Raw genomic sequence first — 56,198 nt, forward strand, 5'->3', positions numbered from 1 at the left:
AACAGCAAACAGGAGTCGATCCCAGTCAATTATCCCCCCAAACCACAGCCCAATCTTCCCAACAGGGAACAGTTCTCAGGACAACAGCAAAAGATTCTCTCTTAGGAGTTGTTGGCGGTGCAATTGGCGGTGATGTGGGGGAAGGAGCGGCGATCGGTGCTGGTGTTGGAGCATTAAGGGGGTTGTTCAAAAGACGAGAAGAACAACAACAGGCGACTCAAGCCACTAACCAAGCGGCAGCCCAGGAGCAGCAAAAACTACAAACCTATTATCGCGCCTGGACTGCTTGTATGGAGGGACGGGGTTATACGGTTAAGTAGGTGGTTATAAATAAACGTAGGTGGGCATTGCCCACCAAAAGGTTAAAACTATATAATTTTGTGAAATTCAGGTTCTTATCCTATGGAATGGTCATTTTTAAGAAACTTTGCGATCACCCTATTTGCTCTCTTGAATCCTTTAGGAATGTTGCCTATTTTTATTAGCTATACTGCTCGTGAACGAAAAGAAGTTCAACGAATGGTGGCTTTATTTGTCTCTGCTACTGTCCTAGCGTTGTTGTTGATTTTCATGTTTATAGGAACGCCGATGCTTGAATTTTTTGGTGTCACCTTAAATTCATTTCGCATTGCAGGGGGAATCCTACTTTTGGGCATCGGTATCAACATTGAAAAATATTTATCTACTCACTTTAATTGCCATTCTGTTTAATGGGACAGCCATTTTCTTTCCACAGATAGTTAGCGCACAATCAACCCCTGCTGCTAACCCATCCAGTTGTGGAGGGGAAGTGCCAGCCTATATTTCACCTGCCGATCTAGCTATGATGGCTTACCAGGAACAGTTGAAGACGCAGGGCATTCCAGGCTACCAACTTCTCGCCACAGAATGGTCTTTTGGCAATATTACGGCAACTCAAATTGTAAACGCTGCTATCAAAGCCTGTCTTCTTAGCAATAAATACGGTGTAGCTACTCATCCGAACTATGTTCAAGATCTGGCTATGCAGGTTCAGATTCTAGTTCAAGAAAACCGATTCTAATTGAAGAAATTTATGGTATATTTATTAACTGAAACTCAAGGAGAAAATTAAAATGCAAGGAAGATTTCAAGAAATCTTAGATCAAATGGGTATGGTTGCCAACACTGAAGCTTCCAACCAATCAACCTTCCTGCAAGAAACAACTGAAGGTTACGTCAAAACCCATCTAGAATTGCTTCCTGATGGGAGAGGTAAAGTTATCATCGAAAGTGTATTTCCTCTATTTGAAGAATCAACCACGGAAATAGCTTCTCGAATAATTCAAGCACAACGATCTTTATTAACCGAATAGTGCGATCGCCACTTTTGTAGGGTGCGTTAATGAAATGTAACGCACCAAATTGATTGTTATTCACCGTAATCATCTGATTTTTGGGATGTTTTTAATGCGATCGCTGCTCTTGTAGGGTGCGAAAACGTGCGTGTAATACGCCTTTCTTCAGTTTTCCCTTCTTGGTCTTCAATTAATGCTGATTTAGCCATTCTTCGGAGAATATCTAGATTGGTATCGGAATTTGCGAAGGTTTTCTGCCATTTTATTTCATTCTCAATATCTGCTAACAGTTGTTGAGCAATTTCGTCTTGAAGATCCTCGGAAAGCTGTTGAGCTTCTTGGAAAGCTTTTTGTAACAGTTTAGTCATGGTTTTCTTTGATAAGTAAAAAAACTTTGAGCTTTAGAATCATTATAGGGAATTTTTAGGGTTAGTGCGATCGCGGTTATAATATTCAAACAGGTGAAGTTTGTGGTCAAATGCCCAAAAGAGGACTAAATTTAGTGCGATCGCTGATTTTTTAGAAAGCTTGATGGCGATATAATTTAGATAATCATCTCCTTGACCACTATACTATTGGTAATCGGGATAATTTGAGCTTTAATGACGATGGTTCTCTCGACATCTGTGTTCAATACAAACAACATAGCAAAAATCAAGGATAGAAGACAAATTCAACAGAAAACCAAAACAAGGAGAACTCAAACATGACGACTAAAAAACCCAACATTGTAGTAATTTGGGGCGATGATATTGGAACTGCTAACCTGAGTATTTTTACTAAAGGGATGATGGGCTACCGCACCCCTAATATTGATCGCATTGCTGAGGAAGGAATGCTCTTTACGGACTATTATGGAGAGCAGAGTTGTACCGCAGGGCGATCTGCTTTTATGACGGGGCAATCGGTCTTTCGTACTGGCTTGAGCAAGGTAGGAATGCCGGGGGCAGATATCGGACTACAGGCAGCAGATCCTACCATAGCAGAACTATTAAAACCCTTGGGCTATGCTACAGGTCAATTTGGCAAAAATCACTTTGGGGATAAGGATAAATTTCTGCCTACCCAACACGGTTTTGATGAATTTTTCGGCTTTTTGTATCACCTGAACGCTTGTGAAGAACCGGAATTAAGAGATTATCCCCCCGAAAAAGATTTCCCCAATTTCCGCGAACACTTTGCCCCTCGTGGTGTTTTGCACTCATATTCCGATGGTCGTATTGAAGATACGGGACCTCTCACCAAAAAGCGCATGGAAACCATCGATGATGAGGTTTTTGAGGCAACCTCAGAATGGTTAGACCGCAAAGCAGCAGAAGATAATCCCTTTTTCTTATGGTTTAATACTTCTCATATGCACTTCCGCACCCATGCCAAACCTGAGAGTTTAGGGCAGTCGGGACGTTGGCAATCAGAATATCATGATGTCATGATCGACCATGATAAACTTGTCGGGGCTTTGCTCCAAAAGCTTGATGATATGGGCATTGCGGATAATACTATTGTTATTTATGGCACTGACAATGGCCCTCACATGAATTCTTGGCCTGATGGTGGTATGACTCCCTTTCGTAATGAAAAAGATTCTAACTGGGAAGGTGCATTCAGGGTTCCCTGTTTTGTGCGCTGGCCTGGGGTAATTAAACCAGGTACGATATCTAATGAAATTGTTAGTAATTTGGACTGGTTGCCAACCTTATTGGCAGCAGCAGGGGAACCAGATATCACAGAAAAACTGCTTAAAGGATATCAAACAGGGGAAAGAACCTTTAAAGTTCATTTGGATGGCTATAACCTTTTACCCTACTTTAAGGGAGAAGTGGAAAAGAGTCCCCGTGTCGAATTTTTCTACTTTTCTGATGATGGCGACCTCATGGCAATGCGCTATGATAACTGGAAATTTATCTTTATGGAGCAACGAGTACAAGGAACTCTCCGCATCTGGCAAGAACCCTTAGTTACTCTGCGTTTTCCCAAATTGTTTAACCTCCGCACTGATCCCTACGAACGAGCAGATATCACTTCTAATACTTATTGGGATTGGGTACTCGACCACATCTATTTATTTTTGCCCGCCCAGAAAGTCGTGGGAGATTTCTTGCAGACATTTGTTGAATTTCCCCCTCGTCAAAAAGCAGCGAGTTTCACGATTGACCAAGTATTAGAGAAACTGCAAAGTGGTGCAGGAAGCCGTTAAAAGTTGCCTTTTCTAGAGAGAAGAAAGGAAAAGGGAACTATTCGCTAAGGATAGAAACTTTTTCCTCTTAATCAAACGAAAAAGCAAGGCTGTTTCGTAATCAGCATGAAAGATGATTGGAGGCAAATCTTCGCATTTAACTCATGAACCATCCTTTATTGGTAATAATCGTTAAAGTTACAATTTTTTCCCTGATGTTAGCCATGGGGATCAATCTGTCTTTAGAAAAAATGCTCTCCCTTTGGCGCAAACCTGCTTTACTATTTCGCGCGCTTCTAGCAGTTGTTGTGCTAGTTCCCCTAGTGGTTGTGGCACTGCTGAAACTGTTTAACTTACCTTTGGGAGTAACCATAGGATTAGTCTTGTTAGCAGCCTCTCCAGGTGCGCCTCTGACTACAAAAAGAAGCCAAATGGCGGGGGCCAGATTTCGTAACTCTGCTAGTCTTCAGCTAACTCTGGCTTTACTTGCGGTTGTTATTACCCCTCTGACTTTAGGTATTTTTGCCATTCTATTTGACAATATACCCGACAAAGTAACCATGTTAAATGTGGCTAAACAGGTTTCTATCGCGCAATTTTTACCCATTAGTTTAGGTCTTTTGCTGCAAAAATTTGGGGCTAAATATGCAGTAGCGATCGCCCAACCTTTAACTTTTATTGCTAATAGTCTGTTTTTAGTATTAATTATTTTAGCCTGTATTGTGGGAATTCCTTTGTTGTCTAAACTTTGGGGATTACCATTGATGGCGATCGCTATTATGGTGATTGTCTCTCTGGGTATTGGACACGCTTTAGGGGGTCCAGATGACGATAAAAGGTCTATCTTAGCGATTTCCTGTATTGCTCGTAATGTTGGTTTAGCTTTGTTTATCGCCATTTTAAATGGTCTAGAAAAGCAAGTAATGCCGACGGTAGTAGTTTATTTGATGGTGGGGGCTGTTTTCGGTGTTCTCTACTCAATCTACCATAAGCGCAAATTAGCTCAATTATCTCAAGAAAACTAATGGATTATGAGTCAAACTCCCAAACAGCCTTCTACCAATGACTTAGCCTCAGATCGTACTGAACTAGCTAAATATCGTAGTCGGGCAGCCGCCGATCGCAAATTAGTTTCTTATGTTAATTTATTGAGGAAAAAACGATGAATTATCGTCAACGGATTACAATTAACCCCTCCATTCGTAGCGGAAAGCCCTGTATTGTTAATACTCGGATCACCGTTAATGATGTTTTAGACTATTTGGGTGGAGGGATGACTATTGAGGAAGTTTTAGACGATTTTCCCGATCTAACCTTAGAAGATATACAAGCCTGTTTCGCTTTTGCTGCTGACCGCGATCGCCATCTGATGATTATTCCCAATGAAATTACTGTTTGATGAAAATTTATCACCCAAATTGCCACGTTTACTAGCTATTGTAATCGTGACATTCTCTTGCAATTAATCACAAGATATAAAGAACAGATTGAGGTTTTTTTCAATAATTCTGACTCAATATTAATCCTTGCTTGATATTTTTTAGCGATCGCTCTTGTAGGGTGAATTAATGAAATGTAACCCATCAAGAGGAGGGATATTGCTTACCTTGTCGATGATGGGGCGAAGCGATCACTTACAATAGAGGGCAAACTTTTAGAAGGTAACCTTTATTGCTATTCTTACTTATGTCCACTCTATGGAATAATGTTACCATCTCAAACGAATGTTAATATACTTGTTGTTGAATAATAACGTCAAATCTAGGTTTTTGGAGGTGTCTAATAAGCACAAATTAGCCAAATTATTCCAGGAAAACTAATAGATTATGAGTCAAACTCCCAAACAGCCTTCTAACAATGACTTAGCCGCCGATCGTACTGAACTAGCTAAATATCGTAGTCGGGCAGCCGCCGATCGCACCTTAATGGCTTGGATACGCACTTCTCTATCATTAATTGGTTTTGGTTTTGGTATTCCTACCATCGTCAGGACAATTGAAAATACCCGTCTTGAGCGTCATCTTGATCCAGTAAGATTTTCGGTTATTGTGGGATTATCTTTTATTGGTACAGGAATGTTGGGGATGGTTTTAGGGTTAAGAGAACACCGTAAGTTACTTAAACAAATTGAAAGCGATCGCTATACCTACGAAACTTCTTACAGTGCGGAAATTGTTGGGGTAGCATTGTTAGTAATTGGTTTAGTTAGTTTTATTGGAGTGATAGTTAAATCACTGAATTTTTAAAGAAATTGTGAGGAAGTATGATTAATTTAGGTCTAATTCAAAACATGACTCAACTTTTTAAGACAAAAGTGCTAATTTATACCCTGGTATTAGGGACTGGCATAGTGGGGTTTAGTTTAATAACTCAAGCAGAAGATCAAGCTGATCAAGATCAAAATATTGCCTTACAAGTTGTTGCGAAAATGACAGAAGCGCAGCGCACTTATTATCAAAACAATGGTAATTTTCGCGCTCCTATTAACGATCTAAAAAAAGATTTTGATCTGACCCTACCTCCTACCTTTAATTATGCCGTTCGGACAACTTCAGAAGCAGCCTACAGTTATGTTATTCCGGCTCAATCGAAGGTTTCTGGTCAGCTTAAAGCCTATGTAGGAGGAGCTTTTATCACCCCGAATCAAACTCCAAAAATTACTACCATTATCTGTGAAAGTACAAAACCTGGACAAATCCGTCCGGCTGATCCCCAATTAGTCAGAGGAACAGATTTAGCTAACCCCACTAAATTAGCCTTACAATGCGGTGATTTTTCGGTTCGAGTACCTGACTCTAAAGTGACATTTTAATTTGAGAGAGTCGAAACAAAAAGTCATAAATATGCACCTTATTAAGTAATAATGATGGTATATTTTTGGACAAATTATCTTAAAATTTAGCGATGAATTATCCTATCAAACCTACAGCCTATCTTCTAGCTAGTACCCTAATCGGACAAACCTCCTTGGTACTAGCACAGACAATTTCTGTAGTTCCCACAGTTGAGACGGTAGTATCACAAACTGACACAAAGGAGAATATTAAAATGCCCAGTCTTGAAGAAACTAAGGCGATCGCTGAAGCAGGATTTATCTACGGCTTGCCCATCGTGATGAATTATGCTGTCATGTACGAATACGCTGTAGACAAAAACTCTGGGCAATTTAAAGCCCCTTTCAACCAGATTAAGAATGAAGCGAGGGTCTTTACCTACAAAGACACCGCTGTCATCACCGCCAACAGCGATACGCCCTATTCCTTTGCTTGGCTCGACCTACGGGCAGAACCAATTGTTTTATCTGTCCCTGGGGTTGAGAAAGATCGCTACTACTCAGTCATGCTTGAAGACGGTAACACATTCATTGATGGTTACATAGGCAGTCGAGCCACTGGTAACGAGGCAGGGGATTACATGGTTGTGGGTCCTGACTGGAAAGGGGAAAAACCACCAGGTATTAAGAAGGTATTTCGAGCTACAACGCAGTTTACATTAGTAGGGTATCGCACTCAGCTTTTTAACCCTGAAGATATGCCAAATGTGGTCAAAATTCAGTCTGGTTATCAAGTACAGCCTCTCTCTGCCTATCTTAAGCAACCGCCACCCCCATCAGCACCAAAGATTGACTTCCCTAAAATTGATAAAGAGTTAGCTAAGACCAATTTCTTTGAATATCTCGACTTCGCCCTACAGTTTGCACCTTCTGGGCCAGAAGAAAAGGAAATCCGAGCAAAGTTGGCAAAAATCGGCATTGGACCACATAAGACCTTTGACTTTAAGGAGCTTTCTCCTGAGCATAAAGCCCAAATCGTTCTTGGCATGAAAGAAGGGGAAGCCAAGATCAAACAATACCTTGAGGACGGGCAAGAAGTCGTTAATGGGTGGGGAATGTTAAATCTTTTTGGTAACCGAGGGTTTTTTAATGGTGATTGGTTGAAACGGGCTGCTGGGGCCCAGGGCGGAATTTACGGGAATGAGGTGAAGGAAGCGGCCTATCCCATTACCAAGACCCTTGCCAATGGTGAGATTCTTGATGGGAGCAAGCACAAATACAAGCTGACCTTTCCTGCGGGGCAGTTTCCACCTGTCAATGCTTTTTGGTCGGTGACCATGTATGATGGCAAGACACAATTATTGATCAAGAACCCGATTAATCGTTATCTGATCAACTCTCCCATGTTGCCGACGATGAAAAAGAATGCCGACGGTTCACTGACGTTGTATATTCAGAAGGATTCCCCAGGTGCTGACAAGGAATCTAATTGGCTACCCGCACCCGATGGATCAATCTATCTGGTGATGCGTCTCTATTGGCCTAAGGAAACACCCCCTTCTATTTTGCCAGTTGGACAAGGGACATGGAAACCACCCAGCATAGAAATAGTCAACTAAGTAGGAAGTAAACCGCGTGGGTAGCCTGATCTACCCATTCCCTGCTTGTGAACTGAAATAGAAAAATTAAATATTCTCTTCTTTTATTCTTCCATGCTCACAAATTTTTTGGGTTATCCTAATTACTTAGAAAATCAAACATTACAAAAATTATGCTTCAATACCGACTACCACAAATTCCCCCTACAGTTATTGTATTTCAGGGATTGATATTATGGGTTTCTTTTTTTTTGTCTCCAAATGTATTAGCTAATCCTTCTCAAACCGAAATTGATAAATTATCGGATTTATCAGTTTTAAACTCTCAAGATAATTCAAGTTTGACTGCTCAACTAGATCCAAATAGTCCTGATTCTATATCAGGAGAAAAGTTAGTTAATGAAACCGTTCAATTACAACAAGTGCCAACAAATTTTTATTGTCCTGATTTTACCCCTTTAACCAATACTATTAAGCCTAATATATCTAGTGATGATAATCAAAATATTGAAGTAGAACCCACAAGTAATTGTGCTGCTGATTTAGGGGAATCACAGAATACTACAGAAGCATTTAAAAAGTTTTCTGAACCATCAGTAATTGTTCAAGAAAGTTCCCCTAAATTATCACAAACTTTACCTGAGACTGAAGAAACTAAGCCAGTTAATGATAATAGATGGCACTTTAAATTACAGCCTTATGCCACTGTTCCTATTAATACTTATGGGACTGTTTCAGCGAGGGGAAAAACCGTTAGTTATCATCTGTCTTTGGGAGAATTATTAGATACTTTACGAGTAACAGCAAGTGGGCGTTTTGAGGGTTGGAATGGTCGTTGGGGCTTTATTATTGATGGTTATTTTGCTAGTTTACAAGATATTGGAAATCTTTCAATAGAAAGATCAAGAACTCCTAATCCTATTAATGCTTTAAATTTTTTATTAAATAGAAATGTTAATAGTAAACTTCAAGAGGTTGTTGATGTACTTAATCGAGAAATTCAAGTTGCTCAAAACATTCAAGAAGTACGAAATAGCCAACCTTTACAAAATTTAGAAGAACAATTACAGACATTTAAAACAACTCTTGTACAAAAAGAAGAAAACTTTCGAGAACTAGAAGTTAAACTTCAAGAATTCCAAGATGCACTAATCACAGGTCGTCAAAAATTAGAAGTATTAGATGTTAAACTTGAAAATATACAAGATGCACTAATCACAGGTCGTCAAAAATTAGAGGGACTAGATCTCAAGGTTGAAGATTTACAAAAATTAGGTTTAAGAATTGAGCCTTTACAGGCATTTAATATTAGCACTGAACGCTTAAAACAAATTATTTCTTTGCAGGTTCAAGACTTACCTAAAGTAGATGATTTACAAGCATTAAATGAGCAGATTAGAAACTTAAATAAACTAACTGATACAAGACAATTGGGAGAGCAACTCATACAAACGAGAGACAATTTAGAAAAACTTAGTCAAGAAGTTAACAAACTGAAAGAAAAAGAAACTGTTGACAAAGAAAAATTACAAAATCTTGAAAACAAAATTGAGGATGCGAAAGCTTTAATTGATAAAGAAATTGAAGCAATTAATAAGATTCAAGAATTTCAAGAAAATCAAACAACCCAACAACTTAATACAGACACTAGAGCAAGTTTACAATTTGATCAAGGAATTTATGATTTTGCCCTTAGTTATCATATAGGAGATCTCCCTAGTCATGAATTACCAGATAAACCTTCTAATCGTAATTTTCCCCTAATTTGGTTTCAACCCATTGCCGGAGTTCGTCTCAATGATATTAGTATTGATATTGAAACCATTACCAACACTAAAATAGCAAGTACCTTAGTAAATATCGAATCAACTACTCAACAAAATTTCCAGAAAGATAGAACCTGGTTTGAACCACTGTTAGGAGGAAAATTCGGTATCCAAATATCTGATCCTATTACTTTTTGGTTGCGGGGAGATGCGTCAGGATTTGGACTAGCGGGTGAAACAGATATTAGTTGGAATTTATTATTTGGGGTTGATTGGTGGGTTCATCGACAAATGTCACTACAATTAGGTTATCGTTTCTATGAAATTGATTATGGGAATAGTAATGACAAGGGTGAATTTGCATTTGAGGAGAATCTTAATGGACCGTTTTTCTCAGCAACTTTTCATTTTTAAAGCTAAAAACTTCTGGCGGCGATTTCTTCGTTATTGTCTGTTACTTCCCTGTTTTCTCATCTTATTAACAGCCTGTCAATTAACTATGCTTGAGCAGCAATCTATTCTCCAAGGAAGACTGTTAATTTGGCATCCCTTTCAAGGAGAAAATGGGATAATTTTTCAGAATCTCCTGGATGATTTTCAACAATTATACCCAGATGTTCAACTACTAAGTGAATACATTCCCCAAACTAAACTTTCTCAACAGTTTATCCAAAAATCAAGAGCAGGTTTAGGAGCAACTGTATTGATTGATTTTGCAGAACAGATTCCTAATATGACCAAAGCAGGTAGTATTCAACCTCTTACCACAAAAAACCTAGATTTATCAAAGTTTTTGCCTTCAATGGTGACACAAATTAGTTATCAGGACAAAATTTATGGCATTCCTCTAGTTTCTCAGATTCGTGCGCTGTGTTATAACCAAGCTAAGCTTAAAGCACTCCCTAGCACTGAGGATCAAACCCTAACTCAACCGCCTTTTGGGTTAGAAGGGCTTCTAATACGAGCGCGAAAAGGCTATTCTGTTGGTATGGTTTCCACTTTTGAAGATACTTTTTGGGGTTTGAGTATTTTTGGGGGAAAATTCTTTGATGCTGATGGTTTAATCAAACCTGAATTAGAAGGATGGGGAAAGTGGCTAAAATGGCTCAAAAAAGCAGAAACACAGCCTAATTTTATTTTGATTCGCAATCGAGATCTTCTACATGATGCTTTTGCTCAAGGTAAGTTAACTTACTATGTTTGTAATTCTAATGAAATCGGGGATTTAAAAACAACTTTAAAAAATGACTTACAGGTTATTCCCTTGCCTGGAGAACCCAATCATCGAGCGACTCCCTTACTCTATACTACGGTAATGATGGTTAATCGTAGTGCTAGTATTAATGAAACTGAATTGGCCTTACAATTGGCACAATTTATGACTAACCCTGAACAACAATTAAAAGCAATTACACAGTCTTTAACCTTTATTCCCACGAACCATAAGGTCAGTATTAATCAACAGTTATTACCGATTGAAGCAATGTTACATCAGCAGTCGAAAACCGCCGTTGCCATTCCTACTGATTCTGTAGAAAATATTCTGGAAATCTTTGAACAAGGAGATATTTTGTATCAGAAAGCTATCGCGGGAGATCTCAGTCCATCTCAAGCTGTTAAGGAACTTACCTACAGAATTAAAACACAATTAAATTATCAAGAAAGGAAGTAAAGATGTCTATTGGAGAACGTTTACCCTCCCCACAGGAAATAATGGGTAGACAACTGCTTTTTTTCGAGCGTTCTGATGTTCAAAATCAATTTTTTACCATCGCCTCCTGTGTAATAATTGGTTGGTTAATTTCTCGCAAAGTATGGAGTTATTTAAGAATTAAGTTTCCTCAAGCAACAGATTTTAATTGGACTGATAAAAGACTTCCTTTAAAACAATATTTGGCGGCACTTTTGTCTAATCTTGATTTTCCTATTATTAGTTTAGGTTTACTTAATCTAATTCAAACATTTTTTGTAATTCAAGATTGGAAAGAAGGACTTGTATTGGTCGCTATTCGCTTGATGTGGGTTTACTTTGTTTACCAATTTTGTTTGGTTTCTCTCTATGCAGTTTTCCCTTTAAATATCGTCAGACAATTTCACCGTCGTCTATTTGCTCCTTTATTAATTCTTTTTATTTTAGGAACAATTATTAGTCTTTATAATGATTTCTCCCAACTTGCTCAAGTCTCTCTATTTAATTTATTTAATACACCTATTTCTTTAAAAATTATTTTTACTCTCATTGCTGGACTGTATTTTTGGGTTGTTATTATTACCCTAATGGAAAATTCATTACTTGATTTTGTTCGCTCTAAACCTCAATTAGATTTGGGATCAGCCTCCGCTAGTTTATTATTAGCTCGCTATTTTCTTATTACATTAGGGATTGTTTTAATTTTAGGTTATATTGGGGTTAATGGGACAGCGATCGCTGCTGTTACTGGGGGTCTATCTGTTGGAATTGGTTTTGGTTTACAGCAGGTTGTTAGTAATTTTGTAAGTGGCATTTTATTGTTATTTGAAGGAGTATTAAAACCAGGAGATATTATTAGTGTTGGGGGACAAACCAGCGAAGTTAAAAGTCTGGGAATTCGAGCAACAACTGTCCGAATGTTAGGAGATAACTCTGAAAAAATTATTCCTAATCAAACATTTTTTACTACTGATGTAACCACTTATACAGGAAGCGATCGCCTCGTTTATTGTTCCGTGACTATTGGTGTTGGTTATGATTCCAAATCTCAAGAAGTTATGGATCTTCTTTTACAAATTGCCAAGAATCATCCAAAAGTGCTAACAGAACCTTCTCCCTCAGCTTTTTTAATTGATTTTGGAGATTCAAGTATAAATTTTGAATTGAAATTTTGGCTCAATGATATTAATACCAGGAAGCGAGTTATTAGCGATATTAGCTGTGAGATTCTTACTCAATTTACTCAGCATAATATTGAAATTCCGTTCCCTCAAAGAGATATTAATATTCGCAATATAAGCGGTACATAGTAGAGTTCTGAAGTATTAATTGATAATTTCGTTGACAATTAATAAATTTTGGTTAAGTTTTTGGCAATGGTGAAATTTGAGATAGGATAATAACAAATATAATGAACTTCCCCGTTGAAATATAACTACTCTCAATTGCCGTAAAAAAACAATGAATAACAAAATTGCTGTAAATTTAATGCGTCTTCTTGCATTCTCTCTAATTATTTCAGGTTTTCATCTAATGCCTTCTCCAACGTTAGCCCAGATGGGGGATAATGATTCAGAAGAGTTTGTTGAGCAAGGCAACCAAGAAATGGAGCAAGACGTTGAAACCTTAGAAAATGAACAATCTCAAGAACTAACGGAACAACAAAAAGAAGAAAAATTAGAGCAAGAGCTTAACATTCAACAGAGAAATCCTCAATCTCCTGAAATAGAAGATGTTCCCGCCCCAGGGGTAGGGGATAATGTCCCAACCCCACCACCTGACGGGGAAGCAGAAATTAAGATTCCCTAATAACAAATGACAGGTAAAATTATACTTCTGACTTGCTAAAACCCATTTAAAATGCCTTTTAGCTTAGGGAGCAGGTACCACACGATAGTAGACTCCGTTCGCACCGTAGGCAGGGCTGAACCAGGTTCCATTACAATCATAAAAGCTTGTACTACCAGAAGGGGTGTAGACACATCCAGTCGGCAGAGTCGGATAAATCGCGCCCATCGCATAGGAACTCCCCGCAGCAACTCCGGCCGCGTAAGCGTTTGCGCTGGCTGCATTACTATTGGCTTCACCCGCCGCTACTCCAACCGCCGCACCTACTGCCGCAGCACCGGCCGCAGCCCAACCCCCGCAATTATAGCAACCCGAACCATAGCTGTTCACGACAGCAGGTGGGTGATAGGTTGAGTAGGCCCCACCATAATAAGTGTTTACCCCCCCATGAACCGTTGTTCCATAGGCTCCAGTCCCACTCCAGGAACCGCCGCCACCTGATGCTGTGCCGCCGCGATAGCCCGTACCACTCCAAGAGCCATCGCCACCGGATGCAGTGCCGCCTCGGAAACCTGTACCACTCCAAGAGCCATCGCCACCGGATGCAGTGCCACCTCGGAAACCTGTACCACTCCAAGAGCCATCGCCACCGGATGCAGTGCCACCTCGGAAACCCGTACCACTCCAGGAACCATCGCCCCCTGATACGCTACCACCTCGGTACCCTGTATGACTCCAGGAACCTCCGCCTCCGCCCCCATGAAACCAGGCTGAAGCGGGTTGAACATAGAAAGCAGTGAGTAAAAGGCTTGCAGAAGCAATAATTACGCTTTTTGTCATATTTAAAGTTTTCATGATCTGATTCTCCTAGCTAGGGCTTATCTGTCGGACTGGGGGAAGGTTTAGGTTCAGGACGGGCAAAGGGAATAGACGACGCGCCCTGAGTCTTTGACGGGGCAAAAGTATCAGCCGCGATCGCACCGTTAAGTTGCCAGTCTTTAAACTCTACCTGATGACGTAGTCTTGAGGGATCATCTCGATAAACAGCGCGAATCATGCGGGGCAGTTTATCATCCGCACCGATCCAAACCTGAGCAAATATCTTGTCGTTAACCAGTCCTATCATGTCGGTTTTTGTTCCCCCAATCACCTGAGATTGCCCGATGACGAACGCCATTTTTAACCCCTCGGCAATGTCTTTATAGGGATTTTCGACCACCACATCAGTGAAGGGGAAGTAAATTGCTGCGGAGTCGTAGGCCATCTTTAAAGCCGCATCAATGGTAGAGGGAGCCTCAGAGGTAGCGACGAGATTCTCTGCTGGAGAGTAGGCGGTTATACTCTTACCGTTGTAATAGAATTCGTTGGCTGGGCCATCCCCTGGGGTAATTACCCGTAATTTGTTGGGGCGTTCCAGGGTAACTTCGGAGATGGTTGTGTAAACTAGGGGCGGGCCAATGAGACTAGGACTTTCGTAAGTGGTAATGGATGTAAAGGTCATTGAACGGGCGGCAGCCAATGTCTCACTCATGGTCTTGAGGAGTTTGAGTGCCTGGGGTTCCAGCATCTGATCAGCACTAGGCGCAGTTTCTGGTTTGGTTTGTGCCGTTGTTTGTTGCACAATTCCCAGTAAAGTTAAACTGGCTAAGGATAATAGGAAACCTTTTTTCAAAGAAATCTTCATTTAAGATGATAATTGTTTTAAGTGAGCAATGACTTATAAAAAGTAGAAAGACAAAATTTTGACTGCTTAGGGTAACGAAGCAATCTTAACCACTCCAAACTAGCACAAAAAAGCTAATTTAGCGACTTTTATAAAGAAAAATAAAGTTGAGTTTGGCCATTGATTAAGCGTTGACTTTTACTGTAAGCTTTTATCTTGTTTAAACTCATCTCAAAATTGTTATTATTAAATCTTAGGAAAATCATCCCCATGTTCAAATCTAAACTCTCTTTATTCTTTTTAGGATTTTTCTTGACTTGTCTAACCTCAATACCTGTAAAAGCTGCCGAAAAATTATTTTTATCTTACGGGTCGTTGATGTTTTCTTTAAGGGTAGACTCTTTAGAAACTTTTGCAAAAACTGGCACAATTAATGAAGATTTAGGATTTTACTTAAACCTAGTCAGTCCAGAACAACAAGCAGAATTTCGCACAGCACTAACCAAAAAAGTAGAGGTTGATCCTGTACTGGTTTCCCGTTTTTTTAATAGTAAAATGGGAGAGTCTATCTTAACTCGCACTGGTAAAGGTGTCACAATTGAAGGGGGAGTTAATGGGGGATATGCTTTGCGGGGTGCGATAGTTCAAGCAGCATTTGATCCTGAAGGATTAACCTTACTAAATGTGCTTAAAAAATACCCTACTAATCTTCAGCTTCAAGGAGAATTAATTCAAGGAGTTTCGGAAGAACTTGAACAGTTAATCTTGGCGACCAAAACTCTTGTGACCAAGCTGGAAGAATGGACTGCCGAAGAAGCTACAACTGATAAACCTGTTGATTATGCTACCTTAAAAGACATCAGAAAACCTGGTAATTATGAGGTTAAAAAAATAGTATGGAATTTAACCGATAAAAGCCGTAATCGAAGCTTTTATGTTGATGTCTATATCCCCCAAAATTTGCCAGAAGGAAAAACCCCTGTTTTGGTATTTTCCCACGGCTTATCTTCTCGGCCTGAAGATTATAGTGAAGGACTTAAACATCTAGCCTCCTATGGCTATTTAGTGGCTGCTCCTCAACATCCTGGCAGTGACACTATTTACTTACAGGAGATGTTTGAAGGATATCATCGAGACATATTTGATCTCAATGATTTTATTAACCGTCCTAAAGATATTAGCTTTGTCATTGATGAATTACAACGGCGCAATAATTCTGAGTTTCAAGGTAAATTAGATCTAGAAAATGTGGGAATGGCAGGTCATTCTTTTGGCGGTTATACAGCTTTGGCGATTTCAGGAGCAACCATTGATTTTGAGAATTTAGACAAAAATTGCAATCGTCTTTATAGTGGCATCAATATCTCTAATTTATTAGAATGTAGAGCCTTAGAATTGCCTCGTCAAGAGTACAATTTTCGAGACAATCGAGTTAAGGCTGTTTTAGCAGCAAACCCTGTTAATCGCAGTATTTTTGGACAAAAAGGCCTCAGTAAAATTGCCATTCCTATTGTATTATTATCAGGCAGTGATGATCCCGCTACCCCTCCAGCTTTAAACCAGGCTTCATCTTTTACTTGGTTAACGACACCTAATAAATATTGGGGATTAATTGAAGGGCAAGCTCATGTTAATTTTACCAAACTTGATGGACAAATCAAACAGACAATTGATTCCGTTGCTCAATTAAGCTTACCGAGTCAAAATTTAATTAGTAGTTATGTTAATGGGATTTCAACGGCTTTTTTTGAAGTTTATATCGGCAAAAATGAAACTTTTCGTCCTTATCTTCAGTCTTCCTATGCTCAATATCTTAGTCAAGATGAGACATTTAAGTTAGATTTTATTACAGGAAATTCATCAAATAAATTAGAGGCCGAAATTGAGCAATATAAAATTGAGGAATTTCAATTTTAGAATTGAGGTGTTAAACTCAATTTAACTAGGACTTACGCAACGCCTCTAAAAATTATGTTTTTTGTAGGGGTAATTCATGAATTACTCCCACAGAATTTTTGATCATTATTTGTTGATTATCTATGCCAAAAGTATCTCAATCTGAATTAATTCAAGGGGCCATCAAAGGAAAAGTCGTTAGTTTTCCCACAGATACCGTCCCTGCATTAGCTGCTTTACCTGAACATTCTTCTCTCATCTTTGCTACTAAAAAACGTCCCCCAGATAAACCGTTAATTCTCATGGGTGCATCCCCTCAAAATCTCTGGAAATATGTGACAGGAAACCCACAAGAATTAGAAATTTGGCAACAGATTGCCCAAATATATTGGCCGGGGCCATTAACCCTTGTTTTACCCGCTTCTGATCTCGTTCCTAAAGGGATGAATCCCAGTGATCCTACTACTATTGGAGTGCGAATTCCTAACAATAGGATAGCCCAAAATATACTAGGGCAAACGGGATGTTTAGCCACCACCAGTGCTAACTTATCAGGGGAACCACCCCTCGAAAATATGGGGGAAATTACGGTAAGATTTCCTGATGTTTTAGTCTTAAATGAAGCTGAGTTAAAGAATCAGGAAAAATACGGTAGTGGATTACCTTCAACTGTGGCAAAATGGAGCAATAGGGGATGGGAAATCTTACGCCAAGGAAGCGTAAAACTTGAAGGTAATGAGTAATGAATGAAATGGAAACTTTAAAAAAAGAATTAGAAGAAACCAAACTTGCTTATCAAATGATGGCCCAAATTAGTCAATTTAAAAGCGGATTTTTAGCGAAAACTGCCCATGAATTGCGATCGCCTTTGAGTAGTTTAATGGGATTACAGCAATTAATTTTAGCAGATCTTTGTGAAAATCCCGAAGAAGAGCGAGAATTTATTGAACAAGGATATCAGGCAGCCCAAAAATTAATCGAAATTATTGATAGCATCGTTACAATTTCTAAACTTGATTATGGGACAATTCCTCTAAAGATAGAAACGGTTTCTTTAAACAAGATTTTAAATCAAGTCCATCAATTAACTCAGCTTCAAGCAACAAATTATAGCTTAAAAATAGAGATTAAAATCTCTGAAATAGATATTTATATCAAGGCAGATAAAAGCCGTTTTATCCAAGGATTAACTGCTTTAGTTGATACAGCTATTAGTCTCACCAAAAGGGGAACTATAAACATATCAACCCAATTAAATCAATTAGAAAGTATGGTTAATATTGTGATAGATATTCCCTGTTCTATTAAAGATTGGCAAGAAGAAAAACAAGGTTTAGAACTGTCACAAACAAACTTAAATTTAGTGAAGCAATGGAGTCATAACCTAGAAATGTCCCCAGCCATGAAATTTTTACTTTCCCAAACCCTATTAGAGAAAATGGGAGGACAATTAATACTCTTAGATATTTCCCCTGAAAATCAACCAGATACCCTTACAAGGGTAAAGTGTCGAATTCCTTGGGAAGAGCATCAATAGAACCATTTCCTAAGGAGATTGTACTCATTTCATAGGAATTTTGTAACACCATTGTTGTTGATTGATTCTCCTGAAATCCAATTCGTTCATAGAATTCTTGTTGATAGGTTGTCATTAAATAAACCCGTTCAACTCGACTCATTAAAGGGTGACTTAAAGCGGTTTCTACTAACTTGCGGCCTAATCCTAAACCTTGATAGTTTTTATCAATAACTACATCCCAAATTGTCCCACGATAAACCCCATCAGAAATACCTCGACAAAAGCCAATCATTGTTTCTCCATCCCAAACTGTCACCACCGGATTACTATTAGTAATAGCCATTTCTAAGTCTTCAATTGTTCTTTCCCTTGCCCAAAATGCTGCTTGATTAAATAAAGTCTGAAGTTGGCAAAAATCAACCTTTGATTTTTGGAGCGAAAACTGAATATGACGACAATCCATTGTTAGTAATTCCTAGGGGTTGTATCGATTTAATCCTGGGCTAAAAAGGAGCCAGACTAGGGAATGAGAATAACAACACTGAATCCTTTTTGTCTCCTAAACAAATTGTAACTAATTTTACCAACAAATCAATCACCCAAAAGGGATGTTTATTTTGATTCCTTGACATTTGCGGAACATCTGGGACTTATCCTCTGTCATTCTTGACTGGTGGTCCTAAAGTTGGATTATAGGCAATTTACCGTAGTTTTCCAGATGTATGAGTGCAGGAAAATCTTGAGGTAAAGTGTCAGATTTTTGTTGTCTTATGGTTGCTGAAAGGGCATACTTTCATCCAAAATAAGATACCCTAAATTAACGATCTTTAGTATCATCAAAGCGAAAACGTCCCCCAATTATTTAATTTTATAGGTTTTGACGAGGATATGTTAGTATTGCCTTCCCCGATAACATCCCTAGAATTATTACCACCATCAGCTTCTGGAGAATATTGCTGTCGTGTTCCCCTCAACTTATATAGTTCTTCTACGGGGGAGGAATTAGCCACTCAAGCGGCAAAGGGAAGACATTTGAAGGTTTTAGAAGCCACTGTCAAAGAAACAGCTATTCAAGTGCAACTCTGTGAGGAAGGTTACACCGCTTGGCTACCTTTATCTGATCTTAATGTTTTAGAACCTGCGAAACAACCCTATCGAAGCATTGTTGTTTCTCGTCGTGAGATTGAAAAGCGTCTCCCCGAAATTATCGCTTTTACCAAAGCAGCAATGAACCAACCCAATTATTATTTATGGGGGGGAACGGTGGGGCCAAATTATGATTGTTCAGGACTCATGCAAGGGGCATTTTCCGCATCAGGAATTTGGTTACCAAGAGATTCTTATCAACAAGAAGCCTTTTGTAAAAAGATTAGTTATGGGGAATTATTGCCAGGAGATTTAATCTTTTTCGGCACAGAAAGGGTTGATCATGTTGCTCTTTATTTAGGGGATGGATACTATATTCATAGTTCCGGTCAAGCGGTTGGTAGAAATAGAATTGCGATTGATCCTTTATCTAATCAAGGAGACAAAATTAGCAAAGGATACTATGAAAAATTGTGGAGTTTTGGTCGGGTAATGTATAGTTATTGTTCTTGATTTAACTATATCAATGATCATTAATAGGATAGATACTATTAGCAGCGATAAGCTAAAGCAAACCGCCCGATTCCTGCTAAATCTGGTAAAATTTTTACCCCTTGATAATAAGAAGAATCTTGTAATAATTGTGCCACTATTTCCCCTTGTCCCGCCATCATTTCAATCAACCAAACCCCACCAGAAACCAGATAATTAGGGGCAGTTTCTATCAAATAACAAATCGATTCTAACCCATCTACTCCCCCATCTAAGGCTAAATAAGGTTCATGCTGTCTGACTTCTGGTTGCAGTTGAGAAAGCATCTCCGTGGGAATATAAGGAGGGTTCGATACCATTCCACTGACTTTCCCTTTCAAGTTAATCAGGGGACTCCACCATGATCCTTGATAAAAGTCTATTTTTTGGGAAAATCCCAAATTAGCGGCGTTTTCTTCGGCAATGGCTAGGGCTTCTCTGCTAGTATCAATAGCATGAATGATCCCTTGAGGAAAGATCTCCCCTAGTCCCAAAGCGATCGCCCCGCTACCTGTCCCCAAATCCACCCAATTTCCCGATGCTAGGTGAGGGTTTAAACTATCTTGAGACGCTTTTAAGGCAAAATCAATGATTAATTCGGTTTCAGGACGAGGAATTAACACCGAAGGGGAAACCTTCAAAGAAAAGTTCCGCCAAGGTGTAACCCCCACTAAATACTGAACGGGAACCCTTTCTTTCAGACGACGTTCCCATAGTTGAGTTAACTCAGATAGGGGCAATTTTAAGGGAATTTGCGTACCGCGAAGGGGATCTCTTCGAGATCGCCCCACAAAAGAATTTAACCGCAAGGAAAGGGAATCTAATTGAGCGATTTCTTGAAGTAACCAATCTACTTCTGTGGGATCAATATCAGCCTCTATCGCTGCTTGTTTCGCCCAATTTCGCCAGTTATCTAATGCTTGACCTGATACGCTATAATCCACAACCATAGTTATTAACGTTGATTTTGGGGTTTGGTTTGATTAGCGCGAATCACTTGCATCATTTCTTCTGACGGCCAAAATCGGATATTTTTTAATAGGGCATTATCTTGTTGTTCTAAGTTAGCAATTAAATCACTCAGACCAACAAGCTCAACTTGAATCTCTGCTGCCAAATCGGGCTTAGATTTTTTTACGGTTTCTATCCATTCTTGAACCGTTGCTCTTTCAAAAAATACTGGCACAACCTGCTTATTATCTTTTTCTATAGTTAAGTAGGATCGATCTGATTTGATTCTCACTAGGTAAAGGGGAACATCACCGCGATATTCTTGACCATTAGCACTAGCAAGTTTTTTCGCCTCTTCTATTTCCGTTATCGTAGGAATATATTGCAGCAATAAACGTTTATTTGGGCTAGAATTTTTTCTAATAGTATCATAAATTGTTCCCAAGGGCAGAACTTGGACAGTGTATAAATTACCAATATCTGGACTTTTTTGTTTTAATTGAGTGAGTAATTGTTGAGCATCTTTTTGACTCATAAACACAGGAATGACTGTCTTATTGTCTTCGACTTGGCGAGCAATAGGAGAACCCTTATCATTCAACAAACTAAAAACCGGAATGCCACTTAATAATCCGACAATTTCTGCTTGGGGCAGTGCCAAAACGGGTAAGGGCTGTACTAAGCAAGTAGAGATCAAAGGACTTGCTATTAATCCTAGGGCTAAACTCCAATGAATTAAAGTCTTCATTTCGTCTTTTTGCTTTACATTATAACGTGCTTGACATCAGTTCGGGTGACAGATGAGTGTGGGGATTGTGAGGAGCAATAATCAAAGCTCATAAAAAGCCCTAGCTAAAGATTCCACAAAGCTTGTTGAATTTGTTGAAATTTTGGCCAACAACGATCTCCAAGGGTTCCAGGAATATCATTATTTTGAGCAACCACCGTCACTAAAATTTTGCCTTGTTTTTGCCTTGAATATTCAATTAATACATCAACAATAATAAAAGAAGACAGAGGAACTTTACCCGGAAAATCTCTCGCTTTCACGTAGTCGTTTCCTTGATAAATGACTTCCAACTCACATTCCTTCAAACGTTGACTAATCAAGGAGGGAATTTGTTCCGCAGAAGTCCCAACCCAACAATCATAATTATATCGAGCCATAGTCAAAATTATCCTAAAATTTGGGTTTACTAAATCTTTTTTCAGGATAACCAGGCTTTGGTAAAGAACTCGCAAATATATGATTGTTTGGTCTAATTTGTTATTCTTCTTCAAGTAAGCTCAAGATTGTGTCTTCTCTTTGGCTGAGAAAAGGACGATCAATTTTTCCCAGTTCCCCTAAAAATCCTTTGACGGAATCTTCTAAATTTTCTAGGCTGAGTTTAGACAAGCGATCGCTGATTCTTTTCATTTCCTGTTGTTGTTGAGAAGAATAATAAAAGTCTTTTAAATTTTCTATTTTTACCTGAATTATGCCATCCCAAGTTCTTACCAAACAAGAAAAATTAAGCACTTCTTCTACAATACACCATTGACCATTTCTCCCCTTAAGATCAGGATTTCCTTTAATCATAATTTGAGCGACTTCACCCACACGCCAAGGGTTAGGAACGGGACGACGCTCACGAATCTGATCAACAATACTTTTAGATTGATGTTTAGAATACTCTTTAACTAAGGGTTTAATTCCAACTTTTTTAGAATAGTTACCTCGTTGATTATGGATGGCTTGATTTAAGGGTTGAACTGACTTTTTCATCTTGGATAGTATGGCGGTTGGTAGAAGAAAACCAATAAAAAACAAAGCAGCAAAGAAAGTAAAATCGAGAAAAAAGACTCGTTTTTCCTCGATTATTTAATTCACACAAAACGCTCTGAAGAAATATAAAGGGTTTAATGTTTTTTGCTTTGTTTCTATTATACCACAAAAAATAGCAATAAGAATAACCATCAATTATCTTGAAGTTCTTCCTAATTTTCCACAACTTTGATCAGTTTTTTTTCAGTCAGAAACCCAAAAACATTACCGAGAGAAAAGGTTTCATCAAATACTATGATTAAGATAGGTTATTAAATCTCTGTGGAAAAAACCCCTAGGTTTGTGGAAATCTTCTGAAAAGCATGGGGAAAAGTTTCTCGGTTAAGAAAAATGTCCGTAAAGACCTTGACAAAATTCACAAACCAACCAAATTATGGCAAGATAAGATTAAGTTTTTTGATGAATATTCCCATGAATCCTATCTATCCCGTTGTTTGGTCTAATAACAAAGTATTACTCATCGATCAAACCTGTTTACCTAATCAATATACTCTAGTTGAAATTAGTCGTTATGAAGACATGGCTAAAGCCATTAAAACCATGATTGTACGAGGGGCCCCGGCCATTGGAGTCGCCGCCGCTTATGGGATGTATTTAGGGGCAAGAGAAATTCAATCTCAAGACAGAGAGATTTTTCTCAAACAATTAGAAGAAGTTGCTGAAATATTGCGTCAAACTCGCCCCACTGCGGTTAATCTTTTTTGGGCAATTTCTCGGATATTAAAAATTGCTTATGAAACCATTGGAACCGTTGAAGAGATCAAAAATATTCTTTTACAAACTGCCCAACTTATTCAAACAGAAGATCTCCAAACTTGTCAAGGGATCGGCAATAATGGCCTCGAAATTTTACCAACTAACCCCAAAAAATTGACGATTCTCACCCATTGTAATGCAGGAGCTTTAGCTACCGCAGGATATGGAACAGCTTTAGGGGTAATTCGTTCTGCTTGGACGGCAGGACGTTTAAAAAGGGTTTATGCTGATGAAACTAGACCCCGTTTACAAGGGGCAAAATTGACTGCCTGGGAATGTGTACAAGAACAGATTCCTGTTACCGTTATTAGTGATAATATGGCAGCCCATTGTATGAAACAAGGACTAATTGATTTAGTGGTTGTAGGTGCTGATAGAATTGCTGCGAATGGGGATGCTGCGAATAAAATTGGCACTTATGGACTAGCTGTTGTTTCTAAAATGCACCAGGTTCCTTTTTATGTGGCTGCCCCCCTTTCTACCGTTGATTTTGAGTTAGAAACTGGCGAACAAATTCCCATAGAAGAACGCGACCCCTCAGAAATTTATCAAGTAGGAAATACTCGAATTTGTGCCGATGGGGTAGATTATTATAATCCGGCTTTTGATGTGACTCCTGCTGCATTAATTACTGGGATTATTACTGAACAAAAAACTGTGAAACCGAGTGAACTGATTACGTTAAAAGAGTAATCGAGTTCTCAAATTAATGAGAGAAAAAGAAGCATGAATTATCCAATAATTATTTATCCCTACTCTCACTAATTAGGTGTTTTCACAAAACTGAATACTATTAATTCTAGACAAAATCCAATCATAAAACCAAATAAATGACTCATAATACTCACTTGAGGGATAAGAAAATCAGAGATAAATTGTAACCCTAGCATTGTTAGCATTATCAAAAATCTTTTGCGATTAATAGATGATTTTTCCTGCCACCATTTTCGTAAAAAGATGGCCGTTAAACTGCCGACTAATCCCATAATTGAAGCGGAAGCACCCACTAAAATATAATCAAGGTTATTGGTATAAATGGCTAAATAACTAAATAAAAACATGGCTCCAATACCACTGGCAAAATAAATGATTAAGTATCGATAAACTTGACTGAGAGATTCAACTAAACCACCAATCACATAAAGACCAATCATATTCATTAATAAATGCAGCCATCCATAATGTAGAAAATTAGCTGTAATTAATCGCCAAAATTGTCCTTCCCAAACCATCATAGGAACTAAAGCTCCTAAATCATATAAAGTCTCAATATCTTCGCTACCACCTAAGCTAATTTCTGCTATAAATGCTAAGATATTAATTAAAATAATTATTTGAGTTATCCTCTGTTTTCTATGAGTAAAAATAAGAGAAAGTTGAGAAGATTTTTGTCTTTTAAACTGAAGCATATAAAGAATTTTACAAGAACTCTCATTTAAAGATTTTTTGAGATTACAAGGCGGTTTATTTAATCGCCAGTTGATAGCATTACTCAGAATTAGGTTATGATTTGAACATAATTTTAAAAGCTTATATTTGTGATCTTTTTTAGGATTAATGGCCATTTGTACCGTAAGCAACCAAAATTCTTGTAACTCTTGTGGATAAAAAGATAAAGACTGTTTAAAAAGTTCTTGAACCGCCAATGTTTGTCCAGAAAAAGCAAAAATATAAAGATAAATCAAATGAATTTTTGATAAACTTCTTGATTTTAAAAGTTTAGATTCAACAGATAACGCCTCTTGAAATAATCGATTAAGTTGCCCCGTTTCTCCTAAAGATCTGATATAATAAACAAGTAAAGTGGCATCATTCCATAAAATTTTTGGCTTAACTTTACTATCAAACCATTCTAGACAACCTTGCCAATCTGCTCTAATTTCATAGATAGAAGCCTGACGATAATAAGCAATAATTGATTCACATTGATTAGAAGATTGTAGCCTCTTAATTCCTGACTCTATTTGACCAGCTTTTGCCATTTCTAAGGCAAAAATTAATTGTAAATAGTCTCGCCAAATTGGAGTAGGATGAAGCCAAAACAACCTAGATAATAGTTGACTGGCTCTTTGATAATTTTGTATTTCAATTAAACGATTTAACCTAGTTAATACCCAAGCAGGAAACCACAGAAAAATCAGACATAAACTTCCCCCTAACCAACTGTTGAAGGGCGAATCAAGTAAGGATAGAATCAAGGTAATGGCAAAAATAATCACACTAAGAATAATCCAGCCATCTTTCTTCGGTAGAATTCCTTGAACTACCCGAATAATAACGAGAAGACAAGAAAAATAAGTAATTATGATAACAATTGTTTCTACATCCATTGTCCCTTAATGATTTTGAAAAAAAAACAAAAAGCGGCAGAATAATTAAGAATTGACTGCCGCTTATTTTTAATAATTATCTCCGGTTGAGTGAGGTTTAAATCTGAGAAGTTAAGAATCTTAGGTTTCCTGGGGAAATGTCAGGTCAAATTCTTCAATAAGTTCATCGAGTTCTTCCAGAGCTTGTTTGACATCCACCCGTAAAATTCCTAAATCGGGTTTTTCTAAAAGTTCCACTAAAAATCCTCGCTTACTTTCAATTAGTTTCACTTTTTCTCGAATCGTTTCTTGATTCATTTTTTTGATCCTAAAACTAGCACTAACTCTAGCATAAACAATCTTGTCTCCCCCAGGCTAGTCTTCTATCAAGATCAGCCCAAAAAATCAGTTATTTACTCCTGAGCATTGGCCCCTTTTCTTAAAGACCATTGACCAGCATAATGAAATTTAAAGCGATCGCAAAATAAAGGACTTTTTATGTTACGCCAACTTTCCTTAGCCCGTGTAGGATTGACCGTGGGGGGACTCTTAACCCTAATGGGCTTTGTGGCCTATGCTACTGATCATCCTACCCTAAATTTAGCCGGATTTTTCTATGGTGTGCCGATTTTACTAGGAGGACTAGCCCTCAAAGCGGCAGAATTGAAACCCATTCCCTTTAGTCAACCGACCCCTCCAGATGTTCTTGCCTTAAGAGAACAACAAGCAACCTCTACCCAAAATCAAATCCGTAAAGATGTGACCCGTTATCGCTATGGTCAAGAAGCCCATCTTGATGATACTTTGGCACGGTTGGGGTTAAGTCCTACCGATGAAGATAGACCCTTATTAGTAGCAATAAGAGAGGAAAAATTTGAGGGAAATTATGCCTTGATTCTAGAGTTTAACTCGCCCTTTATTACCTTAGAAACTTGGAACGATAAACAAGAGAAAATCGAGAAATTTTTTGGCCCTGGTATTTATGCAAAAATTAATCCACAAGAAGATAATCAAATTGATGTGGCGTTAATTAGTTTAGGTCAAGCTGAAGGCAATTAGAAAACAATGGGGGAAGAAAAAAGTAGGTTAATTATGCCTCATCCCCCAAACCTGATTATGAGATTTTATCAAGAATTTTCTGGACAATCTCCATCCCGCTTACCGCTTGCCAACCAAATAAACCTACAATCGCAGTATTTAGGGTAATATGGGTATAACGAGCGAATTCATTACCCTTTTGCATTAAAGGTGAAAGAGAAGCTGAGACAGCAATCAATCCTGTCATGCTTAACCCCACTAATAAATGGGGACCAAAAAAGAGTTTACCATTATTGATATAGGTGATGGCCATACCGCCAATATTCCCTAATACCATCAACCCCAAAAGTAAGGAACCTAATTGATAATGACGATTACGAAAATCTTTTGGTAATAATTCTTTTTTAAGTTCTTTGTCAGCCGTACGGGTGCGTCGCCATTGAATGCCTAAATATAGTGCATAAACTGTCAATCCAAACAAAACCCACATGAGAAGGGGATGACCAAATTGCGACCAGACTTTGATCGGTTCTGGAATTTCGATTGCCATAGAGATTTCCCTAGCCTAAGTTACAACTGTTACAAAACTTAACTTAACATAATCCTAGACAATAATGAACTATTTTTGCAAGCGAACCACATACCATTGTAAATAACTATCTGGGCCCACATCGAGATCGCAAAAATTTTCCATTAAATACTGTGCTTGACCTTCAACTGAGGGAATTTTTACCAATTCTCTCGGTAAATCATCCTGACGAGTTAATAAGATAGCTTTGAGCTTTTCTAAAAGTTCCTCTGCGGTTAAAAATTGTTCTGGTTGGTCAGGTTCGAGGACAACAAAACCATCCTCTTGATACATAATTGAATCTGGCATAAGTTTAGAAAAAAAGGGTAAGTTTCAGCAAAAATTTTCAGATATTTAGGGGTGTCGCTGAAGAATAACGATTTGATCTCCTACCACCGGACTACGGGCCAAGAGAGTTCCTTGATCGTCAATCATTTCTAATTTCCGAAAATCTAAAGTTTGGGCCCGTTTTAAGATAGTATTAGCCAAAGTATCTTGTCGTTTTGGCGGTAATTCATACCATTGTTCTCCCAGAGTAACAATTAAACGACTGGCCAGAAAATTCGCTTCAATTGTACCAATTAAACCCGTTGGATATTGATTAGTTAATTCCGTGACCTGTTGTTGAATTGCGGCAATTAAACCTTGTTCTGGGGTTAATTTTGGGCCAGGAGGTGGGGCTAATTTGATGGGTTCAGGTAACGCAGGAGACTCTAATTGCGGTGGGGTTTCAATAACTTTTGGTTGCGGTATTTCTGAGGGAGTTTGCACAATTTTAGACACCGAAAGGGGTTGGGGTAATAGTAATACTGAAGTAGACAAAAAAGCCACAATAATCACCCCTAAAACTCCTGTAATTACCCAATCAGAAAGCCTCTCACTAATCGCCGTTGGAAAAAGAGAACGAATTCCTCCTAATACCCCATCCCACCAAATTTGTAAGCGATTAAAACTCGGTAAAGCACCGTCAATTCCTGGGAGTTTTTCCTCTGTTTCATCTGTCTCCGATTCCTCCCAATCTTCAGATTTTTCTGGTTCAGTTTTGGGCAAAGTTTCGACTTTAGTAGAAGGAGAAGAAACTTGAAGAGAAACAGCGATCGCCTCTGTACTACTGACTAAAATTTCTATGGTTTCTTGGGGCGGTAAATTCCCTAAAGAGTCGGTGGTCAGTTGGGTAACAATATTATTAAGTTGGGTAATGGTTGTTCGCAATAACTTAATTAATTCTGCTTGAGATAATTGAGGTTGTTTTTCTTCTGACATAGATTTATTTCCTATATTTTATCCTCTGTTTCCCTATTTCCTGATCCAATCTATCACTTCTGCTTACAAATTTGCTCTGACTCAAAAGAAAAGTGCTACTATAGAGCATGAAAACGAGAATGAGGATCGGTGACTAAGTTTGTTGTCAGTATCGCGTAGGTTTTGTCCGAAGTTAATATTGGCCGGCTGCTCTCCGAGATCTTGTATCTCTGCAAACCTAGGATTAAGGAGATCTTTACCGATGTCAATTTATGTTGGCAACCTCCCTTACGAAGTGACAGAAGCAGACCTAACTCAAGTATTTGCTGAGTATGGAGCCGTCAAACGGGTTCATCTTCCTACTGATCGAGAAACGGGAAAAGCGAGGGGCTTCGGTTTTGTTGAAATGGAGGAAGACGCTCAGGAAAATGCAGCCATTGAGGAACTAGATGGGGCAGAATGGATGGGAAGAAACCTCAAAGTTAATAAAGCTAGACCCCGCGAAGAACAACCCCGCAACTCTTTTAGCAAAGGCCGTCGGAGTTACCGTATCTAATTTTTAGTTTCAATTAACCCACTCTTCTGGAAGTCAAAGGGAACTTCCCATTGATGACATTTCCAGAAGTATTTTATTGTTTTAATGAGGAAAAGATCATGGCTAAGCGTCGTAATTTAAAGAAAGAAAAAGCTGAGCGTAATCAGGCCTATGCTCGTCAATTTCGTCAAAAATCTTCCCGCTTCTTTTCTCGCGGTAAACGCTATCCTGGAAGCCGTAACGAAGCACAAGATGAGGATGGAGATAACAACAACGATAGGGAATAATTCATTGTGAATTATAAACGGGTAACTGGGAACTAAGCTAATACGCATTTTCAATGCGTATTAGCAAGGCAAAATCACTAATTAATTGTGACCAAAACCGCGTTAATGGGAGTTGTTCCATTCGCAAAGAAAAAAATGGCTTTGTTACTGGGTAACTGAATTTGGGTCGTATTTTTATAGGGACTCAGAGCTAAGTTAATCGTAGAATTATTGGTAAAAGTTGTTAGTGAGCTTAAGGGGGTTCCATTTTGGGCCACAGTTACCCCAGTGCCAGCATCAGAGGCAATATTAAAGGCACCGCCACAAGTTCCTGCCATGACTAACTTTAGACTATTGGCAGAAGTAAGGGCTCCACTAGAAGGTATTGTTACTTGTGTACTACTGGGAGTCCAAGCAGTTACGGCCCCCGAAGCGGTTGTTTGATAACCACTAGCACTGGATAGGGTGCAACCGCTATTTTTTGCTAACTCTTGAATGGTAGCCGTGGCTGGAATATTGGGAGTAATCACTCCTTGAAATAAGGTAAAAGCAGATCCTCTGGTATAAGCTTGTGTTACCACCTCATAAGTGGCTTTGTCATAATAGCGACCATTGGTATTGGGAGTTGTCCCAAAAATATTACCTGTGTTCCCTTTGATCGTATTCACTGCCGAGGTGGAAATATGCAGTTCCGCATTTTTTTGATCGTCACTGACGCAGACAAAAAAGCCTTTTGGGTTGGTGCTGGGAATTTTCGTCATTCCGCTCGTCGCACAATTGGTATTTTGGGGAGCATCCGGGATAAGATCAATCAATGGTTCATGATTCCAGGTCGTACCGTAACTGCCATTGGCCTGTAACGTCGGCCCCCAGCGATAAATAGCATTTGTTCCCAATAAAGGGCTATCGGGAGGAGATTTTAGATAGTAAATAATTGGTTGAGCCAGACTGGGTGTATCGATAGCGAGAATCACTTGATAGGTTCCCGTAGGAGCAAAATCTGTCGGTAATCCTGATGAAACGTCTGTTCTCACTGCCGAGGCAGCTTTCATTTCCTCAGTAATAAAATCAGCCGCACGATTGACATTGTATTGAGTATCATTGGCTGCGATCGCTATTCTATTTTCTCTGGTTATCACAACCATGCCATAACCCGCCGCACTAACTACTACCAGTGTTAAAGACGCTGCGACTAATAACTCCATGAGGGTAAAGCCAGAAGCACTGCAATTTCGGATCAAGGTATTGAGCAGTTTTTTCATGATAAAGCCAAGGTTTAGAGAGAAGGTAAGCAAGTGCTGGTCGAGGTATTGTAAATTCCAGTGCGGATAATCCCTAATCCGGGTGTTAGGGTTAGGCAAGATTGTTGTTTGGCGGAAGGTGATTGCACCACAATTAAAGCGGGAGGCGAAGGAGGAGAGGTATTCGTACCCCAGTCAAAAGCCACATTGCCTCTGTAGGAAATGGTAACTGTAGAAGGAAAATCCACCGTACTGATCTTTAATTGCGATCGCAAAAAGACCGGAGCCGTTGATAAACATCCGGGGGGGGTACTTGATATAAAGGCATCCGCCGAAGTTGTCGTTGCTGAGACTGTAACCGTACAAATTTTACCAGTGCGGATAGATTGACGCTGCGCCTCTTGGAAGAGGTTTTTAATCTGATCCGTCGTTGCTTTTACCTGATTTTGACTCGTAATGCCAATCATCGACGGAATAGAGAAGGCCGACAAAATGCCGACAACAATGGTCGTAATCACCATCTCTAACAGCGTCCATCCACCATTAGGGGCAACTGAAGGAGGCGTGAGGGATAATCTCTGTAGAAACCACCGCCAAAGTAGACGTGTTATTGGACTTGTCATCTGCGAGGTAACTATTTTGGGTATGGGTTTGATTGGAGTCGCTATTGTAGGTTTTAGTTGTGTCATAGGGTTTGGCTACTCGATAGGTGACTTTTAAAACACTGGGATCGCTATCATCTTCTGTAATAATCCGTACCAAGCTATAGGAAGCATTTTTCGAGTTGGCAGTATCGGGAATCGGACGACTTTGATTATCATTGAAACTGGTTTTGACGACTTGGGAATTGTTATCCGAAGAATTAGCAGCAGTTACAGTCGTATCACTGGCCAGACTATCCCTAAAAATTCCTCCTACCCCTGCATCAAAAGTTGCTGCCCCACATCCAGAAATATCGTTAAAATTACTCGCCAAGGATTTGACCCGTTCTAAATCCTGCTGTATCCAAAAAGTGGCTTGAGCTTGACGTTCAGCTTTGATCTGCACGATGGCAGTAATTGCCAAGGCTTGCAGTGCGCCCATGACAAATGCCAAAATCACTAAGATCGAGACTAAAACCTCCAGCATGGTAAAACCCCGATCTGGGTGAACAGAGTTCAAATAGACAATTAATAGTTTAGATCTCATGAGTTTTCGCAAATTATCTTTATTAAACGAACACAACCTGTAGGGTGGGCATTGCCCACAATAATCTCTAAATCAGCGTTTGAGCCTTTTGGTGAGCATTGCCCACCCTACACTTATTTATGTCCGACCACTTCATGCCCTCTCGCAATAACACAGCCCTGAGACTAAGGCACGGCAACTCGTTGAACTGAAGTTGCTGCTCCCATTTGATTGGTTGGGGCCGAGGTATCAATGGAAATCATTAGCCGAGACATATCAAATATGCCCTGCCAAATTTTAAAATTTCCATTTGTCTCAATGGACTTGACCCACAAAGCTCCAGAATGATCCGATGTTCCCTGTGCCTCAAGATTAGCGAAAGGAGCAAACATAAATCCGTAGAACGAACCGTTGCCTTTTAGTTCTAGGGAATGTTCATAACCACTGGTGTTTCTTGTCCCCTTATCAGCTTTATAGATATAAACCTGAATAGCACTAGGATCTCTCATATCTCCCACATTTCCATTGGCATTGACTTGGGAATCACCCGACTTAACGTAAAAAATAGAGCGGGTAAAACCAGTCGTGGTCGAGCCTTGAGGCAAAAGATTGCCATTGGAACCAGACGTAAAATTTCCATTCACATGAAAAATCAAGGTTTCTTGGCCCGTGCGTCCGAATTTGACATCACCATCGGGTGTCTTCAAACTACCACTACAGTTGTAAACGTAGGTAGCAGCGTCCGTTGAAGGACTCGTCTTGCTGCTGTAAACCGTCCCCGTAGAATCGACATCAGTGGTTCGAGGATATTGAGAGGATAAAGAGGTACAACTGATATCATTTTTATTGGTGGCAGGAGCAGCCGGCCAGACATTATTATTCGGTAAAGGGGGAAAATCCCGTTTAACCTTTGTCCTGACACCAACAGCAGATCCTGTCGTATCATAAATCTCCTTATTTCCATTATTTGCTTTTGGACTGGCAGAAACCCCACTAGCAAGGGTTAGAGGCTGTGCCGGAACAGATTTTAGGTTTTTAGAATCATCAAATGCGGGTGTTGCGGGGACACATTCTGAGGAATCCCAAACATTAGAGTAAGCACTAGCATTGTTATTAAATTTAAAATCTTTTGCCCACAACCCTGGTGGCCCACCACTGGTTGAGTCACCGGAAGAACCTGTCATTACCGGAAAAGTGAGTTCTAGTCTGGTTTTAGCAGTGCGACCCGGAATCTCAGTCGCGTTTGCCCCCGTCCCCGATACATCGACCCGCGCCTCAAGGGTCAGTACACCTGTTTGATTCGCAGCAGAATAGGTATAGGATACTAAGCGATATTGTCCATCAGTAAGATCTTGCCAACCGCTATTACTACTATTAGCCCAAGTAGAGGAGACGGTAGTTGCGGTTTCGGTGCTGTCATTCACTGAACCTGAACTAGAAGACGAACTCGAACAGGTTGAAGATGAGGATGAAGATGAAGATGAGGATGAAGATGAGGTTGAGGTTGTTTTGATACCTTCTATATTTGAGGCTAAAAACCAACTTTGCGCTGAACCCGAATCTTGACAAACATCATTTGTGTCTTTGCTTCCGGCACAATCAGGATAGGTTAATAACAGTCGGTTCCGATTCAAAAAACTCATATACTGGGTTGCCCCTGCTTCAGCAACTGCATTCACACGGGCAGTATTTTTTTGGGCAACAACTTTTGTCAATTGGCCCTGCGCTCCAATCATCATGGGGACTCCGATCGCTAAGATCACAGTTCCCATCATTAATGCCATCGGCAGAGAGAAACCTGCATTGATTGTTTTTGTCCGATGAGATAAATAAAAAAGTAAAGGAAGTTTGAAACGACTATTCATTGTCTTTATATACTTTTGAAAGTGTGCCAAAATTAGCCGTATAAAAACTGATAAGTAGTCGGACAGAATGAACGTTAATGGTAAGGTGAGGCGATAGGGAACAGGTTACAGGTTACAGGTTAAAGTAAAAGGTTTGAAGCTTAGTAATAGTTTTTAATATAGAAACGTTTATTTATATCCGACTACTTACCGTAGCTTTACGCAAACTACGGCAAATAAAATGGATGACACCAGTTTACGGCATTTACTCTTTGGGTGAGATCCGTATTTTTATGGAATTTATCGAAAACGAGAATCATAAGCAGAACTTAATTCTTTTTAAACTTTTTCAAAATCCGAGAAAGTAAAATATCAACTTCCGGTAATTTTAATTGGATTGATAAGCCAAAAAATACCCCAAAAGCCACCAGAGAAGCCAAGGTTAATTGTAATAATTGCAACCCTATATTACTGTTCTCAAATATCTGTTCCCATCCCCAAGAAATCCCCCAACTTGCTCCTCCTGAAATAACAGTAATGCCCATTAAAGCCAACAAAGCTAAACCCCATTCCTTTAAAGGTAAACCCTGAAGCCGTTTATTTAAAATTCCTAAAAAGATCATCATAGAAATAACATTAACCCCAATGGTAGCAAAGACTAAACCAGGGGTAGCAAAGGGTTTATATAAAAGAAAATCTAACAAACCATTGAGAAAAATATTAAAAATACTGATTCGAAATGGGGTTTCTCCATCTCCCAACGCATAAAATACCCGCACCAAAACATCCCTAGCAAGATAGAAAAACATCCCTACTCCATAGGTCATTAATACCGGAATCACAATATCTGCATCAGCCGATTTAAACGCACCCCGTTGATAAATTACCCGAATCATAACCGGAGCTAAAGCGATAAAAATGGCCGTAAAAGGCAACATGGTTAAAGCCGTTAATAAAAGTCCTTGACGAATTCTGACCTTTAATTCTCCCCAATTTTCCGGCGCAGTTAACCGAGAAAAAACAGGCATAAACGGCACTAAAATCATATTAGAAATAATGCCCAAGGGAGTGAGAACAATAAAATTGGCATAGCGCATGGCCGCCGCCGCATTAACAATAAATGAGGCAAAAAATAGGTCAGTATAAACATTAATATGCAACATTCCCGATGAAAGGGTAGCCGGGGCCATGACATTCATCACCTCTCTTACCCCAGGAATACGCCAGTTAAAGCGAAACCGCAAAGTTCCCATTCCGGCTTTGTATTGGGCCCCAATTTGCGCTAACCACTGTAAAACGCCACCGGCCAAGGTTCCCCCCGCCAAAACTAAACCCCCTAAATACCAATTTTGGGGCGCGTTGATATTATCCCCTACCTGCCAAGCTAAGATCCCAACCCCGATCACCACTGCTAAACTAGAGAATAGAGGGCTAATACTGGGTAATAAGTATTGATCGGCTGCGTTGAGAGTTCCAAACCCAATACCAATTAATCCCGCTAACAAAGCTAAAGGTGCCATAATTTGTAATTGTTGAATGGCGATCGCTTTGGCCGCCCCTTCTAACCCTGGTGCTAGGGCTGAAATAAAGGTTCCGGCAAAGAAAATCAGGGCCAGGGTGACAATTAATAAAAAGAGGCTGACAATGGTGGTGACGGTTTCGACTAAGGGGGCCGCTTCTGACTTATCCCGCTTGGCTAAAACGCTAATTAAGGCACTATGAAAGGGGCCATTAATACCGCCTAAGAGAATTAATAAAAAACCAGGGATCACATAAGCATAAGCATAGGCATTGACAACGGGCCCCACCCCAAAGGCAGCAGCGATCGCTTGTTCTCGCACTAATCCAAAAATTTTACTAATTAAGGTGGCAAAGGCCACAATTCCGGCGATACTAGCAAGAGAACGGGTTTTTGGCTTGGCAGACACGGCACTCCTCATCAAAGGTTAGTCATCAATTATCAGGGATTCCTTGACCTTAGACAAGTTTTGGTCTTCAAAACTCTCCCAAAATATTTGATATTTGTCGGGGCGAACGGCTGTTCGTCCCTAGGCTACCCATTTTTTACCATTGGCGGCAAAATCAATAATTAGGTCAAAGATGCGCTCACATTTTTCTTTGAAGATAACACGATCATAACTATTAGGTAAGTTGTCGTCTAGCACTTTTTCTATGGCGGTTTGAACTCCCATTTTTGTACGGCTATCTTTCCACCAGTCTTGCACTAAAACTGGCGGTTTTGCTTCTTTTATTCGTTTAATTAAATCTTTGGCTGCGAGTTTGACTTTTTGGGTTTCTGTTTGGGTGAATTTGTCTTTTTTCAACAGATCAAATAATTCTAATTCGTCTTCTGTTAACCCTTCTCTAATATGACGTTTATCTTCTGTGTCTAAGTCTTGAATAAAGTTTACTAAGTCTTCAAAATAGTTTTCTGTTGCAGAGTTTCCGGCGTTATAACGATCAATAATTGTTTGTAAACGTTCTGTAAAATTTATTCTAGTTTGATTTTGTTGCATCATTTTTTGCAGTTTATCTTCAATAAATGCTCTTATTTCAGCAATTTGAATATGTTTATATTGTATTGCAGGAAAGTCTGCTTTGAGTTGTTCAAAGTCAATTTTACTGAGATCCCATATTTTGCCTTTTTGGATGACTTGATAGGTTGCTTGATGTTCCTGTTGGTTGAATTTTTCACCCTCATCTACTATAACACTTTCATCTAATAATTCTGAGATGCTAAAACTTACATCATCTATGTTTACTTTTTCGACTAAACTATCAATTATTCCTCGTAAATATTGAATAATTGCTATTTTTTGACGTTGTTGAACTTCCTGTTCTAATATTTCGGGTTTACAGGCTTCGTAAAGGGAAGAAACGGTATTATCATAAACATTAAAGGCTTTTCTCCAGTCATCTTTACTGAGGAGAATGTCAGCAAATGTGTTAAATTTACCAATATTTTTAAATGTATTATTATCTTCTGTAATAGACTCTAAATCAATATGGCGATCGCGGCAAAAATTCAAGGTTTCTAAGATAGCATCATTTAATAATCTAAAGAGTTCTGTTTTCTCTTGTACTGGCATTTCTTCTGAGTTATTTTGTCCCTGTCCATACTCTTTGAGGGCTTCTTGCATATTACGAAATACATTATAATAATCTATAATTTCGCCGTTTTTCTTTTCTATTAATTTACCGTTATAACTTTCTATTTGATAGGATGTAACACGGTTTGCACGGGCGATAGTTTGCATCAATGTATGACCTTTCATGGGTTTATCTAGATACAATGTAGAGACGGTTTCGGCATCAAATCCTGTTAACCAAATAGCACAAACAAAGACAATTTGCAAGGGATGTTTTTCATTCTTAAAATTATGTTCTATATCGTGGCCATGTTCATCTATTTGTTCTAATCTTTTAAGATGAGGTTGTATATTTAATCCTTGTTTTTCAAACTTTTCTTTGTCTGTGTTGGGGTCACTAATAACTACTGCCATTTCAACGGTTTTCATATATTCAACCATCTTTTTAAAACGGGCTTTTTCTATTTGGTTGGTGGTAGTATTAATAAGTCCCCGTAGTCGTTTAATTTCTGTTTTCCATTGTTGTTGTACTTTTTCATACATTTTAATAGCAGTAAATTTATCTACACTTATGACCATTGCTTTTCCTAAATAACCGCGACGGGGAAAATGATATACAATATCCCTGGCAATAGTATTTAAGCGATCATCTCGTTTAATTATTTCTAATTCTTTTGCATATTTACGTTCTAATTTTTCTTGTTGTGCTTTATCTATATTTTCATCTTCTAGCAGTTGATAAAATTCATCATTTAGATCTTCATTTTGGATCAACATTTGGGGTACGCGCTTCTCATAAAATAGCGGTACGGTGGCGTTATCTGCCATTGCATCTTGAAAGTTATATTCTGAAACATAGTCACCAAACCATTTATTTGTTTTCCGTTCTTTTCCTAATAAGGGAGTACCTGTAAAAGCGATAAAATGCGCCCCTTTTAAACCTTCTCGCATATTTTCTGCTAAGTCTTTATATTGGGTACGGTGTGCCTCATCTACCATAACAATGATTTCTCTTGTTTCTTTTTCTGGGTCAAAAAGACGAGGATATTTTTTATTTTTATCGTAGCGGAATTTTTGAATTAAAGTAAATATAAATTTTTTATTTTGAGAGAGATATTTTCGCATTTGTTCAGCGTTGTTTGGTTTTACCTCATCTTTTGGTCCAATAGTGCCAGTATAGACAAAGTTTTTATGAATCTGATCATTGAGATCTGTTCTATCTGTAATAATAACAAAGCAAAAGTTACCTGTCAGTTTACGCGAGATTTTTCTTGCATAGAAAACCATAGAAAAGCTTTTACCTGACCCCTGAGTATGCCAAAATACGCCTAATTTTCCGTTGTATTCGTTCCGTTGTAGAAATCGTTCATAGGCATTATTTACTCCTAAAAATTGATGATTTTGGGCGATGATTTTAGTTTCTATGCCGTCTTTATTCCGAAATAATATAAAATTTTCAATATAATCTAAAAGTTGCTCAGGGTTACAAAGTCCCTCTATAACATATTCTAAACTGGTGGCATTATAACTAATTTCTTGATTGTTACTTCTTCTAACTTTTGACGAATTAAAATTGAGGACAGACATTTTGTAGGGGTTTAACACTGTTAAACCCGATGGGTTATTGAACACTATTAAACCCGATGGGTATCTTGTCCCCTCCCCGATTTTGGCCCGTCCGGTATCTTGTCCCCTCCCCTTTGTAAGGGGAGGGTTAGGGAGGGGTTATCAGTGGGTAGCGTAAAGTTTGACCCCCCTTAGTCCCCCCTTTGAAAGGGGGGACTAAGAGAGCGCATATCGAGGATGACAAGAGCGATCGCTTCAACCACAGCATCTAATTCTTGATAAACTTGTTGATTAGTAAACCGCAAAAAACGAGTCCCGAAAGACTCAATAAACGCCTGTCGTTGGGCATCATAAGCTTGAGCTTCTGCCCCTAAATGACTTGGCCCATCAACTTCGATCGCCAGTCGCAACTCTGGCACATAAAAATCTACCACAAACCCACCAATACTGTACTGTCGCCGAAACTTAGCCCCTTCCACCTGTCGCCCTCGTAACCTTGCCCAGAGGAGTTTTTCCGCAGGAGGCATATTATTGCGAAGCGATCGACGTTTATCCTTCTCACAAGATTTATTATAAAGTTCTGTCATCGAAAATTCCTCCGATTTTATCCCATCCGGCATCTTGTCCCCTCCCCGATTTATACCGTCCGGCATCTTGTCCCCTCCCCGATTTATCCCGTCCGGTATCTTGTCCCCTCCCCTTTGTAAGGGGAGGGTTAGGGAGGGGTTATCAGTGGGTAGCGTAGGGTTTAACCCCCCTTAGTCCCCCCTTTGAAAGGGGGGAGAAATTCGAGCATATTCAATATTAATCCTCGGTCAACGCCTTGATATTGACACCGATCACATCTGCTAACGCGATCGCCTCCTCATTTAACGTCTCTAACTGTTGATTCATCGCCAAAAGTTCCTCAATAAACTCCTCCTCAGTCTTGCCATCTTCCTCTATCACCACCCCCACATAACGCCCCGGATTCAGGGAAAAATCCTGTTCTTTGACCTCCTCCGGCGTTGCTAACCTACATAACCCCGTCACATCCTCATATACTGCCTCTGGGAACCTTTCCTGTAACCAGTGAATATGACGATAAAAACCCTCAGAAGCTTTCACTTCCTTGTGCAACTGCTCTAATGCTTCTTTTAGCTGCTTCATTCCCCGTTGTTTATTTCCCGTTGCCTTCTCTTGACGACGGACAATTTTATCAAGTACCTTTAACCCTGCGTGTAAATTGGCAAAAAACGGGTCAAAATACGCCCTTAACGCCCTTTGCTGCTTATTTGCTTCTGCGATCGCCTGAAAATCTAATTGTTCCTGATAAGCTTGATAATGACTGTATAACGCCCCTAAACCTTGCCAATGACTCAATAACTCCTGAACCGCCTGTTTTCCCTCTTGATCGCCCAAAACCTCTAATAATTGTTCGCTGACGGGTTCTACCTGTTCCTTATTCTCCAATAAACAAGCCATTCCTTGAGCAAAATAATCATCAATTAAACGAATAAAAGCCTCTATTTCCCCACGATGTAATTTACTAATAATAGCGATATTTTGAATTTGTTCTTCACTAAATTCTCGATGAGCGCGATCAATTTGTGTGAAGATATTACGAGCATCAATAAAGAGAATTTTATCATCAGATTTAGCTCGATCAAAAAACCACAAAGTAGCAGGTAACGTCACCGTATAAAACATATTTGAAGGTAACGTACGCATTCCATAGATCAGATTATTTTTAATTAGATTTTCTCTAATTTCAGCCTCACTATGACGAGCATCAGAAGCAGAATTAGCCATAACTAAAGCTGCCCGTCCCTTTTCTTTTAAAGACGTGGCAAACAAATTAATCCACAAATAATTAGCATTAGGAACAGTTTCTTTACCCTGATCCTTTTTACTCACTTTTGTCTTATTACGGGGGATACCATAACTATTAAAACGAGGATCATTTTCCACCGTCGCAATGGGTACATCATCCACATTAAAAGGAGGATTTGCCATTACATAGTCAAACTTTTCAAAACTATCAAAAGGATTTTCACTATAACTATTCGCCTGTTTAACTTCCCCCCGTAACCCATTAACAGCGAGGTTCATTTTCGCTAATTTTACAGTATCTAAAGTCTTTTCTTGTCCATAAACATATAATTCATCTTGATAATATTCCTGCCCTAATAGTTGACGACGACGCTGTACAAACTGTTGAGATTGTACGAACATTCCCCCCGAACCACAAGCAGGATCATAAACCGTTCCTTGATGGGGTTCAATAATTTCTACCATCAACTTTACCACTGAAGTCGGAGTAAAAAACTCACCCCCTTTTTGCCCTTCACTTAAAGCAAATTTGCCTAAAAAATACTCATATATTTTACCAAAAACATCTCCAGTAGCATCAAGGGGAATATTCGAGAAATTCTTTAATAATTGAGCAGGAATTGTTCTATCAGTGCGAGTTAAGGGGAAATATTCATCCTTGGGTAATACTCCATCTAACTCTGGTTTATATTCCTCTATAGACTGCATTGCCTCTTTGATTTTTTTGGCTATATCTTCCTTTTCAGGCAAATTTAACAAGTAATTATAACGAGCATTTTCTGGTAGATAAAAACCACATTTTTCTATAGCTATTTGTTCAACCCCCTTCTGTCGTCTTCCCCCTTGGAGTTTCTCATATTCTTCGATAATTTCTGCTTCAGCTTGACAATATTTATTATCAGCAAACTTCAGAAAAATTAACCCTAAAACGGGGGTTGCATACTCACTAGATTTTAAATCCGTATTAGCCCGCAGATTATCCGCAGCAGCCCATAAATCATCTTCAAGCTGTTTTAGTTGTTCTGTGTTCATTCAGTGTTCTTTCTCACCCTAAAAACCGATAAGCGGATAATGGGACTCGAACCCACGACATTCAGCATGGGAAGCTGACGTTCTACCACTGAACTATATCCGCAGTTTATTCATAATCTGACCCAACAAAAATAACTCTAATTGTTCGAGTTTCATCAATAATAGAATACACCAAACGGTACTTTATGTTAATACGTCATATTCTACCAGTTTTCTGTAGATGCTGTGCTAAAAAACAAAGATATTATTTTTATGGTTCATTTTTTGATATAATTAGAAAGGCTGTTTAAGGGAAAAGTTTACGTTACAAACCCTTAATTATCTTTTGGTTTAATTACTCCTCACTATGACGAAAAAATCTCAACAAAGTTCAGCAGTTCAACGTCTTTACAACACCTATCCTTTCCCCCCGGAACCCTTATTAGATGAGCCACCTCCAGGCTATAATTGGCGATGGAATTGGCTGGCGGCTTATAATTTTTGTACAGGGAGAAAACCGGCCACAGAAAAAGTCCGTATTTTAGATGCGGGATGTGGTACAGGAGTTGGCACAGAATACTTGATTTTACTCAATCCTCATGCGGAAATTGTGGGAATTGATCTGAGTGAAAAAGCCCTAGAAATTGCTCAGCAACGTTGTCAACAATCCGGGGTTTCAACTAATCATAAAGCCCCTATTTCTTTTCATCATTTAAACTTAGAAGAAGCTGATCAATTATCCGGGGAATTTGATTTAATTAATTGTGTAGGAGTATTGCATCATTTACCTGATCCCATCGCAGGAATTAAAGCGTTAGCGAAAAAGTTGGCCCCTGGTGGAATTTTTCATATTTTTGTCTATGCAGAATTAGGAAGATGGGAAATTCAATTAATGCAAAAAGCCATTTCTTTGCTACAAGGTGAGCAAAAAGGAGACTACAAAGATGGGGTTTTTGTCGGTCGAGAATTGTTTAAACATTTACCAGAAAATAACCGAATTGTCAAGCGAGAAAAGGAAAGATGGTCATTAGAAAATCATCGAGATGAATCCTTTGCAGATATGTATGTTCACCCTCAAGAAACAGATTACAATATTGATACTTTGTTTGAATTAATTGAGGCATCAGAATTAGAATTTATCGGCTTTTCTAATCCTCAATATTGGGAGTTAGAACGGTTAATTGGCCAGTCAGAAGAATTAATAAAACGGGGAGATAATTTAAGCGATCGCCAACGATATCGTCTAATTGAATTACTCGATCCTGAAAATATTACTCATTACGAATTTTTCTTAGGAAAACCCCCGATTATTAAGAGTGATTGGTCATCAGATAAAAACCTATTATCTGCTATTCCTGAACCCCATCCTTGTATGTTTGGTTGGCCAAGTCAAAGTATTCTGAATTATGATTATCAACCCGTCAGTTTAAGTGATCTTGAATATGGTTTTATCCAAGCTTGTAATGGGGAATTAACGGTTAAGGAAATTTTAGATTCAGTTGCTTTAGAATTAGATGGGGTTCGATCTTTGCAGCAACAACAATTAATTATGTTGAGTCCTTTCAAACAATAATTTAAGTCTTTCTTGTGGAGTCCTTAGCCTGATTATTTTATTAGTTCAAAAATACTAGGCGATCAGGATTAAAAAAAACTTTCCCATCAGTGAAACTAACTAGGACAAATTGGGAATAATAGTCACAAGACCCAGAACCCCTAAAACGGAGGAACGTTACGTGGCGATGAAATCTCAGTCAACACAACCCCTTGGTGCAATCTTAGCCCAAGCCAAATTAGTCACCCCTGCCCAAGTTGAAGCTGCCCTGACAGAACAAACCCAACAGCCTAAACGCCTTCTTGGAGAGATTTTAGCCAATAACGGATGGGTTAAACAACAAACGGCAGACTTTTTTGCTGAGCGATGGAATATTATTGTGCAGCAAGCTCAACAAGGTTCCCCAAAGTCTTTAGGCTATTATCTCAGAGAAGCCGGGTTACTAGATGAGCAGCAACTCAAGGTTATTTTATCAGAACAAGAACAAGGGCGACTCTGGGTAAGAGTTGGCGCGTTAGCGGTACTAAAAGGGTGGCTCAACCAAACAACCGTCGATTTTCTGCTCGAACATCTTTATCCCGAAAAAGCAGGGGACTCACCCTTTCTCAAAGCAAAACAGTAGCCACTTTTTGTTAAAAATGTTACAATGAGATCAAACAAGGATAAATCGTTCATCTGTCGTTGACAGACGGAAGTAGGGAAAACACCCCCGAAGGAACGCGCCTCATTCAATCCACTACGATTTGGAAGGAGGCGTTATGCGCTTAAATCATATATCTGGTAATCATCCTAACGAGTTGGCTTCAATTCGATCCCAATCTCGTTTTTTAATCTCTCAAAACCGCTGTAAACAGCAAAACCGACAGCAGTCTATGTTGCAACGAGCAGCATCAGAAGTTGGTCTTACTGTTGATTCTTTTAAAGCATAAGGAGGGATTAGTCATGACACATAAACAACAACATTTAACCGACGCGGATCAAGTTCATCGCTCTAACATTCTCAAAAGTTTGGAGCATCGTCTTGAAATCGCAAGAGCAAAAGGTAATGAGAGTCTGATTCGGCAATTAGAAGCTGAAAAGACCTACTACTATCGCTAGACGGACAATTTGCTGAAAATTGAAAAAGGGTGACAGAATATTGGTTCTGTTGCTCTTTTTTAGCGACGCTTTTCTATCTTAAGTAATTGTTGGGCAACAGTTACCGAGTTTCCCCTAGGAATTTTGAATTTTTATGAATCCCTGACATTTTTCCCCTAAAAGTGTAACAATAGATACAGAATATAAAATTATTTCCCTCAAGATTCCTGTTGCTTGCCTGGGAGTCAAGGGAGACGCAATCGGAGGCAGTCCTACTATGAAACTCTCTTTTCGAGGTATTCCCTATAATCATCAACCCGTTATGATCGAACCCAGTGACGGAGAAGTTGAGGGAACCTATCGTGGTGTTCACTGGAAAAAGCACTGCTATGAGAAATCACGTCGTCATCATGTCATTAAAGACATGATTTATCGAGGAATTCATTATATGCAAGGTTAATTTATCATTTTAATTCACCTTCTTTTTTTAAACATTTATTTAGGAAAAATTGACATGAAACACGAACCTTCTCATTATCCCTTAGTGGATGACAACCAGTTGAATGCGCTGGATCTAGATCATGAAACCACTAGGCAAAGACATCAGGGACAAGCCTGGAAATATAACTATCCTAGACATATTAGACAAGATCCAGCTAACCTATATCGACAATATGGAAGCATTAAGAACCATACTTCTTCTATTCCTATCCTGGAAAATCAACCTATTCCTAGACAAAAAGCTCCTGTTTGTTCCGTTTTTGTGGCCAGTTCCTCAGAAGTTTCCCTGAATGAAGTTACTAAAATTCATTTAGGCAATATTTATCGTAATCTCGAAAATAGATTGAGAATTGCTAAAGTCAAAGGAGATGAATTTTTAATTAGTTTATTAGAAAAAGAATCTCAAGATTTGAGTCAAATGTGTGTCGATTATTCCTAATCAAAAATATCAATATTTCAAGCTTTAAGTGACTTTTCTCCCCAAGTCACTTTTTTTAGCCTCTCTCATCAAACTCAACCCTTAGTGTAATGAAAAATCTCTAAAGCTTAAACTTTGTTACAATTTATCTTGATTGACCTTGATTAATTTTCACTTTTCCCCAAACAAATGAACATTTGTCCACAGTTTACCCTGAGTTTTCCACAAGGTTTTAAATATTTTCAACAGACTCTCACAGAAATTCAGCATTAGTCCCAATTTGTGGGGAAAAGTGTTAAATTAGTGGCTGTTGAAAAAAACCCCAAAACTTTTTCTAAATACTGTGTTAGCATACTTAAGTCTAATGTAATTCATGACTAATAAGCAGTCCCTATTTACCATAATTTCACCTAAATAAAATTGTTTCTCTTTCTCTAAATGTTAATTTTACCTAAATAAGAAATGGAAACTCCTATCGCCCTTGAAATAGAAATTCCTGAAGAGACATATCTCTTGCTCAAAACCTTCCTTGAAAGTCATTCGCCTTTAGATTTTAATGAAGTAATGACTTTAGCTGTTTCCCACTTTTTAACTGAGCAAAAAATTCAGTCTACTCTTCCTAACTCTTTGTCCACTCATCATCCAAAAATTCCTAGACTCAAGACAGTTTAAAGCCATGAAAGCCAAAGATTTAATTCCCCTTCCCTGGAAAACAAGAGAACGATTAAAAGCCTTTTCTCAAGTGTTTCCTGATGTACCTCCCTTAGAAACACCAACAACAGGTGAAAAACTGTCTCAGGTTATTGCCTGTCTCAAGCCAATTGCTAAGTCAGAAAGTGCGGCTTTTTCTTTATTAAGAGAATTAGATTCTTATCGGTGTTACGGTGAGTAAATATCAACTTAAAAAACAGTCTGTTTTTAGTTTTATTAACCTATTAATTGCTGGTATTATTATCACTATCGTTTTTATTATTGCCTTTTCTAACCTCTTAGAAAATCCAGAAAGTCGTCAAATTCGCCAAGGGGCTGAAAAAAATTTGCGGCTATTTGCGAGGGGCAATAGTTTAAATGCAATTAACTGCGATGGTTTAAATAATAATCAAGATGGTTGGATTAACTGTCGAGCAACAGATAGGAAAGGACAGGCTGTTTCTATTGAATGTCCTAATAGTTCAACTGAACAAGACTGTCGTTATATAAATCAATAATGGAAACAACAGCCGATTATACTTGTGCATTTTGTGGAGAAATTAACACAACATTTATTGATATTAGTGCGGGTAATTCTCAATCCTATATTGAAGATTGTCAAGTCTGTTGTCGTCCTAATATTCTCTATTTAGAGGTTGATGAAAACACCTTAGAAGTAACAATCAATAGTGATTATCAAGAGTAGGGACAATTCATGAATTATCCCTACATCAACTATTTAGTTAAATTTTGGTGACCATATTGAGCCAATAATTGAGCAATTTCAGGGTTATAAATCCGTAAATAATTCCAATAGTTACCAAAGACAGATTCTACATAACCTCTGGTTTCTTTGAAAGGAATTTTCTCCACAAAAGCATCAGGATCACTTACCTTATACTGTCTCATCCACTTAGCAACATTGCCAGGGCCAGCATTATAACTTGCAACTGCTAACAAGGAATTATTCTGATATTCTTCATGGGTATAATTTAAGTACCAAGTGCCTAAATTAACATTGTCATTGGGATTTTTTAAAGAATATTTTTTCAAATTAATCTTATTAGCCACCCATTCCCCAGTTGCTGGCATCACCTGCATTAAACCCGTTGCCCCGACAGGAGATTTAATTTCGGGTTCAAACCGAGATTCTTGACGCATTAAAGACGTAACTAAAAGGGGATTTAATTTACGATCTTGTGACCACTTCATAATCGTTTGATAAAAAGGAAAGGGGAATAAGGCGTGCCAATATTCAGAAGTTTGTCTCAGTTGTTGCCATTCTTTTTCTTGTTCAGGTTCATCTTTATGTTTAAGGTTCCAAACCTGATTAATACCTTGAAGATTTTTTCCTTGAACTAACTTTAATAAAGCATCCGTAAAGCTTTCATTAACCGTAAGTTCTTGGCGATCGCCCATTTCTGCCTTAAATAAAGTAATGGCATCTTGATCTTCCCCTAGACGGTACAACTCCTGAAACATTTCCGAACCAGCAGGAGGAATGGAACGAACGTTCGGTTTATTGACCGTCGGCAAAACTTGACGCACATCATTAAAATTCCCCACATCCCAGCCTAATTGCACAGCAGACCGCCAAGCATAGTAGGATTGGGGATGAGAAGCCACCACGTGTTCAAAAGCAGATTTAGCATCCTGGCCCCGTCCCAACTGTTGGGCCCATTTTCCTACCCAAAAGGCCGCTTTGGGGGCCACGGAACTATCAGGGCTATTGGTTGAAATGGGTTGGGCCCAAGTCCAAGCTTTTACTAAGTCCCCTTTTGCTGCTGCCCGTTGTGCCACTTGCCAACGATAGTCAGCCGTCGCCTCAGCATTGGGATATTTAGATAATAGATCTTGACGAACTTTGGCCGCTTCAGCTTTGCGGTTGAGTTTATCCAGTAACTCAGCCTTATTTACAAGGGCTTCTGGGGCTTGTTCCGGGAATTTTTGGATGATTTGGTTTAGATAACTAATAGCGGTTTCTGAGGGGGACAATTTCGCCAGTCGTTGCAAGGCCATGGCCGCCTCTGGAGAATTAGGAAACCCAAACATCACTTGTCGATAAGCAGCAATAACCGCCTCTTTATTATTGCCTTTCGGCTGTAATTGTTGTCCCCTGGCAATGCGATAGAAATTTTGAGGGGTTTTCGGGGCTTTTTGATAAGCTTGGGCGGCTTTATTATATTCATTAGTTGCCCAATAACCATCAGCGATAAATTGCCAATTTTCGGCAGTCAGTTGGCTAGAATAATCTTTAATCAGGCGATCGCGGATAGTATTGGTTTCTATCTCATTAGGGACATATTGAGCCAATAACAACAATAATTTAGGTTGTTTGGGGTTCTCTTTGAGACGTTGACGAATTATTTCTTGAATTTTGGGATGTTGAGGAAATTTTTCAATCCCTTGATCCCAGTATAGGGGGTCAAATTTTCCTAACTTATATAAAGCTTCAGCAGATGCTAAGGAGTCAGCATAGGTTTCTACTAGCTGTTTCCAAGTTTCTTGGGCCTTTTCAGGTTCATTGGTTAATTCGTAGCCTCGACCCCGTTTGAGGAGAATATAGGGTACTAGGGTCGGATATTCATCTTCTAGCCCTTCTAGCTGTCGTAACGCAGGGCCTCCTTCATATTTGGCCAAGAGATCGTTAGCTAATAAATAGCGGGCCCGACTTCGTTCTAACGAAAGGGTTTCTGATGCTGCAATTTCCTGAAGTTTTTGATCCCGTTGTTCGGGGGGAAGTTCCGCTAAGGTTAAGACAACAGAAGGTTTACTGGGATCTTCCTTTAGGGCCGCTTCTATCTTAACTTGTTGTTGTTGCTCCATAAATTCTACGACTTTGGGAGTCAGTAGGATCATGCTGCTCACACTGAATAACAGAACACCTGAAGCAATGAAAAGGGGGCGTTTATCTTTGAGTGGCTTTAACATTCCATTCCCACAAACAACGTTTAAGGATCTATTATTAACCTTCTGGGTTTATTTGGGAACGTTGGGATAAAATCTATCTACCTCTCGTTGTTGTGCTTCCCTTAAAAGGATAACAGGTGTTTTTTGATCTAGTGCTTCAATACGGTTAAGATATTCATCACAATTAGGGTTACGGGGAGGAGGAGGACTGGTAATGGTGCGTCCTAAACAAGCTCTTTGGGTGCGTTCCCGATGGAAATTTTGGATGATTTTTTCCGGCGTTTGGAAGTAAATTTGACGGTTGTAGTGCATATCTTCACTAAAGCTTGCTGCTCCACAGTTAAACGCACCAGGATAGCATTGTCTAGAAGGAACGGAAAGATTTGGCCCGACGTTAATTTGGGCGTTAGTTTTAGCAGGAGTAAGGAGACTAACCCCTGTACTAATCAGAGTTATCAGAACAAGAGTAGAAGGAATTTTCATGGTTGTTTGCTCCTAGGATCAATATTTTGGTACAACTTTTAAGGATTACATATACATAAGCGGGATATTTATATCCTACCGAATTTATGGGCAAAAAACTGTCATTTTTGTGACTTATTGTCAGTTAATTATCACAAAAATTTAGTGTAACTAATAAGATATTCAATATTACGAGCTACCCAACTTAAAATTTTTTTTATTTTCTAATGCTGTTAGTTAAGCTCAATTTTGGGGAATTATATCTATAAAGTTAATTTGCTCAAAGGAGTTAAGAGTTATGGATGAGGTAGTTCAGAAATTGGCAGGAGTTGGCCTACCTGCTGTTATTCTGTTAATTACAATGGCAACAACGGGGTTAGCAGGTGCTGCTGCAATTACGGCAGCATTAGCTATGTTGGGGCCAGGAGGAATGATAGGAGGAATAGTGTTACTAGGAATTATTGGACTAGCATCCGATGCTTTGACTAAATACGGACTACAAGCTATGCTTACGGGAATTTATCAAGAACGAGCTTCAAAAGGGGAAAAAAATCTATGTAAGGAAATTAATAATTTACCCATTTCTAAAGAACTTAAGTTGGTTTTAAAAGACGCAATTGGCTGTCGATAAAATCAATCATGTTCAGGGTGCATTAACAAAGTTTAATGCACCTTATTTATGACTTGCCTTCTATTAATTAAAAATAATTTCTGTTTTAAATCCCTATTCTAGAGTAAAATAAAAGATAGCATACTATTTTCCCAAAATAATTATGAAAGGAAGTAACTTTGTTATTAATGAAAAAGGCGAAAAAAAAGCCGTTTTAATTGACTTAGAACAATGGGGAGAACTTTGGGAAGACTTTTTTGATATTTTGGTTTCTCGTAGTCGAGAAGATGAATCAGAGATTTCTTGGGATGAATTAAAACAAGAATTAGAAACAGAAAGTAAATTGGATGGTTAATTATAAAATTAAATTTAAAACATCAGCGGCCAAAGAATTTAGAAAATTACCACCTTTGGTTAAGCAACGGGTTAGGGAAAGTCTAGATAATCTACAAAAAAATCCTCGCCCTTCTGGTGTTGTTAAACTGAAAGGTGAAGATCAATTATATCGGGTTCGCGTTAATGATTTAATTTAATAAAAGTGAATCAAAAAATCTTAAACAACCCCCAATAAACTCACCATTAACGCCTTTTGTGCGTGCATTCTATTCTCAGCTTGATCCCAAACTTTTGACTGTTTTCCTTCTATCACCCCATCAGTAATTTCTTCCCCACGATGGGCCGGTAAACAGTGTAAAACAATGGCATCTTTATCAGCATGACTTAACAAATTCTCATTGACTTGATAGGATTCAAAAATAGGAATTCTTGACTCGGCCAAATCCTCTTGTCCCATACTCGCCCAAACATCAGTATAAAGCACCTGTGACCCCTCAACCGCAGCAATAGGATCATCTGTGACAATAATTTCAAACCCTTCTACCGCTAATTGTTTAGCCTTTTCAATAATCATCGGATCAGGTTGATAGGTTTTTGGGGTTGCTACCCGAATTTTCATACCCATTAATGCTCCCCCTAAAATGAGAGAATGGGCCACATTATTACCATCTCCTAAATAAGTTGCCGTGATCCCAGAAACTTGACCAAAAAATTCTTGAATGGTCATAAAATCCGCTAAAATTTGACAAGGATGTTCTAAATCACTTAAGGCATTAATAATCGGAATATTTGCATACTTAGCAAAGGTTTCTAAATCCGATTGTTTAAAAGTTCGTACCGCTAAAATATCTAAATAACGATCTAAAACCCTTGCTGTATCCGTGATCGGTTCCCCTCTTCCCACTTGAGTAACACTAGGATTAAGATCAATTACTTGGCCTCCTAATTGATACATGGCCACGGAAAAAGAAACACGAGTACGGGTAGAAGCTTTATAAAATAAGAGTCCTAAAACCTTTTGACAATGGGGCGATCGCTCTCCACTTTTTAGCTGCGCCCCTAATTCTAGCACTTCAGCCATTTCTGCCGCGCTGAGATCGCCGATCCCTAAAATATCTCTGCCTTTGAGGGTTGTCATGGTTAGTTCAATCCTGATCTATCAAGGCTATTATTATAGCCATCTCCAAGAGGTTTGCTGAGATTTCTAACCGAGACTTCATATTTGCTGAGAAGACCCCTTAAAGGCTAAAATTTCGTTAGCTGCGCGATCGCATACCCCCACATCCCCTAACAAAGTTCGCATCTTTTGATAACCGACAAGAGTTTTTTGACGGCGTTCAGTATTTAATAATAAATCTAAAGACTCTTGCACAATGCGTTCCACCGTCGCTTCTTCCTGTAATAATTCAGGGATAATATTTTCCATGACAATTAAATTTGGGGGCGACATAAAAGGAATAGAAAACTTGAGAATATGCCGCGCAATCCACATTGTCAAGGGGCTTACCAAACATAATACCAATTGAGGAACATTCAACAAAGCTAATTCTAAATTAACTGTTCCCGACTTAGCGATCGCAAAATCTGCCGCGGCCATCGCTTCTATGGCCCGTCCATCCAATAAGGTAATGGATAATTGATGTTGGTTAACCACTGTTTCAACGGTACTGCGATACTCATTTAAGGAAATCGGCAGTAAAAAATGAAGATCCGGCACTTTTTCCTGTAATTTCTGGGCCGCACGACAAATCAAGGGTAAATGGAACTTTAACTCTTGATAACGAGAGGCCGGAAATAAAGCAATCACAGGTTGTTGGGGATCTAATCCCAAAGCTTGACGGGTGGCTTCCCGACTGGGAGCTTTTGCCATACGATCCAACAAAGGATGGCCCACCCATTTCACCTTTACCCCTTTTTCTGCAAAAAATCGGGCCTCTTCCGGGAAAATTGCCAAAAGTAAATCAGTAATTTCCGTAAACTCTTCAATGGTTTTATCATTGGGGGACCAAACCCAAGACTGGGGGGCAATATAATAAATAATTGGCACTTGGGGTAAACTTTTACGGACATATTGACCAAAAGGAACATTCGGCCCCATATAGTCTAAAAGAATGAAAAGATCAGGGGGATTATCCCGTAAATAGGCTTTAACCCGACGCTGCATCAACCAAGTCGGGATAATAAACGGCAAAGATTCTACAATGCCAATCGAACTAATGGCCGCCGTATTTCCCAACAATTTAGCTCCGGCCGCTGCCATGAGATCCCCTCCCAGTGCTAAAATTTCCAAAGGAATTTCTTGACTTTTAGCTTGTCGGTAAAGGGCCTCAACTAACATTGCTCCCTGTAAATCCCCAGAAACTTCCCCAGTGCTGATAAAAATTCGCATAACTTTTTTATTGTTCAGTAATTCTCCTAAACTTTGCCAGGAATGGGCCCCCGTCGTTGTTCTCCTGTCGTTGATAATTGAAGAAATTGACGTAAATATTCAGCGTATTCATTCTCACAAAGACTCTCTAATTGCTCTAAAGCATCTTGAAACGTCAAATCCGAATGATACAACAGACGAAACGCTTTCTTAAGATAGCCCACATCTGTTGTCGTTAACCCGGCCCGTTTTAACCCCACTAAATTCAGCGATCGCACTCTGGAGGGGTTTCCTTCAATGGCCATAAAGGGAGGAGCATCTCGATCAATGCGACTCATTCCCCCTAACATAGCATTGCGGCCGATTCTCACAAACTGATGAATTCCCAAAACACCACCAATAACAGCCCTAGATTCAATATACACATGGCCCGCTAAGGCAACAGCATTAGCAATGATTACATGGTCTTCAATTACACAATTATGAGCTACATGAACATAGGCCATTAACAGGTTATTATTGCCAATTTCCGTGACTTCATTGCCATGGGTAGCACGGTTTATGGTAACAAACTCTCGAATCGTATTACCATCCCCAATTTTGACCCGACTAGGGGCCCCTTTATACTTCAAGTCTTGAGGTTCTAGTCCAATGATGGCACTGGGAAAAATACGATTATTGGCCCCAATTTCCGTGGGGCCTTCAATGACAGCATGGGCCCCAATGGTTGTTTTTGCGCCGATTTTAACCTGATCGCCAATGACAGCGTAGGGGCCCACCTCAACCGTGGGGTGTAATTCTGCATTGGGATGAATCACAGCAGTGGGGTGTATTAGCGTAGTCAACGGGGCATCTCCCTTGGGATAAGTCAGCATTGAATTTAGTTATAGCTTACAGAATAAAGGGGTTGAGCTATGGCAGAAGTCAGAAGTCAGAAGTCAGAAGTCAGACGTAAAACCCTTATGGGTAATAGTTTTAAACCTCATTTTTTGTGACCTCATTTAACTGTACCCTGCTATATCAAAGTAGCTTGCTTTCTCGTCACTATAAATCCTGTGACAAAATGAGTCAATTAGTCTGGTTAATTCCTCCATAGTTACCCAAGGTGAGAATGATTCCTCGGTAGGGACGCACAGCCGTTTGCCCCTGACTGGGTTGTTGAAGATTTAGACGTTTTTTTTCAATAAAAGTGCTAAGGTGAGTCCAGTTTGTAATCCCACTAACATCCAAGCGATCGCTAGTCCCACCACTTCCCCTAAGAATAAATGGGTAACAGACCGCAAGAAACCCCCAATTATCCAGCCTAAAGACAATCCGACGGCCCAACTAAACCCACTCATCAAAATCCAACGATAACTTTGGTCAAATGCTTGTTTAATGACTAACCATTGCCAAAAACCGACCCATAATCCGGTCATTCCTCCTAAAATTATCCCCATAGTTAAGCGTACTGTGATTAAATCGGTACGGGGGGCTACCCAACCAATGGCCCCAAACTGACTGCCGGCCAGCAGTCCCCAAGCAATTAAGGTGGCTAAAATCCATAACCAAGCTTGGGGCAACCAACGACTGAGAATTAAGGCCTGGGATAACCCGATTATTGTACCGCCAATAGTGCCTTGAAGGGTTCCTAAATCGGGGGGTTCTCCAATTTCTAACCAAATTAAACTTAATAAAAAACCGGCCAGGGTTACAACTGTCCACTGAAGCCAATAGAATTGAAGGTTAATTTGAGCAAAAGATGATTTCATATCTAATCTAACTGGTTGAGCTTAGTCAGGAATATTGCTGCCATTAGTTAAGATAACATTTTAAATTAATGTTATAGAATTAAAAGAAAAAGCTTATCAATAAACATCTTCTCAAAAGCTTGACGACGTTTATAAGGAGATTCAGGAGAAAAATAACCCCATAAAGATTCCCAATAAAAAAAAGAAACCCCATCAAACCCTTTTTCTCTTACTATTTTAACCTGTTCTTGTATTTGTTTCATCGTTACGGGACTGTTTAAAGTTCCTGATAAAATACCAACACTAACGGGTATTTTTTGACGAGCAAATTGTACTGTAGGTTTACTTAATTCCCCTTTAAAACCATCAAGATCTTCTCGATAAACTTGTAAGACTAATTCATCAATTAACCCCCGTTTTACCCAAGCTTGCCAATCTTGTAAATAATTCTGATAAGAAAAGTCATGGGAATTAGGAGATAAAGAAATTTTAATACTTGATTTAGCGATTTTTAGACTTTTAACAATATCAGCCATCAAGACAGTTAATTTAGCTGCCCGCCATCTCATCCACTCAGCATTATGGGTATCTTTTGGTGGACTTTTCCCCCCATGTTCTTGTTGATAAAGTTTAATCGTTAAAGGATCATAGCCTAACTCAACAGGCATTCCAAAATGATCATCTAATTGCACTCCATCCACATCATATCCCATGACAACTTCTAACATTAATCCTTTAATAAATTGTTGTACTTCGGGGTGAAGAGGGTTTAACCAAGCCAATTGACTAACTCGTTTATTATGGGCGGTTTTTCGCCAACGTTGCAGAAAATTACCGGATTTTACCGGACTTTTGGCTTCTAATTCATCTTGATAAGGTAAATTTGTCCCCTGCTGACTATAGGTTAACCAATCTGGGTGTTTTTTTGCTAAAAGGGAATTTTCGGGAATCATTAAACCATATTCAAACCAAGGAATAACTTGTAAACCATGGCCATGACTTTCTTTAACCATGACTTTCAATACATCGCTTCCCCCATTGATCCAGCTTAACAAAGGTTCCTGTTCCTGACCAATCATTTGTTGTGCTAAACCACTAGGATAAAAAGTGTAACCTCGATTCCAAACAACAGGATAAACCGTATTAAAATGAAGTTGAGATAACTGTTTAATCGCACGATTAACACTGCCTGGGGTAAATAAAACCGCACTAGCCACATTAGTTAACCAAACCCCTCGTCTTTCCGTTAAACTAGGAGAAGCGGCAACACTGACAGAAGGTTGCAAAAGTGAGCCTGGAACTAACGCCAAAAAAAGTATCAGTAAAGCTAAACCCAGACAAGTAAAGGCATTACGCCAAGGAGAAAATGGTCTTCTCATGGAAAATTCCCCAATAGCCTAACAATCATTATCCTTGATCCTTGATGTCCCTTAACCCACAATAGTTGCCACCTCACAAACTGTTAACCTAATTTCTGCCTAACCCCTATCTCAAGCAGAAAATTTAGATGCTTACAGATTAAAAGTTGCCACTAATAGGCAAACCTTGCTATAATGTTTTTTCCGATAGCAATCAGCATCAATCACCTAGCAAACCTGTTCTGGATAAAGACTGTGGCCAACTCAAAGTCTGCACTCAAACGCATTCAAATCGCCGAACGTAACCGACTCCGTAACAAGTCTTATAAGTCGGCAGTAAGAACCTTAATGAAAAAATATCTCCAAGCGGTTGAAGCCTATTCAGCCGAGCCAAGCACCGATCAGATGACGGTGGTGCAAGAAAGTATGTCAGCAGCTTACAGCAAAATTGACAAAGCCGTCAAATGCAAAGTCTTTCACCGCAACAATGGCGCAAGGAAAAAAGCCCGTTTGGCCAGAGTCCTCAAAGAAGTCGCCGTTGCTTCCTAACAGAAAAGTCTCCCTGTGGCTGGTTCTATCATCAATATTCCCCAATCTGGGACTAAATAGCCAGTCAATGCGTCCTCATTAGCAAGTTAGCAATGAAACCAGCAAGAGGAAGCGGAAGCAGATGCAACTGATTGACACCCACGTTCACATCAATTTTGAGGTTTTTGAGTCAGATCTCGAAGCCATTAAAACTCGATGGCAACAAGCCGATGTTGTCCATCTTGTGCATTCTTGCGTGGAACCTGGGGAATTTAAGGGAATTCAAGCGATCGCTGATCGCCTGGGCAACATTTCCTTTGCCGTTGGGTTACACCCTTTAGATGCCCATAAATGGACAGAAAACACCGCCCAAGAGATCTTGAACTATGGTAGTTCAGATCGGCGAGTTGTGGCCATTGGGGAAATGGGACTAGACTTTTATAAAGCTGACAATCATGATTGGCAACAAGAAGTCTTGAAATCTCAATTAGAAATTGCCCAGCAACTTGATAAACCTGTTATTATTCATTGTCGGGACGCAGCCGCTAAGTTAAGGGAGGTGTTAACATCATTTTGGCAGGATCAAGGGCCAGTAAAAGGCGTTATGCACTGTTGGAGTGGAACCCCAGAAGAAAC

The 56,198-nt window shown here is 39.2% G+C and carries 65 protein-coding genes, 1 tRNA gene and 1 riboswitch (2 of these 67 running past the window's edge); of the genes, 37 read left to right on the top strand and 29 right to left on the bottom strand.

What is annotated here, in order from left to right; translation table 11 throughout:
• The 4 genes from VB715_RS01965 to VB715_RS01980 all read left to right on the top strand — a co-directional run.
• Nucleotides 1-320, top strand: partial view of a glycine zipper family protein gene (locus VB715_RS01965; protein WP_323299512.1) — the 3' portion only. It extends 166 nt beyond the left edge of the window; the window shows 320 of its 486 coding nt (coding positions 167-486); its start codon lies off the left edge, out of view; the stop codon is at nt 318-320.
• Between the two features lie 82 nt (nt 321-402).
• A complete protein-coding gene (locus VB715_RS01970) occupies nt 403-711 on the top strand; it encodes a MarC family protein (RefSeq protein WP_323299513.1) in 309 nt (102 codons plus the stop codon).
• Nucleotides 668-1,042, top strand: a complete 375-nt coding sequence (locus tag VB715_RS01975) for a hypothetical protein (protein ID WP_323299514.1) — start codon at nt 668-670, stop codon at nt 1,040-1,042. Before VB715_RS01970 ends, VB715_RS01975 begins: the two co-directional genes overlap by 44 nt.
• Nucleotides 1,043-1,094: 52 nt before the next feature.
• A complete protein-coding gene (locus VB715_RS01980; protein WP_323299515.1) occupies nt 1,095-1,334 on the top strand; it encodes a hypothetical protein in 240 nt (79 codons plus the stop codon).
• A 56-nt stretch (nt 1,335-1,390) separates the two neighbouring features.
• Here VB715_RS01980 and VB715_RS01985 read toward each other — a convergent pair whose 3' ends face one another.
• Nucleotides 1,391-1,684 carry a hypothetical protein gene (locus VB715_RS01985; protein ID WP_323299516.1) on the bottom strand — a complete coding sequence of 98 codons (294 nt, stop codon included), beginning with the start codon at nt 1,682-1,684 and terminating at the stop codon, nt 1,391-1,393.
• Between the two features lie 338 nt (nt 1,685-2,022).
• Between VB715_RS01985 and VB715_RS01990 the strand changes: the two genes are divergently transcribed.
• From VB715_RS01990 to VB715_RS02040, 11 genes are all read left to right on the top strand, one after another.
• Complete coding sequence (locus VB715_RS01990) at nt 2,023-3,513, top strand: arylsulfatase (protein ID WP_323299517.1); 1,491 nt, start codon at nt 2,023-2,025, stop codon at nt 3,511-3,513.
• Between the two features lie 143 nt (nt 3,514-3,656).
• The gene (locus tag VB715_RS01995) at nt 3,657-4,517 is read left to right on the top strand and encodes a sodium dependent transporter (protein WP_323299518.1); all 861 of its coding nucleotides are present in this window, start codon (nt 3,657-3,659) and stop codon (nt 4,515-4,517) included.
• 6 nt (nt 4,518-4,523) lie between these two features.
• Nucleotides 4,524-4,658: a hypothetical protein gene (locus VB715_RS02000; protein WP_323289593.1), complete on the top strand. Its 135-nt coding sequence runs from the start codon at nt 4,524-4,526 to the stop codon at nt 4,656-4,658.
• Entirely contained in the window at nt 4,655-4,891 is a 237-nt protein-coding gene (locus tag VB715_RS02005; protein WP_323299519.1) for a DUF433 domain-containing protein, read from the top strand. The genes VB715_RS02000 and VB715_RS02005 overlap by 4 nt, the downstream gene beginning before the upstream one ends.
• Before the next feature lie 427 nt (nt 4,892-5,318).
• Nucleotides 5,319-5,738: a YidH family protein gene (locus VB715_RS02010; protein ID WP_323299520.1), complete on the top strand. Its 420-nt coding sequence runs from the start codon at nt 5,319-5,321 to the stop codon at nt 5,736-5,738.
• 17 nt (nt 5,739-5,755) lie between these two features.
• Nucleotides 5,756-6,304 carry a type IV pilin-like G/H family protein gene (locus tag VB715_RS02015; protein ID WP_323299521.1) on the top strand — a complete coding sequence of 183 codons (549 nt, stop codon included), beginning with the start codon at nt 5,756-5,758 and terminating at the stop codon, nt 6,302-6,304.
• 236 nt (nt 6,305-6,540) lie between these two features.
• Nucleotides 6,541-7,884: a DUF1254 domain-containing protein gene (locus VB715_RS02020; RefSeq protein WP_323299522.1), complete on the top strand. Its 1,344-nt coding sequence runs from the start codon at nt 6,541-6,543 to the stop codon at nt 7,882-7,884.
• A 152-nt stretch (nt 7,885-8,036) separates the two neighbouring features.
• The gene (locus VB715_RS02025; protein ID WP_323299523.1) at nt 8,037-10,043 is read left to right on the top strand and encodes a hypothetical protein; all 2,007 of its coding nucleotides are present in this window, start codon (nt 8,037-8,039) and stop codon (nt 10,041-10,043) included.
• Complete coding sequence (locus tag VB715_RS02030) at nt 10,009-11,301, top strand: sugar ABC transporter substrate-binding protein (protein WP_323299524.1); 1,293 nt, start codon at nt 10,009-10,011, stop codon at nt 11,299-11,301. Before VB715_RS02025 ends, VB715_RS02030 begins: the two co-directional genes overlap by 35 nt.
• A gap of 8 nt (nt 11,302-11,309) precedes the next feature.
• Nucleotides 11,310-12,629, top strand: coding sequence for a mechanosensitive ion channel family protein (locus VB715_RS02035; protein WP_323299732.1), 1,320 nt, complete (start codon nt 11,310-11,312; stop codon nt 12,627-12,629).
• A 223-nt stretch (nt 12,630-12,852) separates the two neighbouring features.
• Nucleotides 12,853-13,128, top strand: a complete 276-nt coding sequence (locus tag VB715_RS02040) for a hypothetical protein (protein ID WP_323299525.1) — start codon at nt 12,853-12,855, stop codon at nt 13,126-13,128.
• A gap of 63 nt (nt 13,129-13,191) precedes the next feature.
• Here VB715_RS02040 and VB715_RS02045 read toward each other — a convergent pair whose 3' ends face one another.
• Together VB715_RS02045 and VB715_RS02050 are read right to left on the bottom strand one after the other, a co-directional pair.
• A complete protein-coding gene (locus VB715_RS02045) occupies nt 13,192-13,962 on the bottom strand; it encodes an RNA-binding protein (protein WP_323299526.1) in 771 nt (256 codons plus the stop codon).
• Nucleotides 13,963-13,978: 16 nt separating this feature from the next.
• Complete coding sequence (locus tag VB715_RS02050; RefSeq protein WP_323299527.1) at nt 13,979-14,791, bottom strand: DUF2092 domain-containing protein; 813 nt, start codon at nt 14,789-14,791, stop codon at nt 13,979-13,981.
• Between the two features lie 249 nt (nt 14,792-15,040).
• Here VB715_RS02050 and VB715_RS02055 point away from each other — a divergent pair, with 249 nt between their 5' ends.
• From VB715_RS02055 to VB715_RS02065, 3 genes are all read left to right on the top strand, one after another.
• Nucleotides 15,041-16,687 (top strand): alpha/beta hydrolase, encoded by a 1,647-nt coding sequence (locus tag VB715_RS02055; protein WP_323299528.1) that lies wholly within the window; start codon nt 15,041-15,043, stop codon nt 16,685-16,687.
• A gap of 122 nt (nt 16,688-16,809) precedes the next feature.
• The gene (locus VB715_RS02060; protein ID WP_323299529.1) at nt 16,810-17,409 is read left to right on the top strand and encodes an L-threonylcarbamoyladenylate synthase; all 600 of its coding nucleotides are present in this window, start codon (nt 16,810-16,812) and stop codon (nt 17,407-17,409) included.
• Nucleotides 17,409-18,203: a HAMP domain-containing sensor histidine kinase gene (locus tag VB715_RS02065; protein WP_323299530.1), complete on the top strand. Its 795-nt coding sequence runs from the start codon at nt 17,409-17,411 to the stop codon at nt 18,201-18,203. Before VB715_RS02060 ends, VB715_RS02065 begins: the two co-directional genes overlap by 1 nt.
• Here VB715_RS02065 and VB715_RS02070 read toward each other — a convergent pair.
• Entirely contained in the window at nt 18,160-18,648 is a 489-nt protein-coding gene (locus tag VB715_RS02070) for a GNAT family N-acetyltransferase (RefSeq protein WP_323299531.1), read from the bottom strand. The genes VB715_RS02065 and VB715_RS02070 overlap by 44 nt on opposite strands.
• A gap of 425 nt (nt 18,649-19,073) precedes the next feature.
• Between VB715_RS02070 and VB715_RS02075 the strand changes: the two genes are divergently transcribed.
• A complete protein-coding gene (locus VB715_RS02075; protein WP_323299532.1) occupies nt 19,074-19,784 on the top strand; it encodes a C40 family peptidase in 711 nt (236 codons plus the stop codon).
• Between the two features lie 38 nt (nt 19,785-19,822).
• Here VB715_RS02075 and prmC read toward each other — a convergent pair whose 3' ends face one another.
• The 4 genes from prmC to VB715_RS02095 form a co-directional block, all read right to left on the bottom strand.
• On the bottom strand, nt 19,823-20,752 hold the full coding sequence (prmC, locus tag VB715_RS02080) for a peptide chain release factor N(5)-glutamine methyltransferase (RefSeq protein ID WP_323299533.1): 930 nt from the start codon (nt 20,750-20,752) through the stop codon (nt 19,823-19,825).
• Nucleotides 20,753-20,757: 5 nt separating this feature from the next.
• Complete coding sequence (locus VB715_RS02085) at nt 20,758-21,501, bottom strand: Tic22 family protein (RefSeq protein ID WP_323299534.1); 744 nt, start codon at nt 21,499-21,501, stop codon at nt 20,758-20,760.
• Between the two features lie 104 nt (nt 21,502-21,605).
• The gene (locus VB715_RS02090; RefSeq protein ID WP_323299535.1) at nt 21,606-21,920 is read right to left on the bottom strand and encodes a hypothetical protein; all 315 of its coding nucleotides are present in this window, start codon (nt 21,918-21,920) and stop codon (nt 21,606-21,608) included.
• Between the two features lie 100 nt (nt 21,921-22,020).
• Nucleotides 22,021-22,518 carry a hypothetical protein gene (locus tag VB715_RS02095; RefSeq protein ID WP_323299536.1) on the bottom strand — a complete coding sequence of 166 codons (498 nt, stop codon included), beginning with the start codon at nt 22,516-22,518 and terminating at the stop codon, nt 22,021-22,023.
• A 471-nt stretch (nt 22,519-22,989) separates the two neighbouring features.
• On the opposite strand from VB715_RS02095, the gene mtnA reads away from it, so the two are divergent.
• Nucleotides 22,990-24,027 carry an S-methyl-5-thioribose-1-phosphate isomerase gene (mtnA, locus tag VB715_RS02100; protein WP_323299537.1) on the top strand — a complete coding sequence of 346 codons (1,038 nt, stop codon included), beginning with the start codon at nt 22,990-22,992 and terminating at the stop codon, nt 24,025-24,027.
• A gap of 68 nt (nt 24,028-24,095) precedes the next feature.
• On the opposite strand, the gene VB715_RS02105 is transcribed toward mtnA, so the two are convergent.
• Nucleotides 24,096-25,664 carry a rhomboid family intramembrane serine protease gene (locus tag VB715_RS02105; RefSeq protein WP_323299538.1) on the bottom strand — a complete coding sequence of 523 codons (1,569 nt, stop codon included), beginning with the start codon at nt 25,662-25,664 and terminating at the stop codon, nt 24,096-24,098.
• A 120-nt stretch (nt 25,665-25,784) separates the two neighbouring features.
• Nucleotides 25,785-25,961 carry a hypothetical protein gene (locus VB715_RS02110; protein WP_323290292.1) on the bottom strand — a complete coding sequence of 59 codons (177 nt, stop codon included), beginning with the start codon at nt 25,959-25,961 and terminating at the stop codon, nt 25,785-25,787.
• 180 nt (nt 25,962-26,141) lie between these two features.
• On the opposite strand from VB715_RS02110, the gene VB715_RS02115 reads away from it, so the two are divergent.
• Complete coding sequence (locus tag VB715_RS02115; RefSeq protein ID WP_323299539.1) at nt 26,142-26,702, top strand: DUF2854 domain-containing protein; 561 nt, start codon at nt 26,142-26,144, stop codon at nt 26,700-26,702.
• Nucleotides 26,703-26,757: 55 nt separating this feature from the next.
• On the opposite strand, the gene VB715_RS02120 is transcribed toward VB715_RS02115, so the two are convergent.
• From VB715_RS02120 to VB715_RS02130, 3 genes are all read right to left on the bottom strand, one after another.
• Nucleotides 26,758-27,231 carry a DUF4079 domain-containing protein gene (locus tag VB715_RS02120; RefSeq protein WP_323299540.1) on the bottom strand — a complete coding sequence of 158 codons (474 nt, stop codon included), beginning with the start codon at nt 27,229-27,231 and terminating at the stop codon, nt 26,758-26,760.
• Between the two features lie 69 nt (nt 27,232-27,300).
• Nucleotides 27,301-27,558, bottom strand: a complete 258-nt coding sequence (locus VB715_RS02125) for a chlororespiratory reduction protein 7 (protein WP_323299541.1) — start codon at nt 27,556-27,558, stop codon at nt 27,301-27,303.
• 45 nt (nt 27,559-27,603) lie between these two features.
• Nucleotides 27,604-28,512 carry a hypothetical protein gene (locus tag VB715_RS02130; RefSeq protein ID WP_323299542.1) on the bottom strand — a complete coding sequence of 303 codons (909 nt, stop codon included), beginning with the start codon at nt 28,510-28,512 and terminating at the stop codon, nt 27,604-27,606.
• 241 nt (nt 28,513-28,753) lie between these two features.
• On the opposite strand from VB715_RS02130, the gene VB715_RS02135 reads away from it, so the two are divergent.
• Both VB715_RS02135 and VB715_RS02140 read left to right on the top strand, forming a co-directional pair.
• Nucleotides 28,754-29,047 (top strand): RNA-binding protein, encoded by a 294-nt coding sequence (locus tag VB715_RS02135; RefSeq protein ID WP_323299543.1) that lies wholly within the window; start codon nt 28,754-28,756, stop codon nt 29,045-29,047.
• A gap of 98 nt (nt 29,048-29,145) precedes the next feature.
• A complete protein-coding gene (locus VB715_RS02140; RefSeq protein WP_323299544.1) occupies nt 29,146-29,313 on the top strand; it encodes a hypothetical protein in 168 nt (55 codons plus the stop codon).
• Between the two features lie 77 nt (nt 29,314-29,390).
• On the opposite strand, the gene VB715_RS02145 is transcribed toward VB715_RS02140, so the two are convergent.
• The 9 genes from VB715_RS02145 to VB715_RS02185 form a co-directional block, all read right to left on the bottom strand.
• Nucleotides 29,391-30,554: a hypothetical protein gene (locus VB715_RS02145; RefSeq protein WP_323299545.1), complete on the bottom strand. Its 1,164-nt coding sequence runs from the start codon at nt 30,552-30,554 to the stop codon at nt 29,391-29,393.
• A gap of 14 nt (nt 30,555-30,568) precedes the next feature.
• Nucleotides 30,569-31,054: a hypothetical protein gene (locus VB715_RS02150; RefSeq protein ID WP_323299546.1), complete on the bottom strand. Its 486-nt coding sequence runs from the start codon at nt 31,052-31,054 to the stop codon at nt 30,569-30,571.
• 22 nt (nt 31,055-31,076) lie between these two features.
• Nucleotides 31,077-31,721: a type II secretion system protein gene (locus VB715_RS02155; protein ID WP_323299547.1), complete on the bottom strand. Its 645-nt coding sequence runs from the start codon at nt 31,719-31,721 to the stop codon at nt 31,077-31,079.
• Between the two features lie 164 nt (nt 31,722-31,885).
• Nucleotides 31,886-33,565, bottom strand: coding sequence for a hypothetical protein (locus VB715_RS02160; RefSeq protein ID WP_323299548.1), 1,680 nt, complete (start codon nt 33,563-33,565; stop codon nt 31,886-31,888).
• 308 nt (nt 33,566-33,873) lie between these two features.
• Nucleotides 33,874-35,484, bottom strand: coding sequence for a murein biosynthesis integral membrane protein MurJ (gene murJ / locus VB715_RS02165; RefSeq protein WP_323299549.1), 1,611 nt, complete (start codon nt 35,482-35,484; stop codon nt 33,874-33,876).
• Nucleotides 35,485-35,592: 108 nt separating this feature from the next.
• Nucleotides 35,593-38,238, bottom strand: a complete 2,646-nt coding sequence (locus tag VB715_RS02170; RefSeq protein ID WP_323299550.1) for an HsdR family type I site-specific deoxyribonuclease — start codon at nt 38,236-38,238, stop codon at nt 35,593-35,595.
• 152 nt (nt 38,239-38,390) lie between these two features.
• Nucleotides 38,391-38,786: an endonuclease domain-containing protein gene (locus VB715_RS02175; protein WP_323299551.1), complete on the bottom strand. Its 396-nt coding sequence runs from the start codon at nt 38,784-38,786 to the stop codon at nt 38,391-38,393.
• A gap of 217 nt (nt 38,787-39,003) precedes the next feature.
• A complete protein-coding gene (locus VB715_RS02180) occupies nt 39,004-41,043 on the bottom strand; it encodes a class I SAM-dependent DNA methyltransferase (RefSeq protein ID WP_323299552.1) in 2,040 nt (679 codons plus the stop codon).
• Between the two features lie 31 nt (nt 41,044-41,074).
• A tRNA-Gly gene (locus VB715_RS02185) sits at nt 41,075-41,146 on the bottom strand.
• Between the two features lie 243 nt (nt 41,147-41,389).
• Between VB715_RS02185 and VB715_RS02190 the strand changes: the two genes are divergently transcribed.
• From VB715_RS02190 to VB715_RS02230, 9 genes are all read left to right on the top strand, one after another.
• Nucleotides 41,390-42,595 (top strand): class I SAM-dependent methyltransferase, encoded by a 1,206-nt coding sequence (locus VB715_RS02190; protein ID WP_323299553.1) that lies wholly within the window; start codon nt 41,390-41,392, stop codon nt 42,593-42,595.
• A 166-nt stretch (nt 42,596-42,761) separates the two neighbouring features.
• Nucleotides 42,762-43,196, top strand: a complete 435-nt coding sequence (locus tag VB715_RS02195) for a hypothetical protein (RefSeq protein ID WP_323299733.1) — start codon at nt 42,762-42,764, stop codon at nt 43,194-43,196.
• 44 nt (nt 43,197-43,240) lie between these two features.
• A riboswitch (Glutamine riboswitch) is annotated at nt 43,241-43,298 on the top strand.
• A 218-nt stretch (nt 43,299-43,516) separates the two neighbouring features.
• The gene (locus VB715_RS02200) at nt 43,517-43,672 is read left to right on the top strand and encodes a hypothetical protein (protein ID WP_323299554.1); all 156 of its coding nucleotides are present in this window, start codon (nt 43,517-43,519) and stop codon (nt 43,670-43,672) included.
• Between the two features lie 256 nt (nt 43,673-43,928).
• Nucleotides 43,929-44,111, top strand: coding sequence for a DUF4278 domain-containing protein (locus VB715_RS02205; protein ID WP_323299555.1), 183 nt, complete (start codon nt 43,929-43,931; stop codon nt 44,109-44,111).
• Between the two features lie 54 nt (nt 44,112-44,165).
• Nucleotides 44,166-44,591 (top strand): hypothetical protein, encoded by a 426-nt coding sequence (locus VB715_RS02210; protein ID WP_323299556.1) that lies wholly within the window; start codon nt 44,166-44,168, stop codon nt 44,589-44,591.
• A gap of 441 nt (nt 44,592-45,032) precedes the next feature.
• Nucleotides 45,033-45,242, top strand: coding sequence for a DUF2811 domain-containing protein (locus tag VB715_RS02215; protein ID WP_323299557.1), 210 nt, complete (start codon nt 45,033-45,035; stop codon nt 45,240-45,242).
• Nucleotides 45,243-45,246: 4 nt separating this feature from the next.
• On the top strand, nt 45,247-45,462 hold the full coding sequence (locus VB715_RS02220; RefSeq protein WP_323299558.1) for a hypothetical protein: 216 nt from the start codon (nt 45,247-45,249) through the stop codon (nt 45,460-45,462).
• A complete protein-coding gene (locus VB715_RS02225; protein ID WP_323299559.1) occupies nt 45,455-45,778 on the top strand; it encodes a hypothetical protein in 324 nt (107 codons plus the stop codon). Before VB715_RS02220 ends, VB715_RS02225 begins: the two co-directional genes overlap by 8 nt.
• Nucleotides 45,778-45,966: a CPXCG motif-containing cysteine-rich protein gene (locus VB715_RS02230; protein WP_323299560.1), complete on the top strand. Its 189-nt coding sequence runs from the start codon at nt 45,778-45,780 to the stop codon at nt 45,964-45,966. The genes VB715_RS02225 and VB715_RS02230 overlap by 1 nt, the downstream gene beginning before the upstream one ends.
• Before the next feature lie 29 nt (nt 45,967-45,995).
• Here the strand turns inward: VB715_RS02230 and VB715_RS02235 are convergent, their stop codons facing one another.
• Nucleotides 45,996-48,191, bottom strand: a complete 2,196-nt coding sequence (locus VB715_RS02235) for a transglycosylase SLT domain-containing protein (RefSeq protein ID WP_323299561.1) — start codon at nt 48,189-48,191, stop codon at nt 45,996-45,998.
• A 48-nt stretch (nt 48,192-48,239) separates the two neighbouring features.
• Entirely contained in the window at nt 48,240-48,653 is a 414-nt protein-coding gene (locus tag VB715_RS02240) for a hypothetical protein (RefSeq protein ID WP_323290781.1), read from the bottom strand.
• A gap of 277 nt (nt 48,654-48,930) precedes the next feature.
• On the opposite strand from VB715_RS02240, the gene VB715_RS02245 reads away from it, so the two are divergent.
• From VB715_RS02245 to VB715_RS02255, 3 genes are all read left to right on the top strand, one after another.
• The gene (locus VB715_RS02245) at nt 48,931-49,263 is read left to right on the top strand and encodes a hypothetical protein (RefSeq protein WP_323299562.1); all 333 of its coding nucleotides are present in this window, start codon (nt 48,931-48,933) and stop codon (nt 49,261-49,263) included.
• A gap of 142 nt (nt 49,264-49,405) precedes the next feature.
• Nucleotides 49,406-49,597, top strand: a complete 192-nt coding sequence (locus tag VB715_RS02250; RefSeq protein ID WP_323299563.1) for a hypothetical protein — start codon at nt 49,406-49,408, stop codon at nt 49,595-49,597.
• Nucleotides 49,590-49,775 carry a type II toxin-antitoxin system RelE/ParE family toxin gene (locus VB715_RS02255; RefSeq protein ID WP_323299564.1) on the top strand — a complete coding sequence of 62 codons (186 nt, stop codon included), beginning with the start codon at nt 49,590-49,592 and terminating at the stop codon, nt 49,773-49,775. Before VB715_RS02250 ends, VB715_RS02255 begins: the two co-directional genes overlap by 8 nt.
• 20 nt (nt 49,776-49,795) lie before the next feature.
• On the opposite strand, the gene argF is transcribed toward VB715_RS02255, so the two are convergent.
• From argF to VB715_RS02280, 5 genes are all read right to left on the bottom strand, one after another.
• Nucleotides 49,796-50,716 carry an ornithine carbamoyltransferase gene (gene argF, locus VB715_RS02260; RefSeq protein ID WP_323299565.1) on the bottom strand — a complete coding sequence of 307 codons (921 nt, stop codon included), beginning with the start codon at nt 50,714-50,716 and terminating at the stop codon, nt 49,796-49,798.
• A 78-nt stretch (nt 50,717-50,794) separates the two neighbouring features.
• Entirely contained in the window at nt 50,795-51,967 is a 1,173-nt protein-coding gene (gene lpxB, locus VB715_RS02265; protein WP_323299566.1) for a lipid-A-disaccharide synthase, read from the bottom strand.
• 26 nt (nt 51,968-51,993) lie between these two features.
• Complete coding sequence (gene lpxA / locus VB715_RS02270; protein ID WP_323299567.1) at nt 51,994-52,821, bottom strand: acyl-ACP--UDP-N-acetylglucosamine O-acyltransferase; 828 nt, start codon at nt 52,819-52,821, stop codon at nt 51,994-51,996.
• A gap of 291 nt (nt 52,822-53,112) precedes the next feature.
• A complete protein-coding gene (locus tag VB715_RS02275; protein ID WP_323299568.1) occupies nt 53,113-53,697 on the bottom strand; it encodes a hypothetical protein in 585 nt (194 codons plus the stop codon).
• Nucleotides 53,698-53,768: 71 nt separating this feature from the next.
• Complete coding sequence (locus VB715_RS02280; protein ID WP_323299569.1) at nt 53,769-55,055, bottom strand: glycoside hydrolase family 10 protein; 1,287 nt, start codon at nt 55,053-55,055, stop codon at nt 53,769-53,771.
• A 234-nt stretch (nt 55,056-55,289) separates the two neighbouring features.
• Here VB715_RS02280 and rpsT point away from each other — a divergent pair, with 234 nt between their 5' ends.
• Together rpsT and VB715_RS02290 are read left to right on the top strand one after the other, a co-directional pair.
• Nucleotides 55,290-55,583 carry a 30S ribosomal protein S20 gene (gene rpsT / locus VB715_RS02285; protein WP_323299570.1) on the top strand — a complete coding sequence of 98 codons (294 nt, stop codon included), beginning with the start codon at nt 55,290-55,292 and terminating at the stop codon, nt 55,581-55,583.
• Nucleotides 55,584-55,704: 121 nt separating this feature from the next.
• Nucleotides 55,705-56,198 carry the 5' portion of a TatD family hydrolase gene (locus VB715_RS02290; protein WP_323299571.1) on the top strand. Its footprint extends 292 nt past the window's final position, so the window shows 494 of its 786 coding nt (coding positions 1-494); its start codon is at nt 55,705-55,707; the stop codon falls past the right edge of the window.

Source organism: Crocosphaera sp. UHCC 0190 (genome assembly GCF_034932065.1).
Classification (GTDB): domain Bacteria; phylum Cyanobacteriota; class Cyanobacteriia; order Cyanobacteriales; family Microcystaceae; genus UHCC-0190.

Excerpts from the sequence above, each read along its gene's own strand:
- VB715_RS01970 (WP_323299513.1), top strand. The coding sequence starts at position 403 with ATGGAATGGTCATTTTTAAGAAACTTTGCGATCACCCTATTTGCTCTC.
- VB715_RS01980 (WP_323299515.1), top strand. The coding sequence starts at position 1,095 with ATGCAAGGAAGATTTCAAGAAATCTTAGATCAAATGGGTATGGTTGCC.
- VB715_RS01985 (WP_323299516.1), bottom strand. The coding sequence starts at position 1,684 with ATGACTAAACTGTTACAAAAAGCTTTCCAAGAAGCTCAACAGCTTTCC.
- VB715_RS01990 (WP_323299517.1), top strand. The coding sequence starts at position 2,023 with ATGACGACTAAAAAACCCAACATTGTAGTAATTTGGGGCGATGATATT.
- VB715_RS01995 (WP_323299518.1), top strand. The coding sequence starts at position 3,657 with ATGAACCATCCTTTATTGGTAATAATCGTTAAAGTTACAATTTTTTCC.
- VB715_RS02000 (WP_323289593.1), top strand. The coding sequence starts at position 4,524 with ATGAGTCAAACTCCCAAACAGCCTTCTACCAATGACTTAGCCTCAGAT.
- VB715_RS02005 (WP_323299519.1), top strand. The coding sequence starts at position 4,655 with ATGAATTATCGTCAACGGATTACAATTAACCCCTCCATTCGTAGCGGA.
- VB715_RS02010 (WP_323299520.1), top strand. The coding sequence starts at position 5,319 with ATGAGTCAAACTCCCAAACAGCCTTCTAACAATGACTTAGCCGCCGAT.
- VB715_RS02015 (WP_323299521.1), top strand. The coding sequence starts at position 5,756 with ATGATTAATTTAGGTCTAATTCAAAACATGACTCAACTTTTTAAGACA.
- VB715_RS02020 (WP_323299522.1), top strand. The coding sequence starts at position 6,541 with ATGCCCAGTCTTGAAGAAACTAAGGCGATCGCTGAAGCAGGATTTATC.
- VB715_RS02025 (WP_323299523.1), top strand. The coding sequence starts at position 8,037 with ATGCTTCAATACCGACTACCACAAATTCCCCCTACAGTTATTGTATTT.
- VB715_RS02030 (WP_323299524.1), top strand. The coding sequence starts at position 10,009 with ATGGACCGTTTTTCTCAGCAACTTTTCATTTTTAAAGCTAAAAACTTC.
- VB715_RS02040 (WP_323299525.1), top strand. The coding sequence starts at position 12,853 with ATGCCTTCTCCAACGTTAGCCCAGATGGGGGATAATGATTCAGAAGAG.
- VB715_RS02045 (WP_323299526.1), bottom strand. The coding sequence starts at position 13,962 with ATGAAAACTTTAAATATGACAAAAAGCGTAATTATTGCTTCTGCAAGC.
- VB715_RS02050 (WP_323299527.1), bottom strand. The coding sequence starts at position 14,791 with ATGAAGATTTCTTTGAAAAAAGGTTTCCTATTATCCTTAGCCAGTTTA.
- VB715_RS02055 (WP_323299528.1), top strand. The coding sequence starts at position 15,041 with ATGTTCAAATCTAAACTCTCTTTATTCTTTTTAGGATTTTTCTTGACT.
- VB715_RS02060 (WP_323299529.1), top strand. The coding sequence starts at position 16,810 with ATGCCAAAAGTATCTCAATCTGAATTAATTCAAGGGGCCATCAAAGGA.
- VB715_RS02065 (WP_323299530.1), top strand. The coding sequence starts at position 17,409 with ATGAATGAAATGGAAACTTTAAAAAAAGAATTAGAAGAAACCAAACTT.
- VB715_RS02070 (WP_323299531.1), bottom strand. The coding sequence starts at position 18,648 with ATGGATTGTCGTCATATTCAGTTTTCGCTCCAAAAATCAAAGGTTGAT.
- VB715_RS02075 (WP_323299532.1), top strand. The coding sequence starts at position 19,074 with ATGTTAGTATTGCCTTCCCCGATAACATCCCTAGAATTATTACCACCA.
- prmC (WP_323299533.1), bottom strand. The coding sequence starts at position 20,752 with ATGGTTGTGGATTATAGCGTATCAGGTCAAGCATTAGATAACTGGCGA.
- VB715_RS02085 (WP_323299534.1), bottom strand. The coding sequence starts at position 21,501 with ATGAAGACTTTAATTCATTGGAGTTTAGCCCTAGGATTAATAGCAAGT.
- VB715_RS02090 (WP_323299535.1), bottom strand. The coding sequence starts at position 21,920 with ATGGCTCGATATAATTATGATTGTTGGGTTGGGACTTCTGCGGAACAA.
- VB715_RS02095 (WP_323299536.1), bottom strand. The coding sequence starts at position 22,518 with ATGAAAAAGTCAGTTCAACCCTTAAATCAAGCCATCCATAATCAACGA.
- mtnA (WP_323299537.1), top strand. The coding sequence starts at position 22,990 with ATGAATCCTATCTATCCCGTTGTTTGGTCTAATAACAAAGTATTACTC.
- VB715_RS02105 (WP_323299538.1), bottom strand. The coding sequence starts at position 25,664 with ATGGATGTAGAAACAATTGTTATCATAATTACTTATTTTTCTTGTCTT.
- VB715_RS02110 (WP_323290292.1), bottom strand. The coding sequence starts at position 25,961 with ATGAATCAAGAAACGATTCGAGAAAAAGTGAAACTAATTGAAAGTAAG.
- VB715_RS02115 (WP_323299539.1), top strand. The coding sequence starts at position 26,142 with ATGTTACGCCAACTTTCCTTAGCCCGTGTAGGATTGACCGTGGGGGGA.
- VB715_RS02120 (WP_323299540.1), bottom strand. The coding sequence starts at position 27,231 with ATGGCAATCGAAATTCCAGAACCGATCAAAGTCTGGTCGCAATTTGGT.
- VB715_RS02125 (WP_323299541.1), bottom strand. The coding sequence starts at position 27,558 with ATGCCAGATTCAATTATGTATCAAGAGGATGGTTTTGTTGTCCTCGAA.
- VB715_RS02130 (WP_323299542.1), bottom strand. The coding sequence starts at position 28,512 with ATGTCAGAAGAAAAACAACCTCAATTATCTCAAGCAGAATTAATTAAG.
- VB715_RS02135 (WP_323299543.1), top strand. The coding sequence starts at position 28,754 with ATGTCAATTTATGTTGGCAACCTCCCTTACGAAGTGACAGAAGCAGAC.
- VB715_RS02140 (WP_323299544.1), top strand. The coding sequence starts at position 29,146 with ATGGCTAAGCGTCGTAATTTAAAGAAAGAAAAAGCTGAGCGTAATCAG.
- VB715_RS02145 (WP_323299545.1), bottom strand. The coding sequence starts at position 30,554 with ATGAAAAAACTGCTCAATACCTTGATCCGAAATTGCAGTGCTTCTGGC.
- VB715_RS02150 (WP_323299546.1), bottom strand. The coding sequence starts at position 31,054 with ATGGTGATTACGACCATTGTTGTCGGCATTTTGTCGGCCTTCTCTATT.
- VB715_RS02155 (WP_323299547.1), bottom strand. The coding sequence starts at position 31,721 with ATGAGATCTAAACTATTAATTGTCTATTTGAACTCTGTTCACCCAGAT.
- VB715_RS02160 (WP_323299548.1), bottom strand. The coding sequence starts at position 33,565 with ATGAATAGTCGTTTCAAACTTCCTTTACTTTTTTATTTATCTCATCGG.
- murJ (WP_323299549.1), bottom strand. The coding sequence starts at position 35,484 with ATGAGGAGTGCCGTGTCTGCCAAGCCAAAAACCCGTTCTCTTGCTAGT.
- VB715_RS02175 (WP_323299551.1), bottom strand. The coding sequence starts at position 38,786 with ATGACAGAACTTTATAATAAATCTTGTGAGAAGGATAAACGTCGATCG.
- VB715_RS02180 (WP_323299552.1), bottom strand. The coding sequence starts at position 41,043 with ATGAACACAGAACAACTAAAACAGCTTGAAGATGATTTATGGGCTGCT.
- VB715_RS02190 (WP_323299553.1), top strand. The coding sequence starts at position 41,390 with ATGACGAAAAAATCTCAACAAAGTTCAGCAGTTCAACGTCTTTACAAC.
- VB715_RS02195 (WP_323299733.1), top strand. The coding sequence starts at position 42,762 with ATGAAATCTCAGTCAACACAACCCCTTGGTGCAATCTTAGCCCAAGCC.
- VB715_RS02200 (WP_323299554.1), top strand. The coding sequence starts at position 43,517 with ATGACACATAAACAACAACATTTAACCGACGCGGATCAAGTTCATCGC.
- VB715_RS02205 (WP_323299555.1), top strand. The coding sequence starts at position 43,929 with ATGAAACTCTCTTTTCGAGGTATTCCCTATAATCATCAACCCGTTATG.
- VB715_RS02210 (WP_323299556.1), top strand. The coding sequence starts at position 44,166 with ATGAAACACGAACCTTCTCATTATCCCTTAGTGGATGACAACCAGTTG.
- VB715_RS02215 (WP_323299557.1), top strand. The coding sequence starts at position 45,033 with ATGGAAACTCCTATCGCCCTTGAAATAGAAATTCCTGAAGAGACATAT.
- VB715_RS02220 (WP_323299558.1), top strand. The coding sequence starts at position 45,247 with ATGAAAGCCAAAGATTTAATTCCCCTTCCCTGGAAAACAAGAGAACGA.
- VB715_RS02230 (WP_323299560.1), top strand. The coding sequence starts at position 45,778 with ATGGAAACAACAGCCGATTATACTTGTGCATTTTGTGGAGAAATTAAC.
- VB715_RS02235 (WP_323299561.1), bottom strand. The coding sequence starts at position 48,191 with ATGTTAAAGCCACTCAAAGATAAACGCCCCCTTTTCATTGCTTCAGGT.
- VB715_RS02240 (WP_323290781.1), bottom strand. The coding sequence starts at position 48,653 with ATGAAAATTCCTTCTACTCTTGTTCTGATAACTCTGATTAGTACAGGG.
- VB715_RS02245 (WP_323299562.1), top strand. The coding sequence starts at position 48,931 with ATGGATGAGGTAGTTCAGAAATTGGCAGGAGTTGGCCTACCTGCTGTT.
- VB715_RS02250 (WP_323299563.1), top strand. The coding sequence starts at position 49,406 with ATGAAAGGAAGTAACTTTGTTATTAATGAAAAAGGCGAAAAAAAAGCC.
- VB715_RS02255 (WP_323299564.1), top strand. The coding sequence starts at position 49,590 with ATGGTTAATTATAAAATTAAATTTAAAACATCAGCGGCCAAAGAATTT.
- argF (WP_323299565.1), bottom strand. The coding sequence starts at position 50,716 with ATGACAACCCTCAAAGGCAGAGATATTTTAGGGATCGGCGATCTCAGC.
- lpxB (WP_323299566.1), bottom strand. The coding sequence starts at position 51,967 with ATGCGAATTTTTATCAGCACTGGGGAAGTTTCTGGGGATTTACAGGGA.
- lpxA (WP_323299567.1), bottom strand. The coding sequence starts at position 52,821 with ATGCTGACTTATCCCAAGGGAGATGCCCCGTTGACTACGCTAATACAC.
- VB715_RS02275 (WP_323299568.1), bottom strand. The coding sequence starts at position 53,697 with ATGAAATCATCTTTTGCTCAAATTAACCTTCAATTCTATTGGCTTCAG.
- VB715_RS02280 (WP_323299569.1), bottom strand. The coding sequence starts at position 55,055 with ATGAGAAGACCATTTTCTCCTTGGCGTAATGCCTTTACTTGTCTGGGT.